This is a genomic window from Natrinema ejinorense (assembly GCF_002494345.1).
Classification (GTDB): domain Archaea; phylum Halobacteriota; class Halobacteria; order Halobacteriales; family Natrialbaceae; genus Natrinema; species Natrinema longum.
Genome location: NZ_NXNI01000001.1, coordinates 1409026 through 1463848, shown reverse-complemented (window position 1 = coordinate 1463848; position 54823 = coordinate 1409026). Strand labels below are relative to the sequence as shown.

The 54823-nt window shown below is 60.3% G+C and carries 63 protein-coding genes, 1 tRNA gene and 2 pseudogenes (1 of these 66 cut by a window edge); 45 read left to right on the top strand and 21 right to left on the bottom strand.

Features of this window, described 5'->3' with window-relative positions; translation table 11 throughout:
- Positions 1-155 carry the 3' portion of a hypothetical protein gene (locus CP557_RS07255; protein WP_097379298.1) on the top strand. 283 nt of this gene lie to the left of the window's left edge, so 155 of the gene's 438 nt are visible here — the last part of the coding sequence; its start codon lies off the left edge, out of view; it ends in the stop codon at positions 153-155.
- 73 nt (positions 156-228) lie between these two features.
- Positions 229-867, top strand: a complete 639-nt coding sequence (locus tag CP557_RS07250) for a toll/interleukin-1 receptor domain-containing protein (RefSeq protein ID WP_097379297.1) — start codon at positions 229-231, stop codon at positions 865-867.
- Here CP557_RS07250 and CP557_RS07245 read toward each other — a convergent pair.
- Positions 840-1538 (bottom strand): J domain-containing protein, encoded by a 699-nt coding sequence (locus CP557_RS07245; RefSeq protein WP_097379296.1) that lies wholly within the window; start codon positions 1536-1538, stop codon positions 840-842. The two genes, CP557_RS07250 and CP557_RS07245, sit on opposite strands and share 28 nt — an antisense overlap.
- A 362-nt stretch (positions 1539-1900) precedes the next feature.
- On the opposite strand from CP557_RS07245, the gene CP557_RS07240 reads away from it, so the two are divergent.
- The 4 genes from CP557_RS07240 to CP557_RS07225 all read left to right on the top strand — a co-directional run bounded on the left by CP557_RS07240 (position 1901) and on the right by CP557_RS07225 (position 4279).
- Entirely contained in the window at positions 1901-2326 is a 426-nt protein-coding gene (locus CP557_RS07240) for a DUF3054 domain-containing protein (protein WP_097379295.1), read from the top strand.
- A 294-nt stretch (positions 2327-2620) separates the two neighbouring features.
- Entirely contained in the window at positions 2621-2836 is a 216-nt protein-coding gene (locus CP557_RS07235; RefSeq protein WP_097379294.1) for a hypothetical protein, read from the top strand.
- 78 nt (positions 2837-2914) lie between these two features.
- Complete coding sequence (locus CP557_RS07230; RefSeq protein WP_097379293.1) at positions 2915-3919, top strand: ornithine cyclodeaminase family protein; 1005 nt, start codon at positions 2915-2917, stop codon at positions 3917-3919.
- A gap of 180 nt (positions 3920-4099) precedes the next feature.
- Positions 4100-4279, top strand: a complete 180-nt coding sequence (locus CP557_RS07225) for a hypothetical protein (RefSeq protein WP_097379292.1) — start codon at positions 4100-4102, stop codon at positions 4277-4279.
- A gap of 142 nt (positions 4280-4421) precedes the next feature.
- Here CP557_RS07225 and CP557_RS07220 read toward each other — a convergent pair whose 3' ends face one another.
- From CP557_RS07220 to CP557_RS07210, 3 genes are all read right to left on the bottom strand, one after another.
- A complete protein-coding gene (locus tag CP557_RS07220; protein ID WP_097379291.1) occupies positions 4422-5849 on the bottom strand; it encodes a zinc ribbon domain-containing protein in 1428 nt (475 codons plus the stop codon).
- Positions 5846-7024: a thiolase domain-containing protein gene (locus tag CP557_RS07215; RefSeq protein ID WP_097379290.1), complete on the bottom strand. Its 1179-nt coding sequence runs from the start codon at positions 7022-7024 to the stop codon at positions 5846-5848. The genes CP557_RS07220 and CP557_RS07215 overlap by 4 nt, the downstream gene beginning before the upstream one ends.
- Positions 7025-7162: 138 nt before the next feature.
- Entirely contained in the window at positions 7163-7537 is a 375-nt protein-coding gene (locus CP557_RS07210; protein WP_097379289.1) for a helix-turn-helix domain-containing protein, read from the bottom strand.
- A 736-nt stretch (positions 7538-8273) separates the two neighbouring features.
- On the opposite strand from CP557_RS07210, the gene CP557_RS07205 reads away from it, so the two are divergent.
- On the top strand, positions 8274-9272 hold the full coding sequence (locus tag CP557_RS07205; protein ID WP_097379288.1) for a DHH family phosphoesterase: 999 nt from the start codon (positions 8274-8276) through the stop codon (positions 9270-9272).
- 119 nt (positions 9273-9391) lie between these two features.
- On the opposite strand, the gene CP557_RS07200 is transcribed toward CP557_RS07205, so the two are convergent.
- Positions 9392-9850, bottom strand: coding sequence for an Hsp20/alpha crystallin family protein (locus tag CP557_RS07200; RefSeq protein ID WP_097379287.1), 459 nt, complete (start codon positions 9848-9850; stop codon positions 9392-9394).
- Between the two features lie 152 nt (positions 9851-10002).
- On the opposite strand from CP557_RS07200, the gene CP557_RS07195 reads away from it, so the two are divergent.
- From CP557_RS07195 to CP557_RS07160, 9 genes are all read left to right on the top strand, one after another.
- On the top strand, positions 10003-10692 hold the full coding sequence (locus CP557_RS07195) for a type 1 glutamine amidotransferase domain-containing protein (RefSeq protein ID WP_097379286.1): 690 nt from the start codon (positions 10003-10005) through the stop codon (positions 10690-10692).
- Positions 10693-10828: 136 nt separating this feature from the next.
- A complete protein-coding gene (locus CP557_RS22485; protein ID WP_169924351.1) occupies positions 10829-11005 on the top strand; it encodes a hypothetical protein in 177 nt (58 codons plus the stop codon).
- Between the two features lie 225 nt (positions 11006-11230).
- Positions 11231-11467, top strand: coding sequence for a hypothetical protein (locus CP557_RS07190; protein ID WP_097379285.1), 237 nt, complete (start codon positions 11231-11233; stop codon positions 11465-11467).
- Between the two features lie 214 nt (positions 11468-11681).
- The gene (locus CP557_RS07185) at positions 11682-11894 is read left to right on the top strand and encodes a DUF1918 domain-containing protein (protein WP_097379284.1); all 213 of its coding nucleotides are present in this window, start codon (positions 11682-11684) and stop codon (positions 11892-11894) included.
- Positions 11895-11969: 75 nt separating this feature from the next.
- Positions 11970-12419, top strand: a complete 450-nt coding sequence (locus tag CP557_RS07180) for an RNA-binding protein (RefSeq protein ID WP_097379283.1) — start codon at positions 11970-11972, stop codon at positions 12417-12419.
- Positions 12420-12616: 197 nt separating this feature from the next.
- Positions 12617-13273 (top strand): TetR/AcrR family transcriptional regulator, encoded by a 657-nt coding sequence (locus CP557_RS07175; RefSeq protein WP_245852924.1) that lies wholly within the window; start codon positions 12617-12619, stop codon positions 13271-13273.
- On the top strand, positions 13270-14751 hold the full coding sequence (locus CP557_RS07170; RefSeq protein WP_097379282.1) for an MATE family efflux transporter: 1482 nt from the start codon (positions 13270-13272) through the stop codon (positions 14749-14751). Before CP557_RS07175 ends, CP557_RS07170 begins: the two co-directional genes overlap by 4 nt.
- Before the next feature lie 174 nt (positions 14752-14925).
- The gene (locus CP557_RS07165) at positions 14926-16164 is read left to right on the top strand and encodes a cation:proton antiporter (protein ID WP_097379281.1); all 1239 of its coding nucleotides are present in this window, start codon (positions 14926-14928) and stop codon (positions 16162-16164) included.
- A gap of 159 nt (positions 16165-16323) precedes the next feature.
- Positions 16324-18081, top strand: a complete 1758-nt coding sequence (locus tag CP557_RS07160; RefSeq protein WP_097379280.1) for a YcaO-like family protein — start codon at positions 16324-16326, stop codon at positions 18079-18081.
- A gap of 73 nt (positions 18082-18154) precedes the next feature.
- Here CP557_RS07160 and CP557_RS07155 read toward each other — a convergent pair whose 3' ends face one another.
- Complete coding sequence (locus CP557_RS07155) at positions 18155-18676, bottom strand: hypothetical protein (RefSeq protein ID WP_097379279.1); 522 nt, start codon at positions 18674-18676, stop codon at positions 18155-18157.
- 150 nt (positions 18677-18826) lie between these two features.
- Between CP557_RS07155 and CP557_RS07150 the strand changes: the two genes are divergently transcribed.
- From CP557_RS07150 to CP557_RS07125, 6 genes are all read left to right on the top strand, one after another.
- The gene (locus CP557_RS07150; RefSeq protein ID WP_097379278.1) at positions 18827-19306 is read left to right on the top strand and encodes a cupin domain-containing protein; all 480 of its coding nucleotides are present in this window, start codon (positions 18827-18829) and stop codon (positions 19304-19306) included.
- A 78-nt stretch (positions 19307-19384) separates the two neighbouring features.
- A complete protein-coding gene (gene cmk / locus CP557_RS07145) occupies positions 19385-19996 on the top strand; it encodes a (d)CMP kinase (protein ID WP_097379277.1) in 612 nt (203 codons plus the stop codon).
- Positions 19997-20434: 438 nt separating this feature from the next.
- Positions 20435-20944, top strand: coding sequence for a hypothetical protein (locus CP557_RS07140; RefSeq protein WP_097379276.1), 510 nt, complete (start codon positions 20435-20437; stop codon positions 20942-20944).
- Positions 20937-22523 (top strand): sodium/proline symporter, encoded by a 1587-nt coding sequence (locus CP557_RS07135; RefSeq protein ID WP_097381563.1) that lies wholly within the window; start codon positions 20937-20939, stop codon positions 22521-22523. The genes CP557_RS07140 and CP557_RS07135 overlap by 8 nt, the downstream gene beginning before the upstream one ends.
- Before the next feature lie 54 nt (positions 22524-22577).
- Positions 22578-23033, top strand: coding sequence for a hypothetical protein (locus tag CP557_RS07130; protein WP_097381562.1), 456 nt, complete (start codon positions 22578-22580; stop codon positions 23031-23033).
- A 72-nt stretch (positions 23034-23105) separates the two neighbouring features.
- Positions 23106-24746 (top strand): acyl-CoA synthetase, encoded by a 1641-nt coding sequence (locus CP557_RS07125; protein WP_097379275.1) that lies wholly within the window; start codon positions 23106-23108, stop codon positions 24744-24746.
- A gap of 108 nt (positions 24747-24854) precedes the next feature.
- Here the strand turns inward: CP557_RS07125 and guaB are convergent, their stop codons facing one another.
- A complete protein-coding gene (gene guaB / locus CP557_RS07120; RefSeq protein WP_097379274.1) occupies positions 24855-26357 on the bottom strand; it encodes an IMP dehydrogenase in 1503 nt (500 codons plus the stop codon).
- Positions 26358-26890: 533 nt separating this feature from the next.
- Here guaB and CP557_RS07115 point away from each other — a divergent pair.
- The 9 genes from CP557_RS07115 to CP557_RS22125 all read left to right on the top strand — a co-directional run bounded on the left by CP557_RS07115 (position 26891) and on the right by CP557_RS22125 (position 32664).
- Positions 26891-27793 (top strand): DUF5794 domain-containing protein, encoded by a 903-nt coding sequence (locus tag CP557_RS07115; RefSeq protein WP_097379273.1) that lies wholly within the window; start codon positions 26891-26893, stop codon positions 27791-27793.
- 57 nt (positions 27794-27850) lie between these two features.
- Positions 27851-28026 (top strand) — tRNA-Trp (locus CP557_RS07110).
- A gap of 59 nt (positions 28027-28085) precedes the next feature.
- Positions 28086-28325, top strand: coding sequence for a DUF7563 family protein (locus tag CP557_RS22970; protein WP_097379272.1), 240 nt, complete (start codon positions 28086-28088; stop codon positions 28323-28325).
- On the top strand, positions 28318-28449 hold the full coding sequence (locus CP557_RS23270; RefSeq protein WP_281255554.1) for a hypothetical protein: 132 nt from the start codon (positions 28318-28320) through the stop codon (positions 28447-28449). Before CP557_RS22970 ends, CP557_RS23270 begins: the two co-directional genes overlap by 8 nt.
- Complete coding sequence (locus CP557_RS07100; protein ID WP_097379271.1) at positions 28446-29291, top strand: DNA adenine methylase; 846 nt, start codon at positions 28446-28448, stop codon at positions 29289-29291. Before CP557_RS23270 ends, CP557_RS07100 begins: the two co-directional genes overlap by 4 nt.
- Before the next feature lie 112 nt (positions 29292-29403).
- Complete coding sequence (locus CP557_RS07095; protein WP_097379270.1) at positions 29404-29925, top strand: hypothetical protein; 522 nt, start codon at positions 29404-29406, stop codon at positions 29923-29925.
- On the top strand, positions 29922-30218 hold the full coding sequence (locus tag CP557_RS07090; protein ID WP_097379269.1) for a hypothetical protein: 297 nt from the start codon (positions 29922-29924) through the stop codon (positions 30216-30218). The genes CP557_RS07095 and CP557_RS07090 overlap by 4 nt, the downstream gene beginning before the upstream one ends.
- A 2-nt stretch (positions 30219-30220) precedes the next feature.
- Complete coding sequence (locus CP557_RS07085) at positions 30221-31840, top strand: DUF7845 domain-containing protein (RefSeq protein WP_097379268.1); 1620 nt, start codon at positions 30221-30223, stop codon at positions 31838-31840.
- Between the two features lie 329 nt (positions 31841-32169).
- Positions 32170-32664 (top strand): hypothetical protein, encoded by a 495-nt coding sequence (locus tag CP557_RS22125; protein ID WP_143825046.1) that lies wholly within the window; start codon positions 32170-32172, stop codon positions 32662-32664.
- Between the two features lie 13 nt (positions 32665-32677).
- Here CP557_RS22125 and CP557_RS07080 read toward each other — a convergent pair whose 3' ends face one another.
- The 7 genes from CP557_RS07080 to CP557_RS07050 all read right to left on the bottom strand — a co-directional run bounded on the left by CP557_RS07080 (position 32678) and on the right by CP557_RS07050 (position 38198).
- Positions 32678-33061: a hypothetical protein gene (locus tag CP557_RS07080; RefSeq protein ID WP_097381561.1), complete on the bottom strand. Its 384-nt coding sequence runs from the start codon at positions 33059-33061 to the stop codon at positions 32678-32680.
- Positions 33062-33245: 184 nt separating this feature from the next.
- The gene (locus tag CP557_RS07075) at positions 33246-34424 is read right to left on the bottom strand and encodes a P-loop NTPase family protein (protein WP_097379267.1); all 1179 of its coding nucleotides are present in this window, start codon (positions 34422-34424) and stop codon (positions 33246-33248) included.
- Positions 34417-34779: a hypothetical protein gene (locus tag CP557_RS07070; RefSeq protein WP_097379266.1), complete on the bottom strand. Its 363-nt coding sequence runs from the start codon at positions 34777-34779 to the stop codon at positions 34417-34419. The genes CP557_RS07075 and CP557_RS07070 overlap by 8 nt, the downstream gene beginning before the upstream one ends.
- Positions 34776-35606: a hypothetical protein gene (locus CP557_RS07065; RefSeq protein WP_097379265.1), complete on the bottom strand. Its 831-nt coding sequence runs from the start codon at positions 35604-35606 to the stop codon at positions 34776-34778. Before CP557_RS07065 ends, CP557_RS07070 begins: the two co-directional genes overlap by 4 nt.
- Positions 35603-36157: a hypothetical protein gene (locus CP557_RS07060; RefSeq protein WP_097379264.1), complete on the bottom strand. Its 555-nt coding sequence runs from the start codon at positions 36155-36157 to the stop codon at positions 35603-35605. The genes CP557_RS07065 and CP557_RS07060 overlap by 4 nt, the downstream gene beginning before the upstream one ends.
- Before the next feature lie 2 nt (positions 36158-36159).
- Positions 36160-37800: a hypothetical protein gene (locus CP557_RS07055; RefSeq protein ID WP_143825045.1), complete on the bottom strand. Its 1641-nt coding sequence runs from the start codon at positions 37798-37800 to the stop codon at positions 36160-36162.
- Positions 37801-37805: 5 nt separating this feature from the next.
- Positions 37806-38198, bottom strand: a complete 393-nt coding sequence (locus CP557_RS07050; protein WP_097379262.1) for a hypothetical protein — start codon at positions 38196-38198, stop codon at positions 37806-37808.
- A 106-nt stretch (positions 38199-38304) separates the two neighbouring features.
- On the opposite strand from CP557_RS07050, the gene CP557_RS07045 reads away from it, so the two are divergent.
- Positions 38305-38490, top strand: coding sequence for a hypothetical protein (locus tag CP557_RS07045; protein WP_097379261.1), 186 nt, complete (start codon positions 38305-38307; stop codon positions 38488-38490).
- Positions 38491-39461: 971 nt separating this feature from the next.
- On the opposite strand, the gene CP557_RS07035 is transcribed toward CP557_RS07045, so the two are convergent.
- Entirely contained in the window at positions 39462-39734 is a 273-nt protein-coding gene (locus CP557_RS07035; protein ID WP_097379259.1) for a hypothetical protein, read from the bottom strand.
- A gap of 353 nt (positions 39735-40087) precedes the next feature.
- Between CP557_RS07035 and CP557_RS22120 the strand changes: the two genes are divergently transcribed.
- A complete protein-coding gene (locus tag CP557_RS22120) occupies positions 40088-42931 on the top strand; it encodes a hypothetical protein (protein ID WP_143825044.1) in 2844 nt (947 codons plus the stop codon).
- Positions 42932-42997: 66 nt separating this feature from the next.
- Here CP557_RS22120 and CP557_RS07025 read toward each other — a convergent pair whose 3' ends face one another.
- Positions 42998-43240, bottom strand: coding sequence for a helix-turn-helix domain-containing protein (locus CP557_RS07025; protein WP_097379257.1), 243 nt, complete (start codon positions 43238-43240; stop codon positions 42998-43000).
- Positions 43241-43886: 646 nt separating this feature from the next.
- Here CP557_RS07025 and CP557_RS07020 point away from each other — a divergent pair.
- From CP557_RS07020 to CP557_RS07000, 6 genes are all read left to right on the top strand, one after another.
- Positions 43887-44222: a hypothetical protein gene (locus CP557_RS07020; RefSeq protein WP_097379256.1), complete on the top strand. Its 336-nt coding sequence runs from the start codon at positions 43887-43889 to the stop codon at positions 44220-44222.
- Positions 44203-44481, top strand: a complete 279-nt coding sequence (locus CP557_RS07015) for a hypothetical protein (protein WP_143825042.1) — start codon at positions 44203-44205, stop codon at positions 44479-44481. The genes CP557_RS07020 and CP557_RS07015 overlap by 20 nt, the downstream gene beginning before the upstream one ends.
- The gene (locus CP557_RS07010) at positions 44478-45506 is read left to right on the top strand and encodes a tyrosine-type recombinase/integrase (RefSeq protein WP_097379254.1); all 1029 of its coding nucleotides are present in this window, start codon (positions 44478-44480) and stop codon (positions 45504-45506) included. The genes CP557_RS07015 and CP557_RS07010 overlap by 4 nt, the downstream gene beginning before the upstream one ends.
- Positions 45507-45741: 235 nt before the next feature.
- Complete coding sequence (locus CP557_RS22965) at positions 45742-45939, top strand: hypothetical protein (protein ID WP_097379253.1); 198 nt, start codon at positions 45742-45744, stop codon at positions 45937-45939.
- Complete coding sequence (locus CP557_RS22115; protein WP_245852923.1) at positions 45893-46174, top strand: SWIM zinc finger family protein; 282 nt, start codon at positions 45893-45895, stop codon at positions 46172-46174. The genes CP557_RS22965 and CP557_RS22115 overlap by 47 nt, the downstream gene beginning before the upstream one ends.
- A 119-nt stretch (positions 46175-46293) precedes the next feature.
- Positions 46294-46755 carry a ribbon-helix-helix domain-containing protein gene (locus CP557_RS07000; RefSeq protein WP_211290184.1) on the top strand — a complete coding sequence of 154 codons (462 nt, stop codon included), beginning with the start codon at positions 46294-46296 and terminating at the stop codon, positions 46753-46755.
- A 594-nt stretch (positions 46756-47349) separates the two neighbouring features.
- Here CP557_RS07000 and CP557_RS06990 read toward each other — a convergent pair.
- Both CP557_RS06990 and CP557_RS06985 read right to left on the bottom strand, forming a co-directional pair.
- The gene (locus CP557_RS06990) at positions 47350-47547 is read right to left on the bottom strand and encodes a hypothetical protein (RefSeq protein WP_097379252.1); all 198 of its coding nucleotides are present in this window, start codon (positions 47545-47547) and stop codon (positions 47350-47352) included.
- A 103-nt stretch (positions 47548-47650) separates the two neighbouring features.
- Entirely contained in the window at positions 47651-47974 is a 324-nt protein-coding gene (locus tag CP557_RS06985) for a pilin (RefSeq protein WP_394340608.1), read from the bottom strand.
- Positions 47975-48821: 847 nt separating this feature from the next.
- On the opposite strand from CP557_RS06985, the gene CP557_RS22480 reads away from it, so the two are divergent.
- Together CP557_RS22480 and CP557_RS22475 are read left to right on the top strand one after the other, a co-directional pair.
- The gene (locus CP557_RS22480) at positions 48822-48986 is read left to right on the top strand and encodes a hypothetical protein (protein ID WP_169924350.1); all 165 of its coding nucleotides are present in this window, start codon (positions 48822-48824) and stop codon (positions 48984-48986) included.
- A 373-nt stretch (positions 48987-49359) separates the two neighbouring features.
- Positions 49360-49635, top strand: a complete 276-nt coding sequence (locus CP557_RS22475) for a hypothetical protein (protein WP_169924349.1) — start codon at positions 49360-49362, stop codon at positions 49633-49635.
- On the opposite strand, the pseudogene CP557_RS22110 reads toward CP557_RS22475, so the two are convergent.
- Together CP557_RS22110 and CP557_RS22105 are read right to left on the bottom strand one after the other, a co-directional pair.
- Positions 49628-49714: pseudogene (locus CP557_RS22110) on the bottom strand (IS6 family transposase); the annotation flags it as partial. The gene CP557_RS22475 and the pseudogene CP557_RS22110 overlap by 8 nt on opposite strands.
- A pseudogene (locus CP557_RS22105) lies at positions 49710-49793 on the bottom strand (IS6 family transposase); the annotation flags it as partial. The pseudogenes CP557_RS22110 and CP557_RS22105, both read right to left, overlap by 5 nt.
- A gap of 344 nt (positions 49794-50137) precedes the next feature.
- On the opposite strand from CP557_RS22105, the gene CP557_RS06980 reads away from it, so the two are divergent.
- Positions 50138-50644 carry a hypothetical protein gene (locus tag CP557_RS06980; protein ID WP_143825041.1) on the top strand — a complete coding sequence of 169 codons (507 nt, stop codon included), beginning with the start codon at positions 50138-50140 and terminating at the stop codon, positions 50642-50644.
- A 442-nt stretch (positions 50645-51086) separates the two neighbouring features.
- The gene (locus CP557_RS23470) at positions 51087-51914 is read left to right on the top strand and encodes a methyltransferase domain-containing protein (RefSeq protein WP_143825039.1); all 828 of its coding nucleotides are present in this window, start codon (positions 51087-51089) and stop codon (positions 51912-51914) included.
- A gap of 242 nt (positions 51915-52156) precedes the next feature.
- Here the strand turns inward: CP557_RS23470 and CP557_RS06970 are convergent, their stop codons facing one another.
- Positions 52157-53062, bottom strand: a complete 906-nt coding sequence (locus CP557_RS06970) for an alpha/beta fold hydrolase (RefSeq protein WP_211290183.1) — start codon at positions 53060-53062, stop codon at positions 52157-52159.
- An 85-nt stretch (positions 53063-53147) separates the two neighbouring features.
- On the opposite strand from CP557_RS06970, the gene CP557_RS06965 reads away from it, so the two are divergent.
- Positions 53148-53819, top strand: a complete 672-nt coding sequence (locus CP557_RS06965; protein ID WP_211290182.1) for a helix-turn-helix domain-containing protein — start codon at positions 53148-53150, stop codon at positions 53817-53819.
- Positions 53820-54099: 280 nt separating this feature from the next.
- Positions 54100-54675, top strand: a complete 576-nt coding sequence (locus CP557_RS23465) for a tyrosine-type recombinase/integrase (RefSeq protein ID WP_211290240.1) — start codon at positions 54100-54102, stop codon at positions 54673-54675.
- Positions 54676-54823 lie beyond the last annotated feature (148 nt).

The following is a 54823-nucleotide window of genomic DNA, read 5'->3' as shown; positions in this document are numbered from 1 at the left end:
CGGGACGCCTCGAGGTAACGTCACTGACGACCGATGGGGACGTTCGTGGCTGGTGGTACGTCGAACGCGAGTGGGTCGACGGACTCGGCGAGGAGCTTTCCGAACTCGAGTTCTCCCAGCGCGTACTGTCTACCATCAAGAATTACCGAGATTAACTGTCCGGGCGTTACAGACGCTCGAGAGATAGATTAATGACGACGCACACGTCTGTGTATCGTAGACAATGAGATGACCGGAGAACAGCTGTACGTTTCCCACGCCCCCGGCGATCTCGAGCTCGTCCAGGACCTGTTCTCGACGGTCAAGAACTTCCCCTTCGGCGTGCACATCGCGCTCGAGGAGGTCGAATCCGGACGGTCCCGAAAGCGACTCGAGGGGCGACTCGCCAACAGCAATATCGTCGTCGCGGTGTTGACCGCGGACGCGGCCGAGAACCGGTGGATCAACCAGGAGATGGGGTATGCGGTGGCCAAGGGAATCCCCGTCCTCCCGGTGTACGACGAGTCAGTCAGTCGTCGCGGATTCGTCAGCGACGTCGAAGGCATCACGATCGATCGAAACAACCTTTCGTTTACGATCTTCAATCTGCTCTGTCGACTGCGAAGCGAACTCGCGCCGCTGGGGGCGCTGTCCGTTCCCAACTGGTATATCAGGTTCCCCTGTACGATCCCCGATTGTGGCCACCCGGTCACGCTCGAACTCGAGAAGGGGCAGACGAAACTCTGGAAACTCCACAAACACGGGAAACTCCTGACGACGTCGTGTGAGGACTGTGGATCGACTTATTACTTCAATCCGGCCACGGTCGGGTTCGTGAGCCGTGACGACGGAGTCTCCCCTCAGTCCTCTTCACGGAGCCGTTCGTAGGCATCGGTAACGAGCGTGAACGCGGACTGGCTGCCGCTTTGCCGGTCCGGATGGGCGCGTTTGACCTGTCGGTGAAACGCCTCGCGGATCGCCTCATCGCTCGCGTCGGCGTCCACACCGAGCACTTCGCGGGCTCTCGTCGTTCGCATGGCCACGTCGGCGACGATCCCTCGCTCCTCGGCATCGGCCGTGCAGTCGGAACAGAGCCGTTCGGTCCGTCCGTCGATCGTCGTGACGCGGAATCGTTCCTCGGCGACCCGCTCGTGGCACTGCCGACAGCGATCGTGATCCGTGTCGGGGACGCTGGTGGACGTGTGGGAGGCCGTCCGCGAGCCGGTTGCGCCACCGCCGTCCGGATCGCTCCCGTCGTCGTCACCGTCGGGATCCGGTGCCTGGGCGAGACACGACGGACAGCAGGTCAGCGCGGTCCCATCGTCGAGGACCACGTCCTCGAGTTCGGTCGCGAGGTACCTACCGGTACAGCCGTCGCAAGTGGCTCGTCGCTGGTCGAACGCGGTCCCCGTCCGAACGGCCGCTCTCGCGTGGGGTTCACAGTCAGGGCAACAGACGACTTCGTCGCCGTTCGGCATCGTCACTGTCGTCGATTCCTCGGGGGAAACCGTTCGGCCACAGCCCTCACAATCGGCCCGGCGGTTGCCGACCACAGCCATCACTCGAGCGGTTCGGGCCGACCGTATATTAGTTCTGTTGCTGACAGTCTCGATCGGTGCCGACGTCCCGCCCGATCGACCCCCGCTCCGAACGACGGCTGCCGTAGGATCGTCTTACTGAAGGGGGTCGAATGGGGTCGTGGGACCACCGATTCTGAACGGAGCCGATAACGAAGTGACCACCCCTCGTCCGTGCGACCGTGCGAGGCACTCCTCGCACGACGCGTTGTCCGTTGGACGGTACTCGGCGACTAGCCGTCGTCGAGTCCCTCCTCACAGGTCGTGACGGCGGGCGAGTAGCAGCCGCCGACCCACGGAGCGAAACCGGGGAATCAATGGGATCGCAGAACTGAGTGCCGCGTATGGACACGGCAGTTCAGACGGAGGCTCGTACCGCCACGGCCGATCGCGAACGCATCGCAACCGCCGTGGTAGACGTCGTTCTCATCGCCGGGCTGGTCTTGCTCGGGCGCATCGAACACGGCGTCAATCCGATCGCCGAACCGGTCGCGTCACTCGAGACGGTCGCACCGTTCGTGATCGGCTGGGCCGCTATCGCAGCGCTCGCCGGTATTTACACCCGCGACCGTCCCGTGGGGAAAGAGGGCCTCCGACTGACGACCCTGAGCTGGATCGCAGCAGCGAACGTCGGGCTCATGCTTCGGGCCTCCGCGCTCTTCGATGGGGGGGCGACGTGGCCGTTCCCGCTCGTGATCACCGGCTTCGGACTGATCGTCCTGCTCGGATGGAGGGCCGCGTACATGCTGTACCGATCGGTGACGAACTAAATCGAGAGCGCCCGTCTCGAGGCGACGAACGTGAACCGGATCGAACCTGTTCGAGAACTCCGGTTTCCTATGCGGAAGGGAGTAAATGGGGTCTCCGTATCGAACGTCGAGCGATGAGAACGGTGACGGCCGAGACGCACAGATCGGGAGACAACACATAATAATTCGGACCTGCTCCGGCCGGGCCATAAGTTACGAGAATACCACACAGGGATTTTCAATTAGAGACACATCCACCACGAGCCAATTATGGGAAACGCTTATATGGGAATTCCTCCTACTATAGAACAGATTATGACTGGATATTACGACATTGTTCTCGGCCTCATCCCAGTCGCACTGCTCGGTATCACCGCAGCTCTCACCGTCGTCGGGATCTCGTTGACTGCGGCGGTACCGATCGGTTCGCTGGTTGCGATGGGGATCATCGGGCACGCAATGTTCGTCAATACGCCAGCAAACACCGCCGACGAAACCCGCTCGGCGCGGCCGCCGATCAACGCCGACTGATTCGATCTCTCTCCGTCGCCCTCTCCCAGTATTCCCGGTTTCGGTTCCTTTTCCCGTCTCCGATTCGTGGTGTTTGGTATGACTGACACGCTGTTTCTGACCAGCGCGGAGGTTGCCGACCTCGCAACGCCGGCTGAGTACGTCGACGCCGTCCGTGAAGGATATCGCCAGCGCGGCGAGGGGGCACCGGCAAAGCCGCGATCGAAGTTCCTGCGTGGAGATCCCGAGGGCATGTTCACTGCCTACGCTGCCCTCCTTCCCGAGACGGGCGCGATGGGCGGCTATATGTACAGCGCGGGCTTCGGTGCCGTCGACGGCTGGTTCATGACCCCACTCTTCGACGCCGAGAGCGGTGCCCCGCTCGCCCTCCTCGATGGCGCGAGCATGAACCCGTTCAAGACCGGAGCCGCCGGTGCCGTCGGCGTCGACGAACTCGCCCGCGAGGACGCCGACACCCTCGCGATCATCGGTAGCGGCGCACAGGCGCGGGGGCAACTCCACGCCACCGCCACGGTCCGCGACTTCACCGAGGTACGGGTCTACTCGCCGACCCCCGAGAACCGCGAGTCGTTCGCTGCCGACTTCGACGACGCCCTCACGGCCGACGTCCACGCGGTCGACTCGAGTACGGCCGCCGTCTCCGACGCGGACGTCGTAATCACGGCGACACAGGCCAGCGAACCGGTCGTCGACGGCGACGACCTAGCACCGGGGACCCACGTCACCGCGATGGGCCAGTACTCGCCGGACGCGCGGGAGCTGGACGCGAACACGATCGCGAACGCGACCTACGTCCCGGACCTCCGCGAACGGGCGACGATGGACGCCGGTTCGTTCATCCAGGCGCTGGAGGAGGGCGTGATCACCGAGGACCACGTGCACGCGGAACTGGGCGAGGTCGTCGCCGGGACCGAGCCGGGCCGGACGAGCGACGACGAGATCACCGTCTTCGACAGCGGCGGGACGGGCATCGAAACGGTCGCCGCGGCGTACCTGCTCTACGAGCGCGCCAGCGAACAGGGGCTCGGACAGACGATCGAGTTCGCACCGGCGAGCGAGGCGCTGACGGGGAACGATCAGTAGCCACTGAAACGATTTCCACACTCATCGCAACGTCGTCGTGCGATGAGGTGTGCAGTGACTTTCAGCGGCTACTATCGACGCTCGAGAGGACGGACGGCGCGTTCATCACGTCTATACGTCAGCTATTCTGCGAGATGTTCTCACCCCGGCTATATATCGCTGGCACGGGTACTCATTGGCATGGCCCACGCCCCAGAAATGCCGGAAAAGTACGTCTGTACGGCCTGTCAGACGATGCACGCCGGTACGGTCTCCAAACGAACCGATAGCGGTCACCAGTACGAGGCACCCGCGGAGTGTGGCTGCTGTGGCGAAACCGAACTGATCCCGGAAAAAAGCTGGCCGCATTTTCAGCCGTAACTGCGCTCGGCCGTTCTCGATTCGACCGGACGAACGGCGTTCGCGGCCGATAGAACGCTCAGCGAGCGATAGCTCGCTTCGAGACGAGTCTCCATCTTCGACGGAGCCGAAACCCGATTTCGACGGCTCGGACTCGTGCCCGCTACTCGCCCGCGGGTCGAATCTTGAACCCGTAGCGGGTGACGCCTTCCTGCGTGTAGATCCGGCGGATCGTCGTCTCGATCCGGTCGCCGACCGAGAAATCGGCGGGATCCGCGTCGGTCCCCATCGCGGGGGCGCTGACGGTCTCGTCGCCGCTCTCGGTTTCGAGCGCGACGATCGCAGCCGCGTAGTCGCCGGACTTGGCCTGCTGTTCGGCGAACTCCGGCGGCGCGCCGCCCTGCGATATGGTCGTCACGGCCTCGATCGTGCCCTTGCCCGCGAGTTCGACGGGGTCGTACTCGGCGAGCGCGCCGCAGTCGCCACAGGCCCCTTCCGGCGGGAACGAGAGGGCACCACACTCCGAACAGCGACCGGCCGCGAGCCGGTATCGCTGGGGAATCGAGCGCCGCCAGGAGGGGACGCTGACGTAAGCGCCGCCGCCCGAGGGCGGCCCGGTGGTCACGACGCCGCGCTGGCGCAGGTACTCGGCGTAGGAAAGCGGATCCGCGCCTTCGAGTGCGGTTTCCACCGGCACGTTCCCGTCCGCTTCGACGACCATGGCATCGGCACCCGCGCCGCTGCCGTGAGAGACCGCGAGGACGGAGTCGTACCCGTCCTCGAGCGCGCTCGCGAGCGACAGCGGAACGCTCGCAGCGCCCAGATCACCCAGTTCGTGGACCGTCGCGGCGGCCCGAATCTCGTCGGTGCCGACGCCGGCCGCGCCCGCCGTGCGGTAGGGGAGCTTCCCGTCGGGGGCCTGGATCGCGGCCGCTTCGGGTTCGGGTTCGACCTCGAGACCGGCGACGGCCCCGCCGATCGTCTCGGTGAACGCCTGCCGGTCGTACTGGGTGACGCCAAGGCCCTGCGTCTCGTCCTCGCCGGTCTTGCGGAACCGGGTTCCCGGATACGGCGCGGAATACTCGGCGCGGTCGACGATTTCGGCCGGGCCCTCGTGCTCGAGGACGAACGCCGCGGCACCCGCGCCGGCAGCGTGGTCCATCCCGTCGTCGGGGTCGCCCTTCGGCGCGTCGGCCGCCACGACGAGCGCGGTGGTCGAGTCGGCCTCGAGCGCGTCCAGGCCGGCCCAGAGCGCGCGGGTTCCGGCGCGCGTGCTGCCGGTGAACACGTGCCGAGTGGCCGACTCCGAGAGGGCGAGCATCGCGCCCAGCCGGGCGGTGGGGTCCTCCTCGGCTTCCGGCGGTCGCGAGGACGCAAACGCCAGCCAGTTGATTTCGCTGGGATCGGTGTCGGCCGACTCGAGGGCTCGCGCCGCGGCCTCGTAGCCCATCGTCAGGGCGTCTTCGTCGGCCGAGGGAACTGCCTTCTCGTTCACGCCGGCGGCGTGGAACTGTCCCCAGGCCTCCTCGAACGCCTCGCTACTGATGCGGAATCGGGGCGCGTACGCGCCGACGCCGGCGATCGCGCTCATGCTTCCACCTCCGATTCCTTCTCGAAGATGTGGATCACGGACGCACCGCCGCTGCCGCCGACGTTGTGCGTGAGCCCGCGTGCGGGACGCTCGACCTGTCGCTCACCGGCTTTCCCGGAGAGCTGTTTGAACGCTTCGACGACCTGCCCCGCACCTGTCGCGCCGATGGGGTGGCCCTTGGACTTGAGCCCGCCGGAGGTGTTGACCGGGAGTTCGCCGCCGAGTTCGGTCGCGCCGGACTCGATCAGTTGCCCGGCCTCGCCCGTCTCACAGAAGCCAAGGTCCTCGTAGGCCAGCAGTTCCGCGATGGCGAAGCAGTCGTGGACCTCCGCGAAGTCGAGGTCGTCGGGTTCGACGCCGGCCATCTCGTAGGCCGATTCGGCGGCGCGCTGGCTCGCCGGGATGCCGGTGTAGGTGTCGCGCTGGAAGAGGCCGACGGTGTCGCTGCCCGCGCCGACGCCGGCGACTCTGATGGGGTCATCGGTGTAGTCGTCCACCACGTCCTCGCTGACGATCAGCGCGCAGGCCGCCCCGTCCGAGGTCGGACAGCAGTGATAGAGGTTGAGAGGATCGGCGACGACCGGCGCGGACTGGGCGTCCTCGAGCGAACACTCGAAGCCCAGTTGCGCGTGGGGGTTCTTCGCGCCGTTCGCGTGGTTCTTGACGGCGACCCGCGAGAGCTGTTCGCGCGTGGTGCCGTACTGCTCCATGTGGACGCTGGCCATCTGGGCGTAGACCCCGGAGAACGTCGTCCCGGAGAGTCGCTCCCACTCGGTTTCCCCGGAGACGCCGAGCCAGTACTTCGTCGCGTCCGAACTCATGTCGGACATGATCTCGAAGCCGCCCGCGAGGACGACGTCGGCCATCCCCGACTTGACCGCCTGGACGGCCTGTCTGACGGCGTATCCGCTGGCCGCACAGGCGTTTTCGACCCGCGTCGTCGGCACGCCATCGAGGCCGACGTGTTCGGTCACCGCGGGCCCGGACAGGCCGAGCTGGCGGCCGCCGACGCCGAGATTGCCGACGAACGCTTCGTCGACGTCCGCGGCTTCGAGTCCCTTCGGAACGCTCGCCGTCGCTGCGTCGAACGCCGTGCGGAACAGCGACCGGTAGCTTTCCGACGGGAATGCCCCGTAATCCGATTGTCCCGCGCCGACGAGGTAGGCGTCTCGCATACTCGCCCTTCTGATGGCCGCTGTGAAATAAGTGTACACTTGATCACGATCGTTCGTGCACAACGGGTCGCGACGGGCCCGGCTCGCTGGCGACTCGCTGGCCGTCTCGGAGAGGGGTACCGGGGCGGTGCGATTCCGCTACTGCTCCGTCGAATCACGTCCGGACGTCGACTCGAACAGGGCTCTGATCAGCGTCGCCTCGGCCGCTCGCAGTCGCTGGGAAACGGCCGACTTCGAGATCGACAACTCGGACGCGAGCGTCTCGAGGTCGGTCCGTCGTGGCCGCTCGTAGTAGCCCAGATCGTCGGCTAACTCGAGGGCTTCCCACTGTTTTGGCGTCATTTCGTCGACGTCGATACTGATCGCTGCTGGGTACTCGTTGGAGTTCGACGATCGATCGGCCACGGCCTCCGCGTCGACGACGTCGTCGACGCAGTCGATCAACTGCTGGATCGAATCCCCGTCGGTGACGGTGACCGTCACTCGGAGCTGCTCGCGCTCGGTGTCGGTCATCGGCCTCTCCCGGGAGGTCTCCCGTGCCACAGGAACGACCGGTCGGTTCCGGATCCGACGGCCGGTCCCGCGATGATTCGTTCCAGCCGGTCGGACCGAGTACTGGACGTTCGTGTCGACCGGGGTGGCGCTCTCATAAGTCTCGTTTCCCGTGATTGGTCTCCGTTTCGTCTTCCCGTTTTCCCTCGGTACGTGCGGCCGACGGTGCTGAATCGAACCGTGCTCGACAGTGGAGCCCTGCCCGCGACCGATCACGCATCGGGGTCACGCTGGATTCGGCTCGCCGTCTGTAGTACTCACGGCGAGAGCATCCCGACGAGGCACGCGGGTCGGCGCGTGATCGACGATCGGAACCGGGCCGGGACGGGGAACTCCGCCTCGGTGGCTGCAGCCGTCATCCTGACAACAGCTACTCGACGTGTGTCCCTATTGAATTACGAGGCGGGTTTCTCCGCCATGGGAATCGTTCTGGAGGTGTTCAGCCGAGTTATCTCCCGCTGGGAACACCGGCAAATATGTTCACAAAACGTATATAACTCGGTTCGGATACGTCCTGCTCCCCACCGAGAGTACGACGACACCGGCGTTCGTTCCATACTTCGGCTAGATGCGAGGACTGAACGCAGGAGCGACTCCCGCGGCGACCGCGGACGTGATCGGTCGCCCCGCTTCGATAGGATTCAGGAATACTGAAACGCGACGCGGGATTCAAGCGTCTCGTCCACGTATCTCCGGTATGTCACGCGCGGACGAACTCGTGTCCGTCCTCGAGCGGACCGACTCGCTGGCAATCGTCTGCCACGACAATCCCGACCCGGACTGTCTTGCCAGCGCACTCGCCCTCGAGGCGATCGCGCTCGACCACGACGTCGACGACGTAACGATCGCCTACGGCGGCGAGATCTCTCATCAGCAAAACCGCGCGTTCGTCAACTTGCTCGATATCAGCTTGCAGACCCTTTCGGAGACCACGATCGGAGCGTACGATAGCGTGAGTTTCGTCGATCACTCCAGATCGGGCGCGAACACGGAAGTGCCGGCGAGCGTCACGCCCGACATCGTCGTCGATCACCACCCCGGCGAATCGGTAGACGCCACCTTCGAGGACGTTCGTGAGGAGTACGGCGCGACCGCGACCATCTTCATCGAGTACCTCCAGGAACTCGAGGTCGACCTCACGACGCGGCTGGCCTCCGCACTGCTCTTTGCGCTCCACCGGGAGCGTCTGGACTTCGTTCGCGAGCCCACGCGACGGGAGTACGAGGCCGCACTCGCCGTCTACCCCGACGTGGAACTGGAGATCTTAGAGCAACTGTACGGCAGCGCCTTTTCGCCGGGGACGCTGGACGCGATCGGACGGGCCATCGCCAGCCGGGAACGCCGGGGCTCGTCGCTCGTCGCGAACGTCGGGAAGACCGGTGAGACGGATGCGCTCCCCCAGGCTGCGGACTATCTCCTCAACCTCGAGGGCGTCGACACGGTGTTGGTCTACGGCATCGTCGACGACGTGATCCGGCTCAGTGGGCGCTCGATCGATCCACGGGTCAACATCGGCGAGACGCTGGAAGCGGGCTTCGACGAACTGGGTGCGGTCGGCGGTCACCACGACATGGCCGGCGGCCGGATCGAACTCGGACTCTTCGCCGACAACGACGACGACGCCGACGAACTGCTCGCGTTCGTCGGCGGGCGACTCACCCGTCGGTTCTTCGACGCGTTGAACCTCGACGACTGAGACGGGCTCCTGTCGGTCGGTGCCGGCACGCCCACACAGCGGGTCGCGGGTGCGTCGGGACCCAGTAACGGCAGGCCCTACGAGGGGACCCTCGAGCGACCGGTCGGCGTCGCGACCCGCTACTCGATGTCGATCGAGCGTCCCTCCTCGCTCGCCTCTCGTTTCGGGAGGTGGATCGTCAGAATCCCGTTGTTGACGCTTGCCGTTACGCCGTCGACGTCGATCGGAGCGGGCAGTCGAAGCTGCCGACTGAACGATTGTGTCTTTCGCTCACGCCGGATGTAGTTCTCGTCACCGTTCTCCTGGCGGTGCTCACGCTCGCCCGAGATGGCCAGCGTGTCGCCGGTAAGCCGTAATTCGAGGTCGTCGCTCTCGTATCCCGGCACGTCGATGGTGACGACGAACTCGTCTTCCTCGTCGGCGAGGTCCAGACTCGTCTCCGAGCCGCCCATCGAGAGATCGAGTTGGCTCCGGTTGTCGACCTGGGTTTCCCACGATCGGGCCGCCGTTTCGATCTGGCGGTTCAATCGCTCGAGTAGCTCGTCGATTCCGTCGAAGGGACGGGGTCGGTCAGACATGCTATCACCTCTCAGGACTACGTGGCCGACGGCGAAAAAGGCAACTCCACGGTAGACTGACGATCCGATACACTAATCCGTTTGCGCGTAAATTTCCGGCAGAACTGCACGAAAGGCTGGTCGTTTTTACCTTCCCGGTCGTACCACTGGACGTGACGGACGCACTATTCGTAGTCAGCGAGGAAGGGTACTGGGGAGAAGAATGCGTCGAGCCACTCGATACGCTCACCGCAGCCGGCGTCGAGATCACGGTCGCGACGCCGTCGGGGAGCCCACCGGTAATCGACGAGCGATCGCTCGACCCCGAACAGGTCGACGAAGAGACCGTCGAACACGTCCGGGAGGTCCACGAGAACGACGAGCGGCTGAACGATCCGATCCCGGTCGCACAGGCCGACGCCGAGGGGTACGACGCCGTCGTCTTCCCCGGCGGTCACGGGACCGCATGGGACATCAATCAGGACAAACACGCGCGGGAGTTGCTCCGCGATATCGTCGAGGGCGACGGCAAGGCGCTCGTCGTCTGCCACGCCGTCGGCATGCTCGGGTTCGCCCGCGACAGCCACGGGGCGTTCATCGTCAACGGTCGTGACGTGACCGGCTTCCCCAACGAGTGGGAAGAGGGCATCGTCGACGAGGCCGACCGGATGCCCGACGGTCGCAAGCTGCCCTACTGGACCGAAGACGAAGTGAAAGCCGCCGGCGGGAACTGGGACGCCGAACTCGATTCCGCGACCAGCGTCACCGTCGACGGCGACCTGATTACCGCCCGCGGTCCCGGCTCCTCGAGCGCGGCGGCCGATCAACTCCTCGAGGAACTCGACATCGAACTGCAGGCCTGAACGCGGACCCGGCTCGAGTCGATCCGAACTGATCGGCTCGCGAGCGGCGTCGACCCAGCGGCCCGGCGTGGCTCGAGGCGCACAGCCGAGGGGGCCGGACCGAGCCAGTTATCAGCGCCGGTTCCCGAACACGTGCGTGGACTCAGCTCGATCGAATCCATCCGAACCGGCCGGGTCGTTGCAGAGTCGCGGCTACCGCATCACCGTCGACGACGGCCGCGAATCGTTTTTCGCGCTCAGTATCGAGGACGCGTCCAGCGAGGACGCGTGGCTCATGTCCGACACCGTCGTCGCACTCGATGGAATGCGATAACGACAGGAGCCGTCGAACCGATCCGCGTTCCCTCGTCGCCATGCGGCCAGTGCCAGGATCGCCGGCCGCTGGTTCCGCGGGGCTGGTCACGGACGGTCACCCGAGACGGCGGTGACCAGTGCTCGGTGAGTTATACGTCTGGCGCCCTCAGCGGTAAGTACAGGTCGAGTACCGAACGTCATCGACTAGCTTTGATTTATATTCTGACAGCCTCTCGGTGTTTGTATGAAGGTGCCTTCGCCCTCCCTCAGAGAGCATCTCAAATTCGTAGCAACGGTCCTCGTGACGATCGCCGTCGTTCAATACACAGGCGTTTTCTCCGGGAATCCCGGAGCAATCGACCCGACCTATCTCGTCAGACTCGGCCTCCTTCTTCCAATCACTGCATACCTGTTGACAGCCATCCTAGCAAACGTCGAGTGGTTACCGCAATGGAACAGGATGGTCCGAAACAAAGATTGAGCAGTAGTTCCACGGGAATGACTGTCCGAATACTAGGATTCCAACGGAGCCAACGTCGCGAAATGCGAGCGAGGGCGACGCGCTAAGCGCTCGACCGGAACACAGCCGTGAGACGGATCCGGTCGATATCGGCCGAGGGGGGGTCGGAGTGGCCCACGCTCCCGTCGTGGCGCGAATCAGTCCCTTTTTACGCGGCGGCGGGGAATCATCGACTATGAGCTTCGAGGAAGACGACAAAGTCGTCCTGCACGACGAGCACAGCGAGTTCGACGGCCAGATCGGAACCGTCTCCCAGACGATGGAGTCGATGTTCGGCGACGTCACCTACACCATCAGCTTCGAGGACGGCCAGGAGGCCGGCGTCCCCGAGGACGCCCTCGAGGCAGCCGACGACGCCGATGTCGACGCCGACGCAGACGAGGAGTAACCACCACTCGCGGGTCGTCTCTCGCGCCCCGCACCCGTCACTACCGCGACACACCCAGCCACTTTCGAACCGCAGATGCCACAGATCCCGCTTCACTACGTCGATTTACGGACGTTCTGCTACGCCACCGAGGACGAAAAACGCGTCGAGGAGGCGCTGCGAACCTTCCTCCCCGACGGCGACGACGAGCCCTTCGAAATCGAGCGCGCCGAGAGCGAGGGTCACTACGGCGACCGCATCCTCGTTCTCTCGGCTCGCGTCGAGAACGCCGACGACGTCCGCTACGTCCTCTCGCGGTTGGCCGACCTCGAGTCCTTCGACGACCTGATCGACGAACTCGACGAGCGGGTCACCGAAAACACCGAACTCTTCCTGCGACTCGACAAGCAAGCCGCCTTTCAGGACGATGTCCGCCTCGGCGACGGCATCACCTTCCGCGGGAAGGTCGAGGCCTACCCCGCGAAGAAGGAACGGGCCGTCGAGAACGCCAAAGACGTCCTCGAGCGACTGCGCGAGCAGGGGTAGGCTCTCCTCGCACTCGGTATCTCAGCGATCGGAGCTACTGACCGTCACTGCACACCCGACCCAGGACGGCAGTGCGATCAGTGTGTGACCCGTTTCAATGGGTGCTGTCGCGGGTGTGTTGCCCGACCGAACACGATCATCCGGCGACGAAGGGCTTTTGACTGACCAGTCAGTAAGTACGCGTAGATACCAGTTGAATGACCGACGAGACGACCGACGATCTGATGGAGGCAACGTATCGAGCACTCTGTAAGCACGGGTACGCGGAGCTGACGATGCAGGATATCGCCGCGGAATCGACCAAGACCAAGGGCACGCTTCACTACCACTTCGAGGGCAAACAGGACCTCCTCGAGTCGTTTCTGGAGTATCTTCTCGATCAGTTCGAAGCGCGAACGGAAACCGTTCCCGGCGAGACGGCGGCCCAGCGGCTCCACGAGTACGTCGACGAACTGCTGACGCCGTCCGACGAGGAGTCTGCCGAGGAGTTCCGGACGGCGATTCTCGAGATCAAGGCCCAGTCGCCGTACAACGAGGCCTATCGAGCGCGATTGCGCAAGTTCGACCACGCGCTCCGAGACCGCATCGCGGGGTTCGTCGCGGACGGACTCGAGACGGAGGAGTTCCGCGCGGACGTCGACCCCGAGGAGACGGCCGACTTCCTCGTCACCATCTTCAACGGCGCGGAGACGCGGGCGGCCGCGGTCGATCGGTCACCCGAGTGTACGAAGCGCTACGTCCACGCGTACATCGACGACACCCTGCGGTCGGACGGCTCGAACGGTGGGGACGCGGGATCAGGTGATAGCAACGATCCGACGGTGGACGGCGACGAGACGGAGGCAGGCGAATGAGCCTGCTCGATCGCCTCGTCGGCTGGATCGAACGGGAAATCCTGGACCCACTCTCCGGACTGTTCAAGGGCCGCGAGGAGTTCGACCTCACGTCGGGCGGGATCGCGAAACCGTTGTTCTACCTGTCGCTGCCGATCATCGTAACGAACCTGTTGCAGACGGCGTACAACCTCATCGACACGTTCTGGCTGGGCCAGTACAGTACGGAAGCGCTGGCGGCGATCAGCTTCGCGTTCCCGATGGTCTTTCTGCTCATTTCGGTCGGGATGGGGCTCTCGGTCGCCGGGAGCGTGCTCGTCGCCCAGCACATCGGCGCGGACGAGGAATCCGAGGCCGAGTACGCGGCCTCCCAGACCGTCGCGCTGTCGCTGCTGGGCGCAGTGATCCTCGGTGGTATCGGCTACACGTACGTCGAGGAACTGCTCGGCCTTCTGGGGGCGTCCCAGGACGTCTTGCCGCTGGCGACCGACTACATGCAGGTCATCTCGCTTGGCATGCCCTTCATGTTCGGCTTCTTCGTCTTCATCGCGCTGATGCGGGGCTACGGCGACACGATCACGCCGATGCTGGTGATGTTTGGCTCGGTTTTGCTCAACGTCGTCCTCGACCCGTTCCTGATCTTCGGCTGGGGACCGTTCCCCAGACTCGGGATCGAAGGGGCGGCGATCGCGACGGTCTTCTCCCGTTCCCTCGCGCTCATCGTCGGACTGGCGATCATGTTCCGCGGGACGCGGGGCGTGCAGATCCGGCTCCGACAGATGCGTCCGGATCTCACCTTTGCCAGGAAACTCGTCGGAATCGGGTTTCCCGCGTCGATCGAGGGGATGGGAAGAGCCCTGTCGATCAACCTTCTCCTGGTGATCGTCGGGCTGTTCCCGACCTACGTCGTCGCCGCCTACGGAATCGGTACGCGCGTGTTCTCGGTCATCTTCCTGCCGGCCATCGCGGTCGCTCGCGGCGTCGAGACGATGACGGGACAGAACGTCGGTGCCGACAAACCGGATCGGGCAGAAGCCGCCGCCGACTTCGCCGCCCGAACCATGTTCGTCGTCCTCGGCGCGCTCGGCGTCGTGGCGTGGCTCGGCGCACGACCTATCACCGCCGTGTTTACCAACGACCAACAGGTCATCGAGGCCGGCGTCACGTTCCTCCAGTACGTCGCGCCCTCGTTCGGATTCATCGGCGTGATGCGGGCCTACAACGGGAGCTTCCGGGGAACCGGAAAGACGCTCACTGCGGCTGCCATCGTCCTGGTGACCTACGCACTCGTTCGGCTCCCGATCGCCTACGGGCTCGCACAGGCGATCGACTACCGCGGGATCTGGATCGCCTTCGCCGTCTCGAACGTCTTCGGTGCCGCCCTGGCCTACGGCTGGTACCGGCGAGGTACCTGGCGAGAAGCCGACGTCACCGACGGCTCGGCCGCTCCCGGCCTCGGCGACGACCTCGAGGTAGGAGAGGCCAGCACCGACGACTGACGCCGACGAGCGGGACGGTACTGTTCGGTACCCACACCAGTGAAGTACTCTTGAACCGTCGATTCGACCTGACCCGACTACGATGACCCACCCGAACTGGAGCCACTGCTGTCGAGACGAGGGACGGAAACAGCGACGCACCCACTCGATCCCGGACGAGGGAGGGTAACCGGGATGGTCGAGGCCGTCTCGATCGACATCCTCAGTCTCCTGCTCGTCCTGTCGGTCGCGTGGGTGTTCGGCGCGTTCGCCGAGCGCCTTGGCTACCCGACGATGATGGGCGAGCTGTTCGCCGGGATCGCCTTCGGACCGGCGTTACTCGGACTCTTGCGACCGTCGGAGCTGCTCTCGGTCCTCGCCGAACTCGGAGTCTTCCTCCTGATGGTCTACGTCGGCATGGAGGTCGATCTCCGCGAACTGTTCGAACTCGGCCCTCAATCGCTGCTGATCGCTTTCGGTGCCTTCGTCATCCCCTTTGGACTGGGCTACGCGGCCGGCGTCTGGCTCGGCGTCTCCGTCGGCGCGGCGCTCTTTCTCGGGCTCGCCATGGCCGCGACCTCGCTGGCGACGAAATCGCGAATCCTCGCCGACCTCGACCTCCTGGACACGCGGATCGCGAACGTGTTACTCGGCGGCGCGCTCGCCTCGGATGTGGGGGTGCTCATCGCGTTCGCCGGCGTCAACAGCTACGTGACCGCGGGTACGCTCGATCCGACCGAGATCGGGTGGATCCTCCTGCAGGCGATCGGGTTCTTCGCGGTGACGCTCGTCATCGGATACCGCTTCCTGCCGATCGCGTGGCGATACATCGAACGCCAGCGGGAGCGATACGGCTTCGTCGATCGAACGACGGCGTTTACGTTCGCCCTGCTCGTCTCCCTGCTGTTCGCTCAACTCGCGACGCTGGCGGACCTGCACATGATCATCGGCGGCTTCATGGCGGGGATGTTCCTCCGGCAAGCTGACGTCGAGCCGGGGCTCTACGAGCACATGCACACGGTGATGTACGACCTCGCGATGGGGCTGTTCGCGCCGGTCTTCTTCGTCACCGTCGGCTTCCAGATCACGTTCGACGTGTTCTCCGACTCGCTCGGCGTGCTCGCCACGCTGGTCGTGATCGCCTTCCTCGGGAAGATCATCGGCTCCTGGCTGTTCTCGCTGCCGACGTCGCTTTCCTCTCGCGAGGGACTGGTCGTCGGCTTCGGCATGAACGGCCGCGGGACCGTCGAAATCATCATCGCCAGGGTCGCCCTCGAGGCCAGGATCATCGACCAGTCGATGTTCTCGATCCTCGTCTTCATCGCCGTCTTCACGACCGCGCTCGTCCCCGTCACCGTCACCTGGGGCGTGCGCCTGCTCGAGGCGAGGGACGAACTCGTCTACCTCGATTCGGCGACGCCCGTCGAGGACTGAGACGATCCGCTGTAACGAGTTACTGGTGCAATCGCGACGACCCTGCGGGTGCACCGGCAACGAAGTAGACCGTACGGGTTCGGCCCTGCCTCACTCTCGGGTCCACACCGTCGCGGCTCGAGCGGGGCGCTTTTGCCGCCCGCGCCAGCAGCTAGGGGTATGCACGTCCACGTCGTGGGTGACGATCCCGTTCGCGAAGCGGTCGTCACCGCGCTCGACGATGTCGATATCGGTGTCCGCGACGCCGCTCCAGCGGAACTCGACGACGCCCGCTTCGCAGTCGTCAGCGACGTCGCGGGGTCGGCGACGTTCGACCGGGCAACCGAGGCCGCCCGGTCCGGCGGAACGCCCTGGATCGCCGTCGAGATCGGCGGGGTCGGCGGCCACCCCATCGAAGCCGTCGACGCCGCTATCTCCGGATTCGCACCCGCGACCGGTTGTTTCGACTGTCTCCGCGCTCGCGTCGCGTCGAACCTCGAGGAGCGAGCCGACGGCCCACAGGCCGACCGCAGTGCAGCGCGACTCGCCGGTGCGGTCGCCGGCCGGGAGTGCGTTCGCGTCCTCTCGGGGGCGGAAGGGTCGATCATCGGACAGGTTCGCGAAGTGCCACACGCTCGGCGGCGGCTCCTGCCCGTTCCCGGCTGTGCGTGTGCGGAGACGGACCGGGACCGATCCCTCGGTCGGGACGCCGACCCCCTCGAACTCGCCGCCGCCGTCGAACACGCAGAGGGGGCGATCGACGACCGGGTCGGCCCGATCGCGAGCATCGGCGAGATCGAGTCGTTCCCCGCCCCTTACTACCTGGCGACGGTCGCGGAGACGACCGCCTACAGCGACGCGAGCGCGCCGCGACAGGCGGCCGGCGTGGCCGACGACTGGAACGCCGCGCTGATGAAAGCCGTCGGCGAGGGACTCGAGCGCTACTGTGCCGGCGTCTACCGCGAGGCCGACTTCGTCCACGCGAGCGAGGACGACCTCGAGAGCGCCGTGGCCCCGACGGCCCTCGTCCGCCCGGACGACGCGCCGGCCTACGAGCCGAGCGACGACCATCGCTGGGTGCCAGGCGAGGACCTCGCGACCGGCGACCCGACGCACCTCCCCGCCGCGGCGGTCCAGTTTCCCCAGCCCGGTGACTCGCTCGTTCCGGCGATCACGACCGGACTGGGACTTGGCTCCTCGACGGTCGACGCGCTGGTCTCCGGGCTGACGGAGGTGATCGAGCGCGACGCGACGATGCTCGCGTGGTACTCCACGTTCGACCCGCTGGGGCTGTCGGTCGCGACGCCGGCGTTCGAACGCCTCGAGCGACGCGCCCGGAGCGAAGGGTTGTCCGTGACGCCGCTGCTCGTCACGCAGGACATCGACGTCCCGGTCGTTGCCGTCGCCGTTCACCGCGACGCGAGCGCCGACGCCGACGCGATGTCGCCCGGCGAGGAGCCGTGGCCGGCCTTCGCCGTCGGCTCCGCGGCCGACCTGGATGCCGAGGCGGCCGCGACATCGGCGCTCGAAGAAGCGCTGCAAAACTGGATGGAGCTGCGGAACCTCGGGCCCGAAGCGGCCGACGAGGCCGGGGGTGCGATCGGCGAGTACGCGTCCCTCCCGGCCGCTGGGCGGGCGTTCGTCGACACCGATCGGACGGTTTCGGCGGCCAGCGTCGGTCCCGATCCCGTTCCGACCGGTCTCGAGGGGCTCGAGACGCTGTGTTCGCGGGTGGCCGCTGCCGGACTGACGCCCTACGGGGCACGGTTGACGACCCGCGACGTCGCCGACATCGGCTTCGAGGCCGTTCGGGTCGTCGTTCCCGGTGCTCAGCCGCTGTTCACCGACACGCCGTTCTTCGGCGAGCGGGCGCGGACCGTCCCGGCGGATCTCGGCTTCGAGCCACGGCTCGAGCGGGACTTCCATCCGTACCCCTGACGGGATCGTCGATCGAACGGGCGTCTCGGTCCATCGGCGGTCGCCGGCGCGCGGGTGCCGCCGAGAGCAGGACTCAATCGGCAGTGTCGGTGTCGGCCGGGTCGCCGTCGCCGTCGATCGACTCGGTCTCGTTCGCGCCGGACTCGCCCGTGGTCCGGGGGGCCGTCGCGTTCGGGTCGGTCGCGTTCGCTTCCGTTTCCCTCCCCCGATCGACGTCCAGTATCAGATCGTCGTTCGTGATCCGAATGTTCACGAACTTCGTGCTCGGCGTGATCGTCGTCTCTCGGAAGGTCTCCTCGTCATCCTCCCGTCCGTACTTGACCACGCGGAAGTTCTGCTCGGTCGCCTCGAGATGGGGCGGTGACGCCGACTGGTTCGCCGTGATGGTGTAACTCTCGTCGTAGGTCTGGCGATTCGTGCCGGGGACGTAGGCCTCGAGCGTGAGATCGAAGTGGCGGTCGGCCTCGCTGTGGATCTCGATGGGAACGAGCCCCTGAAAACTCCCCTGGTAGTGCTCTTGCAGGGCCTCGAGACAGCCCGAGAGCCCCACGGTCGCGGCTACCCCGGCAGTTCGAAGTAGCGTACGGCGGTTCACGTGGTGCCCTCCGGGTTGGACGACCGTATGCGTTACTCTTCGATCGACATCGCGACCAGCCGCCGAGGGTCGACGTGGCACCCATCGCCCCCGCGTCACCCAATTCTCCCCGTCCAGAGGATTTTTGAATAGAACGCCGAATGTAAAACCATGGAGAAAGTCGCGATCGACGACGTCGACATCGAAGTCAACCCGATGGAAGTGCACTCAGTCAGACGGCCGATCTCCGATGCGCTCGGCTTCACCGACTTCGCGATGAACTACTTCGAACTCGAGCCCGACGAATCCTTCTCGGGGGGGATGCACACCCACTACGACCAGGAGGAAGTCTTCTACGTCCAGGAGGGGACCGCGACGTTCGACACGGAGGAGGGTGAGGTCGTCGTCGACGAGGGTGAAGTGATCCGGTTCGAACCCGGCGACTTCCAGACGGGCTACAACGACACCGACGATCGGGTCGTCGGCTTCGCATTCGGCGCGCCCAAATCACAACACGACTGGGAGGAACTCGAGTCGCTCGTCTACTGCCAGGAGTGCGAGGAGGAGATCGGCCACGGGCTCGAACTCACCGACGAGGGGGCGTTCCGACTGACCTGTACCGAGTGTGAGAACACGTTCACGCTCGGGTAGCTCGTCGCCCGCGTGCGACGAGTTCCCGCGGCAGTTCGTAGCCGGAACCTTTTCACGACGGACTGAGAGCATCAACGTATGGCTGTCCAAGACAGTTCGAGCGCGGAGATCGACACGACGCTTTTCATCACCGTCTCCGGACCGCCGGGCTGTGGTGCGACCACGCTCTGTGAACGGCTCGCCGACGCGATCGGCTGTCCGTACGTCTCGGGTGGGGACATCTTCCGCGAACTCGCCGCGGATCGCGATATGAACCTCAACCAGCTCACCGCGAAAGCCGACGAGTCCGACGAGATCGACCGCGCGCTCGACGAGCGCCTCCAGCAGATCGCCGAGAAATGGGGGATGGCCAACAAACCGTTCATTCTCGAGTCCCGGCTCGCGGGGTGGCTCGCGGGCGACCGCGCGGACCTGCGCATCTGGCTCGACGCGCCCGAAGACGTTCGACTCGAGCGGATCGACGATCGGATCGAAACCGAGGCGGAGATGCGCGTCCGCGAGGTCAGCGAGGCCGGCCGATACCAGTCCTACTACGAGATCGATATCGGCGACCAGGCGTTTTACGACCTCCAGATCAACACGGCACGCTGGAGCAAGACCGGCGTGTTCGCGATCGTCAAAGCCGCGATCGAGGAGTACGATCCCGAAATCGACGAAGGGGCGTTTACGACGCCGCCGATGGACGTCTAAACGGGATCGCGCCGCGTCCTCGATCGTCGCCGCCCTGTTTTCTCGTCATCGAGTAACGGATCGCACGCAGCCATGCGGCCACCGCCCCGTTCGCTGGCAGCCGGTGAGCGCGTGCACAGTGGCGGTCACCGACGACGGCGGGATCGACAGCGACTGCTGCCGATCGCTCCGTCCGTTCGTTACCGGCGACCGACGACGGACGCCGCTCGAACGGCAATAAAAGTAGGGGCTCGCTTCGCGCTGTGATATCAGTGGGTAGTAAAATAATCACCCGTAATTTCACAATTTACACATGATCGTGGCCAGTACTGACCGAATCGGCCGTGGCGCTCGTGGAGGCGCGACAGTCGGTACCAGTTCGACTGACACGCGTCCATGGACAGGGGAGGTCGAGGGGGACGGACCGTCGGTCCGTCCGACGACGGCTGAGGGGTAGCAATGCCACGAAACACGATGATGACGGCGATCGGGCTTCTCGCAGTGGGCGCACTCGTCACCGCGAGTGTGGGACTGTACCGAGTGTTTTCGTTCGTCGCGGCGGCGTTCATTCTGGCCGTCGTCGCATCGGCGTCGATCGAACACCGCGGCTCGTTGCTCGAGCCCTACACCGGCCTCGTGGCCGGACTCGCCGGGATGTTCGTCCTCGGGCTCGCCGGGATCTGGCTGCTGTGGAGCCCCGGCGTGACGAGTTACACGTACGCGCTCGGCGTTCCGAGGCCCACGCTCGTCTACTTCGCGTTCCTGTGGCTGGCTCCCGCGTTGGCGGCGATCTATTACTCGTTGATTTTCGATCGGATCGGCAACGAGGCGATCGTCGACGACATCATCAGCAGGGCACGGGACCGACAGCGACGGGCGGACCTCCCGCTCGCTCCACGGCGGATCGACAGGACGACCGGTGGGGACGGCCACGACGGAACGGCCGACGCAGGGGGCGACGATGACTGAGCAGGCCACGCTCCCGCTTGCCCCGCTACAGACCGAAGGGATCCCGGTCGCGGACGATCCGATCATTCTCGGGTTCGGGACGGTGTACCTGCTGATCGTCGTCCTGATCGGCATCTGGGGATACATGCGGACACAGACGACCGGCGACTTCCTCATCACCGGCAAGAGCATCGGGACCTGGGTGCTCGCGATGACTGCCTTCTCGGTCATCCAGTCGGGCTTTGGCTTCGTCGGTGGCCCCGAACTCGTCTACGCGTTCGGCACGACGTCGCTGTGGATCTTCTTTACCGCACCGCTTGGCTTCCTGCTCACCTGGGTCGTCCTCGCCAAACGACTGCGCCTGCTCGCGGACATCCGGAACGTGTTGACCCTGGCCGACGGGATGTACGTCCGCTACGAAAGCGACTGGGTGCGTGGACTCACCGGTCTCGCAGTCGTCGTCGGCGTGATCGCCTATCTGGCGACGAACCTCGCCGCGTTGCAGTTCGTCATGCGCGCGATCTTCGGCGTGCCCGTCATCTGGGGCCTGCTGGGTGGCGCGCTCATCCTGTTGCTCTACAGCATGCTCGGCGGGATGATCGCCGGCGTCTGGACCGACTTCCTGCAGGCGCTGACGATGATCACCGGCGCGGTGTTCGTCTTCGCGTACGCCATGTCCTTCGGCGGCGGAATGGGGACCATCTCTCGCAACCTCGCGACCGCCGATCCGGCGCTCATCTCGCCGTTCGGCGCGATGGGCGGGGCGACCACGGCGGTCCTCGTCGGCGTCGCGTGGTGGATCCTGTTTTCGGTCGGTGCCGCCGGACAGCCCCACCTCATTACGAAGTTCTACATGAGCCGCAACCTCGAGATCCTGAAGTGGGGCGCGCCGATCGCCGCCCTCTCCTACGCCGTCTCGAGCCTGATCGCCTTCTCGGCGGGGCTCTCGATGCGGTCGATGGTCGCGGCCGGTGAGATTCAGGAGACGTTCAGCGCGAGCGAGGTCGGCCCCGTCTTCGTCCTCGAGTACACGCCCAGCATCGTCGCCGGGCTCATCCTCGCGGCGCTGCTGGCTGCGATCATGTCGACGAGCGATTCGTTTCTCAACATCGGCGCGGCGGCCATCTCGAGGGACATCCCGAGAGCGATGGGGCAGCCGATCGACGACGACCGGACGGAACTTCGCGTCACGCAGGCGGCGCTGGCCGGCCTCACCGTGCTCGCGACGGGCGTCGTCTACTTCTCCGACGCGCTGGTGGGCATCCTCGGGACGATCGGCTGGGGCTTCTTCGCCGCCGCTTTCGTCCCGGTCGTCGTCTTCGGGATGAACTGGAAGGGTGCGACGAAGTGGGGGGCGGTCGCCGCCCTCTTGGGCGGCCTGGTCGTGAACATCGTCTTCAGCGCGATCCCGGAGGCTGCGGGGGCCGCCAACGTCGACTGGCTGGTGACGCTGGTCATGGGGTTTTACCCCTACCCCGACGTGTTCCCGGTCGGAACCGTCGCGCTCCTCGTCGCGATCGTCCTGTTCGTCGGCGTCTCCATCCTGACCCAGGACGGTGACGACCTCCCCGCGGACCTCCACGCACTACTCGAGCGCTGATCGCCCGTGACCGACAACCGAACCCGACTCGCGGCCGACGGAAGCGAGGAACCGATGCCAAGCGAGACGATCATCGCCCGACTGACACACTGGTTTCGCCAGCGACCGAACTCGCTCGAATTCTGGGAGCTGGTGGTGACCGACGAGCGCCTCCTGTGGTGTTTCGTCGGCGAGTCGTACCGATCGCTGCTCCTGCGGGCCGATATGGGCGAGCGCGACCGAGAGCGGATCGCGGACCTCCCCCCCGACGCGATCGCGGCGTTCGACGATCGGAACATCGTCGTCCCGCTCGAGTCCCTCGAGAAGCTCCACCTCGTCACCGGGACGCGGCTGCGCCGGGCGCGACTCGTCGTCGGCTGGCAGCCACGCGACGGCGACTACGAGGAGCGAACCCTCTCCCAGTCGCGGACCGCGGATCCACAGCGGGAACTCGTGACCGACCTGAAATCGGATCCGCGCCTCGAGGGCGTGGACGTGGTCGTCGAGACACCGCGGTTCCCTCGCCTCTGAACTCGTGTCGCATCGGGGCGTCGACCGTGGTTCGTCCGACGGTTTATCCCGCCCTTCGTGGTAGGGCGTGCTATGACGTGGTACGTTACGCTCGAGGCGGACTCGTACGATGCGGCGCGCGAGTCGTTCGCGTGGGACGTTCCGGCGGCGTTCAACGCCGCGACCGATCTCGTGGGGAAACACCCGGACGGCGACCGTCCGGCGCTCTTCCAGGCGTATCCGGACGGTCGCCGCGAGACGTACACCTTCGACGACCTCGATCGGCGGTCCAACGCCGTCGCCAACGCCCTCGAGTCGATGGGCGTGGATCGTGGCGACCGAGTCGCCGTCGTCGTGCCCCAGAAACCCGAAAACGTCCTCACCCATCTCGCCTGCTGGAAGCGCGGGGCGGTGTCGCTCCCGCTGTCGGTGCTGTTCGGCGACGATGCCCTGCGATACCGCCTGCAGGACAGCGAGGCCCGGGTCGCCGTCGTCGACGCGGCCCAGTGGGAGACGATCCGCGCCGTCGCACCGGACTGCCCCACGCTGAAGCACGTCCTGGTCGTCGACGCGGAGCCGGCGGACGAACGCGTCGGCGAGGCGAGCGTCCACACCTTCGAGGGGGCAGTCGACGGGTGCTCGAGCGAGTACGACATCGTCGAGACCGACGCCGAGACCCCGGCGATCATCATGTACACGAGCGGGAGTACCGGCGATCCGAAGGGGGTTTCTCACACCCACGGCGTCTGGATCGGCCACTGCCCGGCGTTTTCGATGTACTTCGAGCGTGATCTCCGGGGCGAGTCGGTCTACTGGACGCCCGCCGACTGGGCGTGGATCGGCGCGCTGGGCGATCTCGTCTTCCCCGCGTGGCACTACGGCCGGCCGGTCGTCGGCTACCCGATGGGGTCGTTCGATCCCGAAACCGCGTTCGAGATCGCGGCCGAATTCGACGTGACGAACGCCTTCGTCCCGCCGACCGCGATCCGGATGCTCATGGGGGTCGACGAGCCGACCGACCGCTACGACCTCTCGCTCGAGGCGATCTGCTCGGGCGGCGAGCCGCTGACCAGCGAGATCCTCGAGTGGGCCGACGAGGAACTGGCGGGGACGGCCGTCAACGAACTGTACGGGCAGACGGAAGCGAACCTGCTGGTCACGAACTGCCGCGGGTGGTTCCCCGCGAAGCCCGGAAGTATGGGAAAACCCGTTCCCGGACACGATGTCGCTGTCGTCGATCCGGACGACGGCGAGTCCGTGGAGCCGGGCGAGGTCGGCGAAATCGCCGTTCGGCGCGGCGACGACCCCGTGCTCTTCGAGGAGTACTGGAACGCCCCCGAGAAGACGGCCGACGTGACCGCGGGGGAGTGGCACCTCACCGGGGACCTCGCGAAACGCGACGAAGAGGGGTACGTCTGGTTCGTCTCCCGCGACGACGACCTCATCATCACGAGCGGCTACCGCGTCGCCCCGCGGGAAGTCGAGGAGACGATCCTCGAGCACGCGGCCGTCGAACAGGTCGGCGTCGTCGGCGTGCCCGACGAGACGCGAGGTGAGATCATCAAAGCGGTCGTCCAGCCGGTGCCAGGGGAAGCGGGATCGGACGAGCTACGGACGGAGATCCGTTCCCTCGTCAGGGAGCGGCTGGCGGAATACGAGTATCCCCGCGAGATCGAGTTCGTCGACGACCTGCCGACGACGACGACCGGAAAGATCCGGCGGACGGAATTATAGATGTCGCCGAAACGATCGAACACTACCCGCAACGCTGTCGTGTGAGTCGGCGTGCAGTGACTGTCAGCGGCTCCGGGAGGGTGAGTCGCCGTTCAGTGGGGACGGTCGTTACTCGCTGTCGGGCGAGTAGTTCGGCGCTTCGTCGGTGATGACGACGTCGTGGGCGTGGCTCTCGGCCTGGCCGGCCGAGGAGACGCGGACGAACTCCGAGCGCTCCTTGAATCCGGGGATCGTCTCCGCGCCGACGTATCCCATGCCCGACTGCATGCCGCCCGCGAGCTGGTGGAGCTCGGACTTGAGCGTGCCCTTGTAGGGGGTCGCGGCCTCGACGCCCTCGGGGACGTACTCGTCTTCCTCGTCGGGTTCGTCCTTGAGATAGCGGTCGCTGTCGCCGGACTTCATCGCGCCGACCGAGCCCATGCCCCGATACTGCTTGTACTTCTTGCCGTTCATCGTGACGACCCGTCCCGGTGCCTCGTCGGTGCCGGCGAAGTAGGAGCCGAGCATGACCGCGTCCGCGCCCGCGGCGATCGCCTTGATCGCGTCGCCGGAGTAGCGAATACCGCCGTCGGCGATCACCGGCACGTCGTGTTCGGCGGCGACGTCGGCGACCTGCGCGACGGCCGTGATCTGGGGCATCCCCGACCCCGAGACGACTCGCGTCGTACAGATCGAACCGGGGCCGATCCCGACCTTCAGGCCGTCGGCGAACTCGACGAGGTCCGCGGCCGCCTCTCGGGTGCCGATGTTGCCGACCACGACGTCCGCGTCGACGGACTCCTTGATCTCGCGTGCGCCGTCGATGACGTTCAGGTTGTGTGCGTGCGCGGTGTCGATGAAGAGGACATCCGCGCCGGCCTCGTCGGCGGCTTCCGCACGTTCCTGCTCGAACGGGCTGACGGCGACGCCACAGCGAAGGCGACCGTCCTCGTCGCGGACGGCCTCCTGATACTCGCGGCGCTGGAGGATGCCCTGCATCGTCACGAGGCCGACGAGGAGGTTCTCGTCGTCGACGACCGGGACGCGTTCGATCTTGTGGTCGTACATCATCTCGAACGCGTCGCGGGAGTCGACGTCCTCGTGGGCCGTGATGACCTCGTCGGTCATCGCTTCGGTGACCTGGTCGTCCTCGTTGACCTCGAGGTGGGGCCGAATGTCCGTACTCGAGATGATGCCAAGGACCTCGCCGCGGGTATTGACGACGGGCGCGCCGCCGACGCCGCGGCGGGCCATCAGTTCGTCGACCTCGCGGACGGTCATCTCGGGGTCGGCGGTGACGACCGAATCCAGCGGGATGATGAGTTCGTCGGCGCTCTTGACGCGACCGATCTCCTCGACCATCTCGTCGATGTTCATGTTGCGATGGAGGACGCCGAGGCCGCCGTGGCGGGCCATCGCGATCGCCATGTCGCTCTCCGTGACGGTGTCCATCGCCGCCGAGAGGATGGGGACGGAGACCTCGACGTTTTTCGAGACGTTCGACGTGAGGTCGGCGTCGTCGGGTTCGACGCGGCTCTCCTTGGGGCGGAGAAGGACATCGTCGAAGGTTAGCGCTTCCGGTACCTGCAGTTTCGAAGAATAGGGCTCGTGCTCTGGAACGTCGTTCGCCATGTAAGCCGTCCGGCCCCCTGTGCAAAAAGCGTTGCGAGATAAATACGGGTGTGAACGGTTGACGGGGCCGTCAACGGGCGATTCGCCCCACAGTGGTGATCGTCGCGCCCGGCCTCGGTCGGACGAGTCGGACTCGCGGGGCGGTCCGACCGGTTCCGCGGACGACGGGAGCGATCCCGGGACGCGGGCAGGGCACCGGCTCGAGTCCACGCATGCGGTCCAGACCTGTGCATTTCCGCACGGATCTGGACGCTACTGCCGGAACACTACCGGGTCGTGAAATCCCGTCCCACACAACGTTTATTGACAGTCCCCCCGTTTCTGTAGGTATGTACGCTGTGAGTGCAGCCGCGTTCCGAACCGTTGGCATGACGAGTTCCGACTCCGTCGACGCCGCGTTCGGGAATTTTACAGGTAAACTCACAGCTCGAGGCCCTACTCCGAATGCGATCGACTGGTCACCACACCGGTCGGTACGGGACTGCCCGTCATATCGCCCACTGGCCTCGGGTCACGGCCATCGGCCCTGACCGATGAGTACGTCACGGCACCCGGTCGCGCTCCAGATGGAGCGCATCGTCGGCGGTGACGCCAGGCTCCTGGCGCTGGTGATGATGTTACCGTTAGTCGACGGTGTCTTCCCCGCGTTGATCCTGGCCGGTGCGCTCGACGAGCCCTTGGGTGCGATTCAGGTCGGACTCCTGATCTTCGGTGGGAGCGCGACCGTCGCCGTCATTCTGGCGGAGATGGAGGGGACGCCACGCGAACAGGCGACTGTCGTCTTGCTCGTTGGAGTGCCGCTGATACTGCTCGCGGCAGTGCAGGCTGCTCTCGCACCGGCGATCGGCAGCGTCCTCGACGACGCCACCATCACCCGATTCGCGGCGCTGGTCATCCTCGCGATCGCCGCCAAGACCGCCAGCGCGACGATCGGAGAGTACCTCCCCAACCCCGTCGTGATTATCGGGCTGGGGCTGGTGGCGAGCATCGACCCCTCCGGGGCGACGTTCTCGGTGATGACCGATCCCGCCCTCGTCGCCCACGGGACGCTGGCCGCCGCCGTCGGCGTCGGCTTCGCGCTCGGGATCGCCCTCGCCGGGCCCTACCTCCGGGAGTTCATGGACATCGATCGGTTCCGCTTCGGGAGCGCGGTCGCGCTCGGCTTGCTCCCGCTGTCCCTGCTGGGGATGGCCTTCGGCCAGGCCCCGCTGGCCGCGTTGCTCGTCGCCGCCGTCTTCGCCGTCGACTTCCCGTTCCGGGAATCCGACGACGAGGCGGACGAGCCCCCGACCGACGCGACGGCCCAGCTGGACGCGATGGCCGACGGTGCCGGGGCCGACGCAGGCGAGCCCGCGCCCGGGGACCAGGGTGGCGAGTCCGACCCGTATCCCAGCGACGACGGGACGGACACCGCGGGCCGGGCCCCGTGGCTGTAGCGCGATTCTGTGCCGAATCGAAACCACTTTAGGGACGATGGCCCAACGGAGACTCGAGGGGTCGTGGCCAAGCCAGGCATGGCGGCTGACTCCAGAGGCTACGGCGCCCGGGACGACACTCCAGACTGATATACTGATCGGACACCTGATCAGTGTCCGTGTGATGACCCTCTGGAGTTCCGAGGCGCACCGGAGATATCAGTAGATCGGGGGTTCAAATCCCTCCGACCCCATTTGAAATAAAAGGCCCAGAGAGGCTTTTCTCGCATTCTCGATATAGTCTGAATAGGGGGTGGTCTGCGTGACGACCGCACCCTGGCCGTCGGTCGACAATTCGACGTGCAATCACTGCGGAGCCCACGTTACTGACCGATTCCGTCGTGTTTTCGGTGACGACGACGACCGAGCCCATCGGTGTGGTGACTGCGATACCTACGCGCGACTGAGCCGCGGCTCTGCAGCTGGCGTCGACGTTTCGATTCCGGACCCGGAGACATCGCCCGGCCGTCACGGAGGTGAGGCCGATGCGTAACGGGTTCGTCCAGGCGAGTGAACTGTACGATGTCGAGAGTCGGTCGCCCATCGCCCATCCGGTCCACCAAGCGACCGACGCGGACGTTCGCCATGCGCTCGAGAAGCGAGGTGAATCGGCGTGATAAGCGCGTTTCCGTACATCGGTGGCAAGACGCGTCTTGCTGAGTGGGTGATTGACCACCTCCCGGAACACACTGCGTACGTCGAGCCCTTCGGCGGCTCCGCGTCCGTGCTCTTGAATAAGCCCCGTAGCAACGTCGAGGTCTTCAACGACAAGGACAGCGACGTTGTTACGTTCTTCCGGGTTGCTCGCGAGCGTCCGGACGAACTCGCGGAGTGGTGTCGGTACACACCGTTTTCCGAACAGCTTCACGACGAGTGGGCGGACGAGTTCTTCGCCGGTGAGCGGCCGAGCGACGATATTGAGCACGCTGGAAAATGGCTGTTCCTCCGCTATAGTCAGTACGCGGGGAAAGTATCGCGTAAGAGCGGCTTCAAACGGGAGAGTCCGCTGGACGAGAAGGGGAGCCGAAACGCGAGAAACTGGGTCAACGCACCTGAACGGATTCAACAAGTCGCAGAGCGCTTTCGCGGCGTCTCTGTCGTACACGAGGACTTTCAGAGCGTCGTCAGTCGATACGATTCACCTGAGACCGCGTTCTACCTAGATCCCCCGTACTACGAGAAAGAAGACCTGTACCGAGCATCTGCCGATCATGCCACACTGGAAGAAACGCTCTGTGAGATCGACGGCTACGCGATCGTTTCGTACACGGACATTCCACCAGGACTGTACGAGGGCAACGAGTGGCATGTCGTTGAGCGGACGGTCACTCACTCCGCTGCAGGCAACGGGAAGACTGCCGACGAACGCCTCATACTGAATTTCGAGCCATCCACCGAGCGAGCATTCAATCAACGAACGCTGGCAGATGTCCGCTCCACCGGAGGTGAATCGGCGTGAATCGACTCGTCGAATCCGACGAGTGTGAGCGGTGCGGTGATCGCGTCGACGCACTTCGTCGTCTCTGCCCGGAATGTACGCGCGCGGTTCGAGACGCGCGGGAGGGGCCGCTATGAGTTCTCGAGCATCGGAACTGGAGAGTCCAAAGGCCAGCGGCGACGCGCTCGAGGGCGAGATCGTCCAGACTGTCGATGAACTCGAGTACGTCAGCGATCACATCGCCACCTGGCACGATGCACGGACCACCGCCGTCATCGAGGCGAGTCACTCGCTGCCGTTCTACGGGATCGTCCTCGTTGAACCAGACGTTCCCGTCGAGATCAAAGGCTGTCAGATAGAGACGAGCAACGGCAGTCGGTCGACGCGCGGTCGGTTCTACGTCAAGCGAGCGGCTCACGAGCAACTGCTCGAGGCGGCCGGGATGTACCTGTTCGTCGTGTATCTGCCGCGGCCAGGATTGCCCCAGGTGACCCGCGCGATCGTGCCGGCGACGCTCGTCGACGAGCTGCTATCTGGCCGGTGGTACGAGGTCGGCGGCTCGCGATCGGAACAGGAGGTCGCGAAACTTGCGTGGTCGCACGTGATCGATCCGGCTGGTGTTGATCCGTCGGTAACGGTCGGTGATTCGCGGTGAGCGTCGACACCGAATCCGACGATCGCGACCTCGAGGCCGAGCTGGCAAGCGCGGCAGCCGGTCAGGTCGGCGTTCCCGTCGACGCTGTTTGCGTGGGCTGTGGGCGGACGCGCGTCAAGCGCGCGACTCTCGAGGCGATGGACCAGCAGGCCGACGCCGACCCCACGACGCTCGAGGCGACGGACTGTACGTCGTTCAAGCACGTCTGCTATCCCTGCCAGGGTGCAACGTGGTGGAATCCCGTCGCTGTACTCACCGGCTTGCTCGAGAGCGAGCGCGATTGGGGTGAGTAGCGGTGTCCCAGGTCGAGACGACACCCCACGAGATCGAGGGCCGATGGAAGTGGCCCGACTGGGGCCGCGGTCCGTATGATGCGCTCTCGTCGGTCATGCTCGGGCCGCCCTTCGAGGGCTACCTCGAGATCACGACCGAGATCGACGGCGAGCCCTGGCACCTCGAAGTGAGCTACAGCAAGTCGGGGTTCGCTCCCCGGCTGTCCGACGGGATCAACGCCGAACGTCTGTACGAGTGGGACATCAAAGGACGCGGTCGCGGCGAGCGAAAAGCGTCCTACAACATCGGCCCGCGATTCCCGAACATGCGTCACTGGGAGAGTGGCGAGCGGTTGCAACTCCCCTGGGAGAATCAGGTCGGCGAGGTCGACGGGGTAGACGTCGAGTTTCACACCAGCAACATCGAACCCGACCGCGGTCTCGAGTTGCTGCCGGAGTTCTTCGGGGCGATCTTCGAGCACGCCGGCGAACGAATTCACTCCGAATACTTCCGGACCGAACCGCACCCGGCGAGTCGGATGTGGGCGTACGAGCGATACGTTCGGATTCGTCGTGAATGGGCTGAAAAGCTCTCATCGGCCGGTGTTCTCCAGAAGGTTGCACACTATCTCTCCGACCTCGAGGGAGTGAAAGCCGAGCTCCACATCGACAACGAGGAAGTCGTCAACCACCAGAATCGGCTGTTCTTGAACCCCACGTCGGCCGGCGAGTTACTGCCGGGACACACCTACGGGCGGAAGTTCGAGATCTACCAACTTGCCGATCCCGACGCGGTTTCGAAGGATCACCCGTCGTACCATCCGAAGGTGGAAGTCCTGGTGAACAAGTCGATGAACAACGGCGAGGCATGGGCATGGGCCGATCGTCACGAGGTAACGGAGCAAATCGAGGAGACGCTGTTGAACGCGCTGCACTGGGAAGACATCCCGCTCGGTCCCGACGGCAGTGGTGTCTACGTCGCAGATGATCATTTCGACGCCGTCGCCCGAGACGACCTGGTCGAACTATACGAGGATCCCACCCCGCGCCTCGAGGCGAAGTCTGACCACCTGTTGATGACGACGCTCCGCGATATGGGCGAGACCGCTCGAGACGTTTCGGAGACGGTCGCGACGGACGGCGGTGCGACGGTCGACGACCTCGCCGACCAGCTGGGGAAGCATCCCGCGACGATCTACCGAGCGATCAACGACCTCGGCGACATCCTCGAGCTCGACCAGGGAGACGTGTCGTTCCGAGCCCGGAAGTACCGCGAGGAACTCCGCGCGCTCGTCGAGTCCGCTGAGTACGCGATCGAGAGCTACGCCGATCGGATGCAACACATCATGGGGCTGGCCGATCACGTCGCCGAGTCTTCGCCCTTCCAGGAGTGGCTCGCGAAGAACGGGGCCGACCTCGAGTTCGACGAGAATGGCGAGCCCCGACAGATGCGGATCGATACGATCCTCTCCCGGCTGAAGTCGGACAGCTTCGAGAACGTCGCGACGATCGCCAGTGAGGCCCTCGAGAAGTGGTCGAAGTCGGGGAATGATCCGACGACCCTCCGCGGCGTTGAGCTGACCTGGAAGACTCCCGGAGGCGGGACTGAAACCGGATTCGTCGGTGCGGTCGCCGATCGCTGAATCGGCCCGGATAGTGGCAACACTCTCGGTATCGCTGTTTTCTGCAACTTAGGTTGACTACCACCGTTTCCTATGCAAATCTGATTGTAGTTCGTCCCTCGAGGGCGGGGTCGGCACCGCGATCGCACCGCAACGCCGGCGGGGTCGTTTCGCGCTTCGCGCGAAAGCCCCCTTGGCGGGTGTCGCCAAGGCGACAGTGCCAAAAAATTACAGCGCTCCACCCCGCCTCCGCACGCAGAACTCCAGTTGAAGCACATGAAACAGAGGTTTTGAGAGATCTCTCTGGTAACAGGTGAGATTATATCTGGTCATAGTAATATAGTCTTTCTATGAATGATCATACTGAGATAACAGAGAACCTATCATTTGATAGTGAACCAGATACGCAAGAATTCATAGATGCTTTTCTTAGAGCTCTCGAAAAGCAATATTCATATGATCGGTTGAAAGATCTATCAATAGATCATCTTGAAGACGAAGTAGATTATCTCCAGAATGATCTAATGATTCTAAGATGGCGGCTATTCAGGGACAAGAAACTTTGGCGATCAGAGGCTGAAACTCTCCAAAAAGTTGCTAGTGTATCACGTTCTCATAGCCTCGAGAAACCAACAATAGATCAAATCTACCAAATAAGTTGGACAATAAATAGAATTGAGCGGAATTTCGACCGTGCATGGAGGAATTCAGATAGGGGAGGAATAAGAGGAATCTTATCAAGCGTGAAATATGTATTTATTGGGTCTCCCCAGTTTGCAGGTGTTGAAATAGATTTTTCAGAAAATATAGCTGCCGACGACCGCCCCAAACGTATGAATCAATAGCACTGCAACTCTTTCACATTATATCTTTAATACTTATTTTTGCTTGTTGGGTTCCACGATGATCGCCACCTCCATGCCACTGGAGTAGCGGCAGGTTTCTCGTCTGAACCATCTTGTCCTTGAGAATCGTACAGCCGCTTCGTCCGTGGGGTCGATAGACGACGAAGCAGTACCAGCCGTCATGCCGCCGGAGCTTTTCGTGGTACCCCCGATATACCTTCCAATTTCCCGGCTGTCCGTCGCTGTGTTCATACATCGTGCTCTTGATTTCGACCGGCGTTCCGTTCCCGAATTTCGCGTCGTGCCAGCTACTCCGCTCGAGATCGAAGCGCCGTTTCTTGGCCATCCGTTTCTCACAGACCGTTCCGAAGTGGTTCGCGCGTTTCGACCGACTCATTTTCATATCACCTTCTCGCCATGCCGCGCGTTGTTATATATAATCCTCCGCTGGGTCAGCGCCGCGATCTCGAGCGATGGGCGGCAGTGATGAACGATTGAGAGTGAATGAGCGCTGGGAGTTGGGCCTGTGATCTTACTAAAGGGGGGTTGGTTTCGGTTTCGTACTTTCGAACCCGACGCCATCATGCGACTACGTCCTCCACTGTCGAAACCCATTCGCGCTTCTCGCCACCGGATTCGTAGTCCTCAAGCCAGTTTTTGATGGTAGTGCGGCTGTACGGCACGTATTCCCTGGTTTCGTAGGGACTCATGCCTTGGTCACGACAGGCTTTGATCGTCCACATGGAAACCCGTTTAACGACATCCTCAGACATCACATCGCCGTCTTTGTCGTCGCTGGAGGGAGCCGTCCAAGACCAATCCGCTTCGTCGTGCGTGTGCGGTTCGAAGTCGGCCGGCGGGATCCCCTTGAGCGGACGCGGATCGACGTCTTTCAGTTTGCCGCCCGCGATCCGCTCGGCGATGAGAGCTTTCCCCTTGTCGTTCCGGTCCGGTTTCTTCAGGATCGTGCCGACGCGCCACAGGAGCGGATGAATCGAACTCTCGTCGTGACCGATGTAGATCAGCATCCCGTTGTACTTGCGGATCTTGAACACCAGCGGCCCCATCAACTGCCGGACGCGCTGGCCGTCCGAGCCGGTCCCGCTCGCGTTCGTTGAGAACTCGTCACCAACGAACGCTTTCGGTTGCTGTGCGTTCTCGACCGGATCGCCGTTCTGTTCAACCCACTCCTCGAGGAGCGGGAAGTGCGGAATCCAGCCGTCTTCAACTGTCCCGTCGTCACGGGTCCAGTCGTCGTTTCGCGGGAGCGTTCGGATATTCGATGCAACCCGGAGATCGCCATCGACCCAGCGCTCACGCAACTGTAGGAGTAGGCACGCGAGATTCGTTTTGCCAGCTCCCATTTCGCCGAGGATCACGATCACCGGCGCGGGCCCCGCGACGATCTGCCGGAGCCGAGAGATCGCCTTCATACCGGACAGGTCCGCTTCTTGTGCCGGGTCCCCGATATAGTGTTTCAGCGTCAGCGTGTCGCCGTTGTCGAGTGCTTGGCGGGCCGTCGCGCTTCCCTCTGCTTGCAAGATGTCTCGGTTCTTGCCGACGCTCAGATAGTCCGCGGCGGCCTTTCCGTCCCAGCGGTCCGGGTCGTGATGGATCGCCCGCATGGCCATCTGGCGGTCGATTTGCTCATCTCTCACGAACCCGGAGTGAGGGAGCACCTCGTCGGGATCGCGCTTGAGGTTGTTGGCTTGGAACTCGCGGAAGCCGCCAACCGTGTAGTTGTCTTGTTCGTCACTCATATCGAATCGGCACCTCGTCATCGGTGTGCTCGAGCATGGCACCGCCGTCGGTCGCGGTCGCGTCCCGATCGCGACGGTTGCCCTCCTGGTCGTCGCGATCGTCGTCACGCAGCCGGACGTGGCTGTAGTAGATCGCCAGCACCGGCGCGGCGATCGTCACGAACAGGAACGAACTCGGCACCGGCCGGAACTCGGGACTCGTGTGCGTCTCGCCATTGTATCCGCCAGTCACGTCCATCGGAACGTTTAGTGCCTCTGCCGGGAGCAACCAGAGCCCGACCCACATCCCGACGACGATCCCGGCCGCGACTGCGCACGCGGCGATCGCCATTTCTCGGTCGGTCGGATCGATCACTCGGACTCACCCCCGTCCGCTCGAGCCGGCGAATCGATCCCGTCGACGGTATCGTACAGCCGGTTCGGACGGGGTCGCGGCGCGTGCTCGCCGTGCCTGCGGATGTACTCGTCTTCGTAGCCGTCGATGTCTTCGATGTCTTCGCGAGCCTTGTCCTCGACATCGGATTTCGCCGCGTCGAATCGATCCTTGACCGTCGTTTTCGGGTTCATTAGCCCGCGCTCGTCGGCCTCTGCCTCCTGATTGATTACGTCGCTCTGGATCTCGAGCCCCATTTTCGAGATACGTCCGCGGAGCCGATTCAGTTGCAGGAACGCGTCGACGAGGTCGCCGTGAACGTCCTCGAGCATGGCCTTACTCGTGACGAGTTTCGAATCGGCCATCTGACTCATGTAACAGCCGGTGACTCGGAGTTCGTTCATGTCCTCAAAGTTCTCGAACTCCCGCACTTCGTAGGCATCGCCATCGTTGACGACGTACGGGCTCGGTCCGTCGACGGTCTTCTGGTCCCACAGTTCCGGCGCAACGTAGTACTTTTCGCGGGTGTCGGTCACGCCGTTGATGTGGTACACTGTTTCTCTGTGCCGGTTGCGTAGCTTCTCGGCTCCGACCGCGAACAGGCCGAACAGCGGCGGCCCGAGTAGCATCAACGCGACGGCGATCCCGACCGCGACCGGCGGCACGCCAGGAACGGACGGCCGGATCAACAGCAACAGGATCCCGATCGAGATCGCGACACCGATCACGAGTAACTGTGCCTCCGCAACGATGTACGTGAGTCGGTCTTTCCAACTGCCGAACGTCGTGCTCAGGTTCCGATCACTCATGCTTTCTCGACCCCCTTCGATTCGGTTTTCACGACGTAGAATGCCGCAAGCCCCGCCAGTGCGACGGTCATGACAACACCCGTGAATAGGCCACTCGCGCCGCCGAAGGCACGAAACGGATCGTCACTTCCTCCCGAGACGCCACTCGAGAGTCGAATGGTGCCACCGCGAGTCGAGACCGAGACGGCGGAGTCGCCGTTGATCGACGCGACGGACAGGGAGATCTCGTTGCGTCCCTCGCTGAGCTGGTATTCTTTCTCTGGGACAGTCGTCGCGCCTTCCTGTTCGATCCCCGCGAGCGCGTCGCTCACGATCATTGGCTGTGGCTCTTCGCTTTCGATGACCATGCTGGCATCGCCGTCACCGATGTCGAACTCAAGGATGCGCGTCTGGTCGTCGATCGCGACGTACTCGGGGGTCTGGTTGGCCGTGGCGCTCTGGTTGCCTCCGTCTTGTGCGCTGACAGGCCCAACGCCCATGCCCATCGCCGCGATCGCGATGACGGCGAACAGTACGACGACTCGCGTCTGTGGAACTGAACACCGAGACATGGTTAGGGCCCCAGGCTATCGGCGAGATTGGTTACCATCGCTGCGGCGATCGCGATGATCGCGATGAGGAAGGCAGCGGCGAGCCATTTGTCACCGCCGCTTTCGGGAACCCAGCCGCCACCGCCACCAAGTAGTGGACCGCCACCGCCGCCGTCGTACGTGTCGGTGATCGTCTCTCGCTCACTGTCAGCCTGGTCGATCGTCTTCTGATACTCGGTCGCGTTGAAGGTTCCGTAGTCGGGTTTGTCGGAGAGGTCGGTCTGGTTGATCTCGTTTCCATCGCCGTCCGTCATCTCTTCAATCGTGAACGTGCCCCTGTGGAAGACGACATCCGACGTATCTCCATCGTCACCACCTGTGACCATCTTTTGTCTGCCGCTGAGATTCGAGACGTCATAGGACACGCCCGTTTGGAACCCATCTGCAGGGGTTTCGCTGCTAAAGAGCAGACCCTCGTAGGTCTCGTTGACACTGTTGTACTCGTAGGAGACCGAGCCGTTCTCGTGTGTGATCCGATCGCGCTCGGTTGCGCCCTCGAAGTGGACGACCATCGTCGAGTCGAGCGACGAGCGATCCATATCGAGCACGGAGCGGAGCGCGTACTGATAGCGGTCATCGGTTACGTTCGCGTCCCCGCTCAGATAGCGGACCATCCCTTCCGCACCACGCAGGTCCTCCGTTTCGATCTGGTCGTTGTCCAGCGCGGTGTAGAAGTCCTCTGCCGTCCCAGAGTCGTAGTTCGAAACGACAGTATCTGATTGGTTCTCAATCTCATCGAAGCGCTCTCGAGCGAGTCGGTAGTCGTAGACCGTTTTCGACTCGAGGGAGCCGGTATTCAGCAGATGGACGGTTCCATAATATTCGGCAGTAGAGCCGGCAGTACTCGATGAATCCGCGACATACTCCTCGTAATACGTCTCGTTGTGGAGGGTGTCAGAGAAGACGTTCACCACCGCATCTTTCTGGTAGTTGTCTCCTTTGTTGAAATGGATCTCGGGAAGTGTGACCGGATGCGTACTTCCGTTTGCTAACTCGACATCCGTTTCAACGGTCCGCCCGGTCGGGTAGCTCTTTTCAGTGGACCCAGCATTGACGTGCACGAAATCGTTCAAGATTCCGCTTTCGTTCTGCGAGATATTCGCGTAATAGGCCAACTGATCGCTGTGGAGAGACGTTTCTTCGAGCAGTTGAATTTGCAGTCTCGCATAGTAGTCGTTGATGGCGTTTTGAGCGCGTGTATCGGCCACTCCGGGACTCTCGCCGTTTTCATACGCCGTCGAGATCGCGTGTCGCGCTTCCATCGACGCGATCGAATCGGTATCCTGCAGATAGTTCCGCAAGAGTTGGTCTGTGGACTCCTGGGAGGATTTCACGCCGGACGCGCCAACGTGAATATCTTTCTCGATCGCGGCCGCATCCTGCCCTTGGTCAACGGAGCCGAAAGCCTCTGCCGCTGCCTGGCAGGCTCGAGGGGCGACGAACCGAGCGACCGATCCGCAGTCTTCCCGGACCTCGATCGAGTCATCCTGTGCCGCGACCGGAGCGGTCGCCGCGATCGGTGCGAGTAACGAGCCGACCAGGAACACCGCCAAGAGGATCGTTCCGACGCGGTGGGCTGTGGGCCGTGGGCTGTGGGCTTTCATCGTGATCACTCCGTGTAGGAAATCCAGGCAGCTGCGAACGTCACCAGGACGGTCGCGCCGAGCAGGAACCAGTCGTTACTCGAGAGGAGGTTCCCGAAGACGGGAACGAACTCGAAGGCGATGGGGAACAGGAGCGTGCCGACGATCGTGACCCGTTCCATCTGCGAGTAGTTCGAGCCGTCGAACTCGTTGGTCCAGAGGATCCAGAGGAACGAGGCCGTCGTCAGGATCAACGGGACCGAGAAGTCCGCCCCACCTGCCGAGTAGAAGGACGAACTGAAGTCGTAGCTGCCGAGAATATTGAGGCTCAGCGTCCATACGCCGAACACCATACTCGCCATCGTGGGGTAGACCCACAACGCCGCGTAGTCGATCTTATCGATAACGTCTCTTGCCATGTGTACAACGCCCGAGCGTGCGCTTGCCCCGTCCGAAATACTCCGGAAAACCTCGGGAAACCGGATGGTCACCAACCTTTATGAGATGGGGGGTTGCCCGCCGAATATGGCGTTGAACAAACTCCGTCAGCTGGATCAAGACTCAGTCGGCATCACGCTCCCGAAAGACGACATCCGCGTCGAGGGACTACTCGACGACCAGGGCCGACTCGAGGGAGAACACCACATCCACATCCGTCACGTCGACGACGGTGAATGGACCCTCGAGCTTGTCGAGGGGATCGACATGTGACAAGCGCTTAGGAACTCTTTATCCAGACTATCGTCTGAAATAGTGGAGTTAGCTATGTCTAATATTGATCTCGCGGAGCTTGCTTGCAAGCCATCCAATGTGCACCAAGTAGATCAGTCTCCAACTGACTGAGCTTGAACTCTCTCTCGATATCCGGCTGTGCAGCGTAGGAGAATAGAAGGTGAGACTCTCGGTTTCGACGATGACGGTAGAGACGAGAACGGAGATTCAGGGTTTCGCCGATGTACTCTAACGGTGGGCAGCGTTCTGGGTCCCAAATCCGGTAGAGTCCTGCGGATTCAGGGAGTTGACTTCTCGCTTCAGAAAGTGGGGCGGGCTCAGACCACGACAGTCCCATCCAATCAGGAGCCGTTAGATCCTCCGGGTCTTCCCAGGACAGCGGTTCAATCCCTTTCCGAAAACTACGGAGTGTATCGTCGTCGCTCCGACCTCCCCGAATATCCTTGCTGCGTCTTTTCGATTTACTATAGCCAGGAGGCATCCGTCCGAAATTGCCAATCAAATTCCGGCGAGTCTCTCGACGGTAGACCGCTATCAAGGTGTCCTCAATTGCGTGTCGCTGTTGACTATCAGCTGTCTTAGGTGGCGATGTCACCGATACCTCAAAACCTGTTCCGTGTCGATCGACGATTGCCCAAAGTGCCGGAGATCCAGTATGTGGGTCGTTGTATGGCATTTCGCCATCGAACACGCCTCGTGCCAATGCTCGCACACGCCCACGAAGACTCCGACCAGTCTGACCAATATATACTAATCCTTCGTAAGCATCGTGTCGAACCCGGTAGACACCGTGATCAGTCGGCAGTTCACCGAGTTCTTCATCGTCAGGATGCAGACTCATCCAAGGAGTCCAATTGAACCCGAGCCAGTCCTGGTCTAAAGTTCCAGATTCGTTCTCCATTCCAATCGAAATAGTGTCGCCGCGCGTGATACATCTAATTGATGGCTCGTCACTCGCCAATACTCCACTGTGCTCTATACTCAACCGGCAGTTCGTCGACATCGAGAATCTCCGCGATCTCCGCGGCGGTGAGTGATCCCTCCTGGTCGGCGCGGCGGATCAGCTCGGGTACACACCCGGTCGGCTGCGCCGTCGTGTCCCCGCGCATCTTGAGGTAGTAATCCGCAGCCGCGTCGAGCGCCCCTGAAACTGTCCTCTCACCGGTCGCTTCTTTCAGGTACTTCCACTTCCGCTCTCGAGCGTCGGTTGTCTGGATTCGCATTACGATTTGCACAACCCCCTCGAAATCCTAGGATTTTCCGGTGACTCAAATCTCGAGCGCATATAAAGAGCGACCGATCGGAGTCGGTGGCCGGCGTGATCGTCGCGACGATCGTCCCAACTCGCGGTGGATCTTGCACATCCCGGCTCGAGATCGATGTGCAAAATCGGGGATTGGATTCTGTCGACGTGCGACCCCTGGGAGGTCTGTTGACAGAACTTGGTAGAATAGCGTAATTAAAAACACTGGTATTAGTATCTTTTATATATGATGGGACTACCTCTCTAGTCTCCTGCCACGATATGTAATAACAAAAACTGTTTTATAGAGTGATCGCTGTACAGTATTAGCATATGAAATATTCCAGAGAGTGCAAATTTGCTACTGAAGACTATCCATTTAAAATAACAATATTCTATCAAACTCGGGAGGAGGGTGAAGACCAATATCTTCAAGGAACACTGCAGTACCTTGGTGATAATTCTGACATAGATAATAAAATAAGAATATCTGGAAAGCATGGTATTATAGTCTCTCCGTCAATTATATTTAATACCGAGATAGAAGAGGATGTTGAATTAGACATATATATACCAGAAAATACATCAGAAATAGAATTGTCAATGGAACTGGCCTCATCTGGTGGAACTGCTGGACAAAAAATATCCTTTGGCGACCGGTTTTTACTCTCTCTAGGCCATAATCTAATCAATGATGGAGATTTTAGCAAAATTGAATTTTTACGCAATATAAATAGTATATTTGAGGGAGGGAGTGATTTTTGGCGTTTATTTAATTTCTCTAAAGAGATGAGTAAACGTATGGAATTAGATGACTATTCAGACATAATTCATAAGATCAAAGAAAAGTATCCGCATATTTGGAGTGACCTTGATGGGGCACTAAATATTGTCCTTACTGGACTACTGATAGGGGATTTATCTGATAGCCGCCACAAAATATCCGGTCTTTCTGATATGGAAACTGTTGTTGATGTTCTTTCAGAAATTGAGGATACCTCCGAACCTAATCCAAGAACTGCTGTTTCTCACGCGATTAATAAACTAGACCAACGAAATCAGATTGACGCGATAGTAGACCTAAGTGATAGCCTTAATATCCCAAGTTTATATCCCGATTGCATAACAGAGCGTATGTTTCATATACTAATTTCTGAAGAGATTTGTAGAAGAGGTGAGTCAAACGTTCGCAATCTCGTAAATAACTACTTCTCAATTGATCCAGGGGAACAATTTGATGATGACAAGTTTGAGAAGTACAAACAGGAAGCACTTGATACCGAGGATGATACAGAAAGAGTAGAAAAATGGAAATCAGTAGTAGAATATGTTGGCGGTTTTTGTAACACTCACAATTTCAAATTTATTATTTCCAATTTGGTTTATAATACTGCCCAACTGAAGGAAAATGACAAAGATTATTACCACATTGTGCCAAGACTTTACGAAGCCGCTTCTATCTGGTACAAGGATATTGGTCATCCTCTACACAGGAGAGCGAAATACCAATCACATTATCGTTTTGGTTTATATCTGTTCCACAATGATGGAGATTTGGAAGAAGCATCTGAACACTTTTTTAAAGCTCTTCAGATTGCTACTAACGCCAATGGCGAATATGACTCCTTAGAATCCGACTGGACTACCTTCCCGATCATCTATAGATCTCTTTCAGATGCCCGTCAAAAGGCAAATGAGGGAGATCGGAAAGAAGCAGCTGAGTTATTAGAAGATAGAATAAGTGCGGTGAAGGAGATAAAGTTCCTCTCAAACCAACAACAGGAGGAAATAATAACTGCACTAAGTGGAGAACGGTTCTTAATTCTATCTGATGTGCATTTAAGAGAGGGCGAATATGAACGTGCAGCAGAAAAAGTCAGTGAAGCAATCGGGTTATTCACGGAAGGGGATTTATCCCGTGCAAGAAAAGGAGCGATAAGGAAGAAAAGGGAGATAGGAGCAGTGGTTCAAGAAGTGAACGGCAATTTCGAAGATGCAGCAAGAAAACACAGAGCTCTTTCAGAGGATAACTCATTCCCAGAAACGAAAAGACATATACATAAGTCAAAGGACATAATATGTGAATCGAAATATCATTGCCTCAATGGAAATTACGAGAGGGCACAAGAGTCTATACGTAAGCTAAGAATGGAAAGATCTGAATTACGTCATAATGAGTCTGATTTATCCATATTAATAAGTTTACTTAGACACTTTGAAAAAGGTGAGAAGGCAGACATAAGGAAGTCTCTTGAGAAGACATCTACGATGAATGAACTCTCCTCTCAAAGCCATCCGCTAGATATTGAATATGATTACACTGAGCCAATAGTGTTCATATTGTCTTTACAGCATCTAAGAAATAGTGGGATACCTACTGAATTGTTACAGACAATGGTAGAAGTATCTATAAACAGAGCATTCATACCAACACATAATAAAGAGCTCGCAGACGAAGTACATCTTGGCGATATCTCTATTGACCGACTTTGGAGAGAAAGGCTCCCATCGCCGGTCCTTTCTCGTGTAGAGCAGATCCAGTTGGAAAAAACGACTGCCTTCGGAAATCATAAGAGTTTGACGCTAAGTTTAGCTGAACTTTTGGAATTTCACCTTGCGCTTATAGTAGAATACTATGCCCAACGATACTGGGGCAGTGAATGGCAGTCAGAATTAATCAAAAACGACGAGAGTGAAGATGAATTAACAATTGGGATTTTGTCACGGATACTCACAAAAGACGCAAACTTGGGTATTAACAACAAGGACAATCTTTCCTCAATATATTTCGACGACATTTTGGAGTTTAGTAATCTGACTGAAATGAGGAATAAGTATAACCATGCTTATGAAGGACAGGTAGAGAGGAATGAATTCGAAATATTGAAAGACAGAGTATTTAAGTTTTTGAGAGAGAGTGTGAATGATGCACCACTAATATTCTCTGTACAAGATCAAAATTCGGTCGGCATGTACTATATTCGATTATATTGGTGGAGGGGGATAAGACATGTACTTTTAGACACAGAAGCTGAGTTAGAGCGGGACGAATACTATTACTTGCCTGTAGAGACGGTAATGAATGACGATGACCCCACATCATATTCCGTTGATGATGAGAAGATATATCCAGTGCAAGATAACCGAGTAAGAGACCAATTAGATGAATTGAGCTAACATATCTCCCATCTCATATAACAGGGCGTATTTAGTTCCAATTGTGGAATAAATAGCGATTATTGGTTAGATATTTTCGTTTTCAAGAACATCAGCACTTAAATTGCCCTCGAGATACGCAGTTCCACGATCAGTAATCCGATAAAGTCCTTCGTCGACGCGATCGACAAGCCCGGCATCACGAAGCTTACCGAGTCGTGTACTCAGATAGTGTCGTGAATAGTCCGTATTAGCCGATAAAATACGAGGAGAGAGGATAAGATCACTATCCGCGAGGGTCTCGAGGATACGATCATCTGCTTGTGTCATCCACGATACCCTCGGTCTTCGCATACAGTCACGTCCCGTACCGGCATTTTATCAATACTGATTGAATTTATCGACAGCAACATATGGTTCACCATAGATTAACGAACGGTCGGTTAAGTATAAGTGGATGGGATGTTTCGGTGGCTGACAACGGAGGCCAGACGGACCCGCCGCTGCCCGGTCGGGTCTTCGAGAGAAATGCGGACTCGGTGTAGGGGCACCGGCCCGCCTGGCTTCCGTAACCCAGCTACGGAAGCATGCATTCGCACGACGCTACGGGGGATAAAGCCCCCGATAGACCGCATCGATCGGCCCGCGGCCCACAGCTCACCGTCGATCCGAGTACCGATTTCGGAACTGGTTTCGGAAAGCCGCCGAACCCCGTCTTGAGAGTCACGAGAGTAAGTCAATCACGACAGTTGACTCTTTTCGGAAGTATCGGAAACTACGCGCTGACGACTAAGACAGTCGGAAAGAGACAGTACAACCAACCGACGGACAGCACCCGCACGCGCCCCAGGTCCTACACAGTGGCGCGCACGGTGAGTCCGCGGTCCCAAATCAGTGAGACCATGACCAAACTGGCACGCTACCACGGTAAGAGTACCGGATACTGTAACTACGCTAACCTACTCGAGGTGGGTCGATGAGCGACGAGTTCCTCGCCCTCGAGGCGCAACGCGAGATCCTTGAGCGCCAGGCCGACGCGATGGAGCGACAGACCGAGGCCCTCGAGGCGATCGCGACCGAGATGCGCTATCAGAACGCGGCGCTGGTCGAGATGATCGCGTGTCTCGACGACCTGTCGGCACGCGTCGACGACCATCATATGCCGGACCACCCGCCGCACGATCGGTCCGGACCCGCGCTGCAGACGTGGGTTCGAGATCGGCTGTTCGAACGCGACGAAGTTGAGGACAATCACCCACGATTCCGCTGGGGCAGTCCCGAGAATTGGACTGGTGGTGATCGGGATGAGTGAGGATAGGGCTTCAGAACCGGACGAGTCGATTCCGTACGTCCGAGAGATAGAAGTCTACGACGTTGCGGAGGATGTCAAGGCCGTCCGGTTTATTGGAGACAGCAAAACCGTCGAAGTCGGGATCACCGACGATGTGATGGTCGATTTCGTCCGGGCTGCAGAGGAGGTTTTCGATCGAATCCACGCCGACATGGCTGAGATGAACGACCTACTCGACGAGACTCACCGGGACTCGGAACGGGATGGTGATCGCTCGTGAGCCGAGAACTTTCTCCGCGGGAGGCCCGAGATCGGTTCCTCTCGAGACGGAAGACGGAAAACACAGACCGAACCCTCCGCACCTACGAGAACCGTCTTACACGGTTCGTCGAGTTCTGTGAAGAACGGGACATCAGCCGTATGTCCGAACTCTCTGGGTGGGACCTCGACGAGTTTCGAGCTGATCGGGAAGCCGCAGACATTGCCCCGACGACCTTACGCGGATCGATGGTCGCTCTGAAACAGCTACTCGATTACTGCGAGTCCGTCGAGATCGTCGACGATGGGTTTGCCGACAAGGTGAACGTGCCGACGGTCACACGGTCCGAAGAATCGAGCGACCAGCAGCTCGCCCACGACGATGCCGAGAAGTTGATTGATTTCTACCGGTCGTCGAGAAAGTGGCGAGGTCAACCGGAGCACGCTGTACTCGAGGTCGCTTGGCACGTAGGATGTCGAATGAGCGGGCTACGGGCGCTGGATCTCCGCGACTACGACCCAGACGACCAGACGCTCGAGTTCCGGCACCGACCACCGTTTACCGGTCTCAAAAACAAGGAGCAGGGCGAACGCGTCGTCGGAATCTCCGAGCAGGTGGTCGAAGCGCTGGATACGTACATTGCCAGAGAGCGCGTCGAGAAACGCGACAAGAACGGACGCGAACCGTTATTTTGTGCCCGCCAGGGCCGCCCATCGAACTCGACATTTCGCGCTTGGAGCTATCAGGGCACTCAGCCGTGTTTAATCACGAACTGTCCGCATTCGAAGCGACGGGAGACGTGTGACTACACGCGGCGGAACTTCGCGAGTAAGTGCCCGAGCAGTCGTGCGCTTCACGCCGTTCGTACGGGTTCGATCACCTGGCAGTTGCTCCAAGGTCTCGACATCGAGACGGTCGCGAAGCGCGTGAACGCCCGTCCGGAGACGATCCGGCGGCACTACTACAAAGCCGGTCTTCACGAGGAGTTCGAAGAACTGCGAGCAGACGTAACTCTGAAACTTGACATTCAGGATACCCATGAGTGATTCAACCGCCCGAAATCAGCGTCGTAAAGCCCTGTCAGGATCGCGTGGTTCAGGAGAGGTGCGCCCTCCGACCCCATTTCCACCTTAATTTTATTCCATTAGTACAGCAATCAAATCCCTCTAGAGAAGTTTCTTTCAATAAGTGTTAGTTATTGATGCAACCCTGTGGCGTTGTGGGGGAGCCGACACCGTTCCAGCCGACGCTCAACGATCTACCGGAGGTGTCTCGAGGCCCATGAGCGCCTTCCCAGAACCAACTGACGGGGAGCCAGTCGACTTCCTCGAGGAACGCGACGACGAAACTCAGTCGTGGACACGAGCGGACCCACGCGAGGCACTGACCGAATCGTTCGGACGGTTCGGCTACAAGGTCACGCTCAGAGACGGTGAGGACGTCCACTACTGCGCGCTCGGCCTCGAGGACGAGGAGTAACGTCGGCCGATGCGACTGCAAAGGCTGGCAGTACCACGACGGCCCGTGTGCCCATCTCTGTACGCTCCGGAAGGCCGACTTCCTCGGACTGATCGATGTCGAAGCGACCGACGGGAGCCCCGACGACGAGCACGAGATGCATCAGGCCACCGGCGAGACACACGACGGGGAGCCACACGACACTGCGATCGAACAGGCAGCCCAGCATGAGCGGGAGGCGGAGGGTCGCGCATGACGCGCGCACACCCGAGCGATAGCCGTCTTCGTAGGACACCCCTCCCCCCTTGCATACGAACTGCCTATCCCGACGCCGTCCCCGTATTCACGGGATATGCAAATCGGGGTGAGCCACTGATGGCCCGGATGGATTACGATCCCTCGAGTCGCGTCTCCTTTGGCTGTCCCGACGAGTTGCTCGAGGCGCTCGACGAGATCGCTGACCGCGAGGATATGAACCGAAGCGAGAAGCTTCGCGAGCTGGTCGAGAAAGAAGTCGAGGCGAAGGGCGACCTGAACGAACCCCAGCCGATACGTCCCGACGACGAGCGGCTCGCCGAAGCGTACCGGATGCTTCACGAGAGAGCGTCTGCTCCCCATAAGATCAAGCGACGAGTAAAACTCGAGACGGCAAAAAACAAGCTCTACGTCAACAGTACGCCCAAGAGTGCCGTTCTCGAGGAGATCATCAAGCCGCTCAAAAGTATGAACTATATTTCGGTAGCCACAGGGCACGAGAACGTGTGGATCGTCGTCCCGCCGATGCGCTACACTGACGGCGAAGACGTGGTCGAAGCTGGCGAAAAGGCTGCCGTGTAGGCGATACCCCCGCCGCTTTTTCCGTCAGATATTTTCAGCAGTCCGATTTCTGTAACCTGCACCAATAAGTAGAGATCATGTATGTACCGCTCGATCCTCTCGAAAATTACATAGTAGCGGTCTTCGGTTTACCACAGATATTTACACTTTCGAGAGGACATTCCGTTCTATGCCCTTCAAAATCAGAGATATTGTTTTTAGTGAGCCAAATGGTGGACTATATCCGATTATACAGTTCTCCTGATCACTCTTTTTACTGGGTTTCTACGTATACTACGGTATTCTACTCGATGTTCCCTCTTTGAATCTCCTCATTATGGCGATTGGTTTCGCTTTGTCCGGGGCCGCTGAATTCCTCCCAGCGGAGCGGCGACGAACAGCAGGTGTGTTGCGTGTCTCCGCGATTCTCCTGTTGATGGGTCTACTTGCCCTCACCGTATTCGCTCCCAAAATTCTTTTTGGAGGGTGACTCTGTAAGTGATCCCTAAGATACCATCAAACCAAATCCAGTCGTTCGGACCTATGCTGTACGGCTGTTTTAGCCCGATATTCGCTGAATGACTTCTCCGACGATTCTGCTGGTTTTTCGGTGGGTTACCGAAGCGAACCACCCATGCTGGTACTATTTCCGGAATATAGCCCGTTCAGTTCGCGGGGCTCGAAGGCGAGGACGACATCGTTCGACCAGAGTCGATAGAAGTCGCTACTGTTGACACCGTACGCCGGTCCATTGTCTGGAATCGTCGTAGCGTGTTCGCTCTCGTTGGCGGTCGCGACGGAGGCCGTCCCCATCACAGCCGAAGCGGTACTACAGACGAGTAACGCTCCAACCAAGACGGCGATCGTTCGTGATGAGGGCATGGTGGTGGAGGGAAGGAACGCGCTCGCAATCTCCTCATAACGGCTTTACACAGTTCGAGAAGGAGAATCCCATCTGGCTGCCGATCTTGTCGATGAGCTCAGGCGAGACCAGTGCGAGGACGATTATCCCGAACCCGATCACCGACATGACGAGTTTCTCCTTGGCCTTGTTCTTCTTCTCGGGATTACCGCCCGCTCGCATGTACGAGAGGCCGGATCTGCCGACGAAGAAGGCCGTCGCCGGAAGCCCGAGTCCCGCGAGGGCGCCGAAAACGATGTTGATCCCGGTTTCGACGCCCGTCCCGCAGTAGACGTCGCCGACGTTGCTCTGTGCCATCGCTGGTGTGACGGCGACGATACAGAGGAAGGAAGTCTATTCGCCCCGTGAATGCTCAATGCCGACTGGGTCATTGCTGAATGGTTTAGTGGAGACGCTGTCGTTCCTTTTCCTAGAGTCACCATCCGCGTCGGCGACGGATCCGAGTGATAGTCGCACTGGCGGGGTAGGATCATCGTCAGTCATTACTAACTATCAGGTCCCCGTCGGCCAGGATCGTACACTGGATCGTCACGGAGTCGGCGTCACATGAGATTCGGAATAAAAGACATCGTCGAGGAGGGCTACGTCTTCGGACTCGTACCCATACCCATGCTATCGTTGAGCACTCCCGCACCTTCGGCAGCCTCGCAGACCACCATGCCCCGGTCGGCCACGATCGCTGGCCGACGGCTTATTTTTCGATTAACCAGAGTCCAAGCACTGCCCCAGCAAACGCAAGCAGTCCTGCCAACACGGTTGATATGATCCGCGTTGTCATGTCAGGCGTCGCTCCGGTGAACCAAATCACAACGACGGCGACAGTCGTGATTATGGCTAACGCTCCCGCGTCATCCTGGACAGTGGATTGGAGAGGTTCCAGTTTAGCCACATATCTCAATACTGGCTAAGAATTGAAAAAGTTTATTCACAGATCTGTGCATCAATCACCCCCCTAATGGGATCAGTGGGCGAGGTTTGTACAGGTTGGAACGCAGGTTCCAGCCACAACACCAGTACAGACAGCTGCACACCCCGGAGCTATGGGAATACCAGCAACAGTTGTACTGCACTTTGCGAAGCATGCAGTGCCAGCGACCCCAGAGAGTGCCCCACAGAGCACGGCGCAATAGTTCGTACAGACTGTTCCCGTTGGTCCACATACAATATGCCCTTGTGTCGAGAATCCGCCACCGTCGAGTACCTCAACAGTGGCGGGGCTCGAGAGCGAGCCCGTCCCCTGGATGACAGCCCGATCAACGACCTCGTCATCACGTACGAGTGGGACAAACAAGTCGAACCGTTGGGGACCTTCCTCGACGCCCCGGACTAGGACTGCTGTATCGAACTCCGTGGACTCATTCTCACCTGGGTGCATCGCAGGCATTGGCGGGCTCACTTATTTAATTAATCACGGATGTTTATCAGACCATGGTTGTACAGATGCAAAAGTTTCTCTAAATGAGAACGTCTATGAATAACAGGATACATCATGATCTGAATATGTGCCTTCAAATGACAAGGTGGTTCTCTTAAATGACTGGGATGATGTGGGCGGAATTAATGATAGCTATGGAGGTTGTTTCTGACACTACGCCATAATTCATAGTCCAATGAATTAGTAAAATTCTTATACTATTTAATTTAAAATAAATAACATTATCTAATCAGAACATCTATATCCCATAGTGTTAAATAAGAATAGTATGTCTGAAATCACAGAAAACTACATGGGATTCACTCAGAATGATCGTATGCGAAAACTATCCTCAGCACTAGTGGCAATTGGAATGGTCTTACTAGCAATAGCATTCATAACAGTCGAGCCAATCTTATCTATGTTGTATATACTGATTGGTGTGATGGCATTATTCGCATATTCCTCTAGTGACGCTATGGTGAATCTATACTCCAATAAATACAAGATATTTCTTTCATTGACTATAATATCTTTCCTTGTTTTCGGGGTAGTGTTCAAATAAGCTGATTCCATGCGGAGCTGAACGATCTGATCCGCTCGTCGGCGGTTTCTGCTTCGGCGTTGCTAAAACAGTTCGAGAAACACATGTGTCACTTCTCGTTCGACAAAGTCTAAGTTGATCTCGTCTAAACAACCGTTGAGGCGAGCGTTTTCGGGCATAGAGCACTCGGAAAACGCTCCGCCTCACTTTTCAGTCCTTATCTGAACACCGCCACTCGGACGGGGACAGTCTATTTGTGCCAGAGGGAGCTACTACGAGATCGAGAACGTAAATCCATATCCTGACGTAACGTCTAAATTATATGAGGAAGGCTTTATTCCTGGAAGAATAAATCAAGAATATGTTCGATCGTATCATTCGACCTCTCGGATCCGACTTCGAAGAAGATAGGGACAACACCGCCAGCTGGTCCCCACAAGACGTTTTTCAATAGGCATAGGTGAGCGAATATGAATCGCTCTCGGAGGAATCAAAGATGGCATGGGATTGTCAGGCTTGCGGTGTGACCGTCCAGAGCGGGCACAGTTGCCCTGAATGCGGCAGCGGTCAGTCTGAGGCAACTGCCGCGAAGGAAGTGGCGACAGACGGCTCGAGCGGGAAGGCGGGGGCGGGAGCACCGCCATCCGATGACGGGTATCTGCCAACAGACGTGTGGGTGACGATCGCAGCGGTCGGGACTGCGCTGGTCGCTGGATACGTGGGCTATGCAATTATAAACTTACAGTGGGAGTCGCTACTTCCATTCCCGGTCATCACCGTGCTCACGTTCGCGTTCCTTGTACGAAAGGAGTCTCCGAGAAGGGCAGTCGGAACAGGACTCTACATCATTGCGGGGCTCCTCTTTCTCTGGGTCACCCATTACATAGTCCGGTATCTGGATGTCTTTGTTGCCCACGCTGGGCCCAATCTCCTATTCGCTGTCGGTGCGGCAATAGTCGTCTGGATGGTTTTGTTAGCCGTCACTACCGCTGTGCTGGGTGTGCATTTGAACCGGACCGAAGAGAAGTAGGTGACGACTGTCGGGAAGAGTTAGTGCCGCCACTCAAGGAGTTCGGTTCCGTAAGATAGAGAAAGATGTCGATACCAACGCTGATTTAGAGGATCGAATTTCTCGTTTAGAATCTCGAGTTCGGGAAGGGCTCGGTATGTGGTGATCTAAACTTACTGTATAGTCTTGTCCGAGAAGTCCCCCAGAGTCGGACAAACGATCATAGAGTACGCTCAATACAGATCAAGAGTCTTGTTTGGACGCTTTCGGATGAGCAGGTCAGGAGTCATTTTGACTGAACAGAATCCGGTGGTAAGCACCTCACAGTACGGTTTCATACTTTGAGAACGAAGCGTTAGCGCCGATCTCAGTTGCGTCTAAACAAGGCCCAGAGGATGTCTTCAGCAGTTCGACTAACTATAAATGTTTTAACGTAAAGCCTGTGCAATACCCGTAGAGAGCGATGGGCGATCCACTCGACTACGATGAGCAAGAGGCACGACAGGAAGCAGCTATCTACAAGACTTCAGCGGCAGCTGATCGTCGTCAGCGTGTCAGGGACCTACTCCATCTACAATCTGGCGAAACGGTCCTATCCATCGGCTGTGGGCCTGGATTCGAGCCACTGGAACTCGCACGGACCGTTGGAGACACTGGTCACGTTCACGGCATCGACCAGAGTAGAGCTATGCTTGCGCTTGCGAAGCGCCGATGTGAGACTCTGCCGCAGGTGACTCTTACTCAAGCGGATGCCACACGTCTACCGGTCATGGAGAGAGCATTCGATGCGGTTGTCGCCGTACAGGCCTACGAGTATCTCGACGATGTCAGTACAGCAGTGACAGAACTTTCTCGAGTCCTTCGGCCGAGTGGCCGCGCGGTAATCTGTGACGCCGATTTTGCATCTCTCGTTTGGCGGTCTCCGAATCCGGAACGAATGGAGCGCGTTCTCGATGCGTTCGATGATCATTGCCCACAACCGCGTTTGGGATCGAAACTCGAACCGTATTTCCGCAACACAGGACTGACGATCGAACGAGTCGAACCGAACTCCATACTCAATACTAATTTAGATGAGGATGCGTTCGCCTATCATCTGATGCAGTTCATCACTGAATACGCGGCAGATCACGATAAAATCGGGCCAGACGAGGCGCAGGCATGGGCTGATGACCTCCACAAGTGTGAGGAAATGGGGAGACGTTCTTCAACTTCACTCAGTACCTCTATCTCGTTCGCAAAACCGAGTAGGCTACGGCAGAGAGCGCCATCGGTAGACGGAGTGCTATAACCCGCTACCGTTTCTAGGAGCCTACTTGCCACGAATAGGTGTCCGAGAACTCAGACAGAGTCGGACAGGAGGTCATGAACCAGCGATAAGTACAGACCAAGACGTGATCGGAGCGGGCATCTATCTTTCTGTCGGCTGTCAGAAACGGGGTGCTGAATACAGAGGATGTCTTCAGCAGACAGATGTGATCGTAAATTGTTATTTCGAGCACTCGGACGAAGGTTTGAGAATCTCGGAGACATCTATAGCGAGTTCTGCGCGAGATGCCGGATCAGTTCTTCAGTCACTTCTTCACGCTCGTGATGGACCCAGTGTGACGTATCGGGGAACATCCGGAGTTGCCCGTCGTCGCAGTAATCGGCGCTCTCTTCGGCCATCGAGGGGCGGAGAGCGATGTCATCTTCGCCCCAGCAAATCAGCGTCGGCTGGGTGACAGTGTCCCGCGGAGGGCTGTCTGACCGACGGAACCCACGGTACCAGTTGATCCGTGGTTCGATGCCGGTGTATTGCCAGGCCGTCTTGTAGCGCTTGATCGTTTCGTCGTCGAACGTACCCTCATTTGACGTGATTTCGAGGGAATCGACCATGTTGTCCATGTCGTTCCGACGCAAAAGCCATTCGGGGAGCGTCGGAATCTGATAGAACCACACGTACCAGCTCCGGATGATCTGCTGGGGACTTGAACGGAGGGTCTTTCTATAGACCGTTGGATGAGGGACGTTCAAGATCCCGAGGCGATCGACTCTGGATGGGTGCTGGAGAGCGAGGTGCCAAGCGACAAAACCACCAAAGTCGTGCCCAACGACGTGGGCCGACTCTTGCCCCTCGCCATGGATCAGCTCGCAGATGTCAGCTGCGAGAGTCGAGAGCCGATAGGCATCGATACCGTCAGGAGCGTCGCTCAGATTACAGCCCCGCTGATCCGGAACGACCACACGGAAGCCGGCGTCAACGAGCGGACCGATCTGGTCGCGCCAGCCGTACCAGAAATCGGGATGGCCGTGCAGAAGGACGACCAGTGGTTCGTCGGGATCGCCCGCGGCCACGACGTGTAACTGCAAGTCGTTAATTTCGCGGTAGGTGGATTCGAGCCCGTGCGCATCAAGTAACGATGCATCTGTGTCCGTGAGCGTTTCTGCGCCTGCCATCAGTAGCGGTTTGGGGCTCAAATCGTATTCAATCGTTGTCGGATGTCCTAGTGTATTTAAAAGTGAGGCGGCCGCTGCACTAACCATGAAATACCTTCATCTGTCGCTGCAGTATGAGCGGGCAGTCCAGCATCCGATGCAGCGGCTCCTGACCGATTCTGAGTCTCTCGAGCGCAGTTGGCTCATCACGTGGAACTTGCTGGGAGAGGGTGACATCGTCTATACGTTATTTTACCTTATCGGCGACCGGGAGCGATACAAACGACATATTGCTGGTGCCGAGAGGACGGTCGACTACAATATTACGCCCGTTGACGACAGCTCTTTCTACGCATACGTTCAGGAGCGTGAGCAGGAGATCTTCAAGCGCTTTCGGACAGCATTCCAACAACCGTCGGTGGTTGTTGTGCCACCACTCGCCTATCGGCCCAACGGGAGGGTAGATTTCGATGTCGTCGGCGAGCCTGACGATCTAGCAGGGATTCTTGACAGGTTGCCTGACGAAATCGCTGCAGCGGTGTCTGAGGTCGGCGAGTACGATGCTCGCCCAGGCGTCCCTGCCGTCAATCTCACGGCCCGGCAGCGTGAGGCGCTTCGAGCGGCGGTTGAGGTCGGGTTCTATGAGTATCCCCGGATCGGGAGTGTCGCAGACGTAGCCGAGATTCTCGACTGTGCAACGAGCACTGCCTCGAACCATCTACAGAAGGCAGAAGCACGGCTTGTCAGACAATTTATCGGAAACGGACGGCCCCGTTGACCCCCTACGTCGGTGGCTAGTTCTGATGGCCCTCCGAATAAGGTATAACAAGCGCGTATAGTGAGCGATACGCGCCCTCTATGCAGCAGAGAGGCTGTTGGTTGTCGTTGATCTGGGGAATACTCATTCCCGGTCACCACACTCCTGCAAAGGTGGTTCACCAAGGAACGTCGAAGAACGAATGGGCCGACCGACACCGACAGGCACTGACCACCCGCCATTCCCATGAAGATGTACTCAACGACAGAGAGTTCGAACTGCTGTTAGAGGCAGTAGGGATCTGCCAGCACCACGTGGCTTCGAGGCGCGGTTCATTTGTCTGCTCGGCGGTCGGCTTGGGCTCCGCGCTGGGGAGATAGCCCATTTCCATACGTCCTGGCTGGACTGGAACCGCAAACTCATCCGCATCCCACAGCACGAGCCGTGTGACTGTGGCTACTGCCGGCGACAGGCCCGTCAGGAAGTCGCCCACAATGACCAACTGACTAAAGCCGACGCTATCGCTTCACGCTGGCACCCAAAGACCGTCGCGTCAGCTCGGTCAATCCCCTTCGATCTCTCACTACGAATCGAACTCTGTATCGAGCGATTCGCAAACCGCTACAGTGGCTTCCCACGGTCGCGGTCAACGGTCAACCGACGGGTCGAAGAAGCCGCGAACCAAGCGAATCTCACTGGACGAACTTATCCACACTGTCTGCGAGCAACCGCAGCCAGCCATCATGCGTACAAGGGAGTAGCTCCGGTACCGCTACAAGCACTGATGGGATGGAGTGACCTTGCGACTGCCCAGAAGTACATCCGGATCTCCGGAACCGCGACCGCCGACGCACTCCGTCGAGTCCACCACAAATAACCGACCAACCACCCTTCTGGCAGATTGCCCGTTGCTGCATAGAGAGCATGGATGCAGCATGGCGAGCGCGTTCTATTCGCCAGGGTACGACTGAAGCGGCTGTTCGCTGAAAAGGTTAGATGTAGTCCCCCTCAAATTTCTAAATAAG

Bases quoted from the DNA above. Each gene is read 5' to 3' on its own strand.
- CP557_RS06965 (WP_211290182.1), top strand. From the start codon at position 53,148: ATGAAATACCTTCATCTGTCGCTGCAGTATGAGCGGGCAGTCCAGCAT.
- CP557_RS23270 (WP_281255554.1), top strand. From the start codon at position 28,318: ATGCGTAACGGGTTCGTCCAGGCGAGTGAACTGTACGATGTCGAGAGT.
- cmk (WP_097379277.1), top strand. From the start codon at position 19,385: ATGGCTGTCCAAGACAGTTCGAGCGCGGAGATCGACACGACGCTTTTC.
- CP557_RS07035 (WP_097379259.1), bottom strand. From the start codon at position 39,734: ATGCGAATCCAGACAACCGACGCTCGAGAGCGGAAGTGGAAGTACCTG.
- guaB (WP_097379274.1), bottom strand. From the start codon at position 26,357: ATGGCGAACGACGTTCCAGAGCACGAGCCCTATTCTTCGAAACTGCAG.
- CP557_RS07160 (WP_097379280.1), top strand. From the start codon at position 16,324: ATGCACGTCCACGTCGTGGGTGACGATCCCGTTCGCGAAGCGGTCGTC.
- CP557_RS07095 (WP_097379270.1), top strand. From the start codon at position 29,404: ATGAGTTCTCGAGCATCGGAACTGGAGAGTCCAAAGGCCAGCGGCGAC.
- CP557_RS07200 (WP_097379287.1), bottom strand. From the start codon at position 9,850: ATGTCTGACCGACCCCGTCCCTTCGACGGAATCGACGAGCTACTCGAG.
- CP557_RS07075 (WP_097379267.1), bottom strand. From the start codon at position 34,424: ATGAGTGACGAACAAGACAACTACACGGTTGGCGGCTTCCGCGAGTTC.
- CP557_RS07235 (WP_097379294.1), top strand. From the start codon at position 2,621: ATGACTGGATATTACGACATTGTTCTCGGCCTCATCCCAGTCGCACTG.
- CP557_RS22965 (WP_097379253.1), top strand. From the start codon at position 45,742: ATGAGCGCCTTCCCAGAACCAACTGACGGGGAGCCAGTCGACTTCCTC.
- CP557_RS07210 (WP_097379289.1), bottom strand. From the start codon at position 7,537: ATGACCGACACCGAGCGCGAGCAGCTCCGAGTGACGGTCACCGTCACC.
- CP557_RS07130 (WP_097381562.1), top strand. From the start codon at position 22,578: ATGCCAAGCGAGACGATCATCGCCCGACTGACACACTGGTTTCGCCAG.
- CP557_RS06990 (WP_097379252.1), bottom strand. From the start codon at position 47,547: ATGGGGACGGCCTCCGTCGCGACCGCCAACGAGAGCGAACACGCTACG.
- CP557_RS07045 (WP_097379261.1), top strand. From the start codon at position 38,305: ATGGCGTTGAACAAACTCCGTCAGCTGGATCAAGACTCAGTCGGCATC.
- CP557_RS07065 (WP_097379265.1), bottom strand. From the start codon at position 35,606: ATGAGTGATCGGAACCTGAGCACGACGTTCGGCAGTTGGAAAGACCGA.
- CP557_RS07150 (WP_097379278.1), top strand. From the start codon at position 18,827: ATGGAGAAAGTCGCGATCGACGACGTCGACATCGAAGTCAACCCGATG.
- CP557_RS22120 (WP_143825044.1), top strand. From the start codon at position 40,088: ATGAAATATTCCAGAGAGTGCAAATTTGCTACTGAAGACTATCCATTT.
- CP557_RS07080 (WP_097381561.1), bottom strand. From the start codon at position 33,061: ATGAGTCGGTCGAAACGCGCGAACCACTTCGGAACGGTCTGTGAGAAA.
- CP557_RS07245 (WP_097379296.1), bottom strand. From the start codon at position 1,538: ATGGCTGTGGTCGGCAACCGCCGGGCCGATTGTGAGGGCTGTGGCCGA.
- CP557_RS07020 (WP_097379256.1), top strand. From the start codon at position 43,887: ATGAGCGACGAGTTCCTCGCCCTCGAGGCGCAACGCGAGATCCTTGAG.
- CP557_RS23470 (WP_143825039.1), top strand. From the start codon at position 51,087: ATGGGCGATCCACTCGACTACGATGAGCAAGAGGCACGACAGGAAGCA.
- CP557_RS07060 (WP_097379264.1), bottom strand. From the start codon at position 36,157: ATGTCTCGGTGTTCAGTTCCACAGACGCGAGTCGTCGTACTGTTCGCC.
- CP557_RS07205 (WP_097379288.1), top strand. From the start codon at position 8,274: ATGTCACGCGCGGACGAACTCGTGTCCGTCCTCGAGCGGACCGACTCG.
- CP557_RS07240 (WP_097379295.1), top strand. From the start codon at position 1,901: ATGGACACGGCAGTTCAGACGGAGGCTCGTACCGCCACGGCCGATCGC.
- CP557_RS07225 (WP_097379292.1), top strand. From the start codon at position 4,100: ATGGCCCACGCCCCAGAAATGCCGGAAAAGTACGTCTGTACGGCCTGT.
- CP557_RS07000 (WP_211290184.1), top strand. From the start codon at position 46,294: ATGGCCCGGATGGATTACGATCCCTCGAGTCGCGTCTCCTTTGGCTGT.
- CP557_RS07050 (WP_097379262.1), bottom strand. From the start codon at position 38,198: ATGGCAAGAGACGTTATCGATAAGATCGACTACGCGGCGTTGTGGGTC.
- CP557_RS07220 (WP_097379291.1), bottom strand. From the start codon at position 5,849: ATGAGCGCGATCGCCGGCGTCGGCGCGTACGCGCCCCGATTCCGCATC.
- CP557_RS07230 (WP_097379293.1), top strand. From the start codon at position 2,915: ATGACTGACACGCTGTTTCTGACCAGCGCGGAGGTTGCCGACCTCGCA.
- CP557_RS07175 (WP_245852924.1), top strand. From the start codon at position 12,617: ATGACCGACGAGACGACCGACGATCTGATGGAGGCAACGTATCGAGCA.
- CP557_RS07190 (WP_097379285.1), top strand. From the start codon at position 11,231: ATGAAGGTGCCTTCGCCCTCCCTCAGAGAGCATCTCAAATTCGTAGCA.
- CP557_RS07125 (WP_097379275.1), top strand. From the start codon at position 23,106: ATGACGTGGTACGTTACGCTCGAGGCGGACTCGTACGATGCGGCGCGC.
- CP557_RS07055 (WP_143825045.1), bottom strand. From the start codon at position 37,800: ATGAAAGCCCACAGCCCACGGCCCACAGCCCACCGCGTCGGAACGATC.
- CP557_RS07115 (WP_097379273.1), top strand. From the start codon at position 26,891: ATGAGTACGTCACGGCACCCGGTCGCGCTCCAGATGGAGCGCATCGTC.
- CP557_RS07250 (WP_097379297.1), top strand. From the start codon at position 229: ATGACCGGAGAACAGCTGTACGTTTCCCACGCCCCCGGCGATCTCGAG.
- CP557_RS22125 (WP_143825046.1), top strand. From the start codon at position 32,170: ATGAATGATCATACTGAGATAACAGAGAACCTATCATTTGATAGTGAA.
- CP557_RS07140 (WP_097379276.1), top strand. From the start codon at position 20,435: ATGCCACGAAACACGATGATGACGGCGATCGGGCTTCTCGCAGTGGGC.
- CP557_RS06970 (WP_211290183.1), bottom strand. From the start codon at position 53,062: ATGGCAGGCGCAGAAACGCTCACGGACACAGATGCATCGTTACTTGAT.
- CP557_RS07185 (WP_097379284.1), top strand. From the start codon at position 11,682: ATGAGCTTCGAGGAAGACGACAAAGTCGTCCTGCACGACGAGCACAGC.
- CP557_RS07165 (WP_097379281.1), top strand. From the start codon at position 14,926: ATGGTCGAGGCCGTCTCGATCGACATCCTCAGTCTCCTGCTCGTCCTG.
- CP557_RS07135 (WP_097381563.1), top strand. From the start codon at position 20,937: ATGACTGAGCAGGCCACGCTCCCGCTTGCCCCGCTACAGACCGAAGGG.
- CP557_RS07180 (WP_097379283.1), top strand. From the start codon at position 11,970: ATGCCACAGATCCCGCTTCACTACGTCGATTTACGGACGTTCTGCTAC.
- CP557_RS22475 (WP_169924349.1), top strand. From the start codon at position 49,360: ATGTCTGAAATCACAGAAAACTACATGGGATTCACTCAGAATGATCGT.
- CP557_RS07215 (WP_097379290.1), bottom strand. From the start codon at position 7,024: ATGCGAGACGCCTACCTCGTCGGCGCGGGACAATCGGATTACGGGGCA.
- CP557_RS07170 (WP_097379282.1), top strand. From the start codon at position 13,270: ATGAGCCTGCTCGATCGCCTCGTCGGCTGGATCGAACGGGAAATCCTG.
- CP557_RS07025 (WP_097379257.1), bottom strand. From the start codon at position 43,240: ATGACACAAGCAGATGATCGTATCCTCGAGACCCTCGCGGATAGTGAT.
- CP557_RS22480 (WP_169924350.1), top strand. From the start codon at position 48,822: ATGCCCTTGTGTCGAGAATCCGCCACCGTCGAGTACCTCAACAGTGGC.